The sequence below is a fragment of the Paraburkholderia sp. CI2 genome (assembly GCF_014201055.1).
GTDB classification, from domain to species: domain Bacteria; phylum Pseudomonadota; class Gammaproteobacteria; order Burkholderiales; family Burkholderiaceae; genus Paraburkholderia; species Paraburkholderia tuberum.
Genome location: NZ_JACHDL010000023.1, coordinates 1 through 54366, shown reverse-complemented (window position 1 = coordinate 54366; position 54366 = coordinate 1). Strand labels below are relative to the sequence as shown.

Annotated in this window: 60 protein-coding genes and 1 pseudogene (1 of these 61 only partly in view); 25 read left to right on the top strand and 36 right to left on the bottom strand. The window is 64.5% G+C overall.

Going from position 1 to position 54366, the window contains the following annotated elements; translation table 11 throughout:
* The 19 genes from HDG32_RS26790 to HDG32_RS26700 form a co-directional block, all read right to left on the bottom strand.
* Positions 1–1006: the 5' portion of a hypothetical protein gene (locus HDG32_RS26790; protein WP_184072084.1), read on the bottom strand. It extends 188 nt beyond the left edge of the window; the window shows 1006 of its 1194 coding nt (coding positions 1–1006); its start codon is at positions 1004–1006; its stop codon lies beyond the left edge, outside the window.
* Complete coding sequence (locus HDG32_RS26785; RefSeq protein ID WP_184072083.1) at positions 1003–1365, bottom strand: DUF3168 domain-containing protein; 363 nt, start codon at positions 1363–1365, stop codon at positions 1003–1005. The genes HDG32_RS26790 and HDG32_RS26785 overlap by 4 nt, the downstream gene beginning before the upstream one ends.
* Positions 1362–1865, bottom strand: coding sequence for an HK97-gp10 family putative phage morphogenesis protein (locus HDG32_RS26780; RefSeq protein ID WP_184072082.1), 504 nt, complete (start codon positions 1863–1865; stop codon positions 1362–1364). Before HDG32_RS26780 ends, HDG32_RS26785 begins: the two co-directional genes overlap by 4 nt.
* Positions 1862–2206, bottom strand: coding sequence for a phage head closure protein (locus tag HDG32_RS26775; RefSeq protein WP_184072081.1), 345 nt, complete (start codon positions 2204–2206; stop codon positions 1862–1864). The genes HDG32_RS26780 and HDG32_RS26775 overlap by 4 nt, the downstream gene beginning before the upstream one ends.
* Before the next feature lie 11 nt (positions 2207–2217).
* Positions 2218–2772, bottom strand: coding sequence for a head-tail connector protein (locus tag HDG32_RS26770; protein ID WP_184072080.1), 555 nt, complete (start codon positions 2770–2772; stop codon positions 2218–2220).
* Between the two features lie 13 nt (positions 2773–2785).
* Entirely contained in the window at positions 2786–3982 is a 1197-nt protein-coding gene (locus HDG32_RS26765) for a phage major capsid protein (protein ID WP_184072078.1), read from the bottom strand.
* 11 nt (positions 3983–3993) lie between these two features.
* Positions 3994–4701 (bottom strand): HK97 family phage prohead protease, encoded by a 708-nt coding sequence (locus HDG32_RS26760; protein ID WP_184072077.1) that lies wholly within the window; start codon positions 4699–4701, stop codon positions 3994–3996.
* Positions 4702–4705: 4 nt separating this feature from the next.
* Positions 4706–6040: a phage portal protein gene (locus HDG32_RS26755; protein ID WP_184072075.1), complete on the bottom strand. Its 1335-nt coding sequence runs from the start codon at positions 6038–6040 to the stop codon at positions 4706–4708.
* Positions 6041–6048: 8 nt separating this feature from the next.
* Positions 6049–7803 carry a terminase large subunit gene (locus HDG32_RS26750; protein WP_184072073.1) on the bottom strand — a complete coding sequence of 585 codons (1755 nt, stop codon included), beginning with the start codon at positions 7801–7803 and terminating at the stop codon, positions 6049–6051.
* The gene (locus tag HDG32_RS26745; RefSeq protein ID WP_184072071.1) at positions 7763–8239 is read right to left on the bottom strand and encodes a phage terminase small subunit P27 family; all 477 of its coding nucleotides are present in this window, start codon (positions 8237–8239) and stop codon (positions 7763–7765) included. The genes HDG32_RS26750 and HDG32_RS26745 overlap by 41 nt, the downstream gene beginning before the upstream one ends.
* Positions 8223–9296 carry a DNA cytosine methyltransferase gene (locus tag HDG32_RS26740; RefSeq protein ID WP_184072069.1) on the bottom strand — a complete coding sequence of 358 codons (1074 nt, stop codon included), beginning with the start codon at positions 9294–9296 and terminating at the stop codon, positions 8223–8225. Before HDG32_RS26740 ends, HDG32_RS26745 begins: the two co-directional genes overlap by 17 nt.
* Positions 9297–9300: 4 nt before the next feature.
* Positions 9301–9885, bottom strand: coding sequence for a ParB/Srx family N-terminal domain-containing protein (locus HDG32_RS26735; RefSeq protein ID WP_311540386.1), 585 nt, complete (start codon positions 9883–9885; stop codon positions 9301–9303).
* Positions 9886–10007: 122 nt separating this feature from the next.
* On the bottom strand, positions 10008–10334 hold the full coding sequence (locus HDG32_RS26730; RefSeq protein WP_184072067.1) for an HNH endonuclease signature motif containing protein: 327 nt from the start codon (positions 10332–10334) through the stop codon (positions 10008–10010).
* Between the two features lie 312 nt (positions 10335–10646).
* Positions 10647–10871 carry a hypothetical protein gene (locus HDG32_RS26725; RefSeq protein ID WP_184072065.1) on the bottom strand — a complete coding sequence of 75 codons (225 nt, stop codon included), beginning with the start codon at positions 10869–10871 and terminating at the stop codon, positions 10647–10649.
* On the bottom strand, positions 10868–11362 hold the full coding sequence (locus HDG32_RS26720; protein ID WP_184072063.1) for a hypothetical protein: 495 nt from the start codon (positions 11360–11362) through the stop codon (positions 10868–10870). The genes HDG32_RS26725 and HDG32_RS26720 overlap by 4 nt, the downstream gene beginning before the upstream one ends.
* Positions 11363–11364: 2 nt before the next feature.
* Positions 11365–11796, bottom strand: a complete 432-nt coding sequence (locus HDG32_RS26715) for a DnaB-like helicase N-terminal domain-containing protein (protein WP_184072061.1) — start codon at positions 11794–11796, stop codon at positions 11365–11367.
* 5 nt (positions 11797–11801) lie between these two features.
* The gene (locus tag HDG32_RS26710; protein WP_184072059.1) at positions 11802–12374 is read right to left on the bottom strand and encodes a hypothetical protein; all 573 of its coding nucleotides are present in this window, start codon (positions 12372–12374) and stop codon (positions 11802–11804) included.
* A complete protein-coding gene (locus HDG32_RS26705; protein ID WP_184072057.1) occupies positions 12355–13203 on the bottom strand; it encodes a hypothetical protein in 849 nt (282 codons plus the stop codon). Before HDG32_RS26705 ends, HDG32_RS26710 begins: the two co-directional genes overlap by 20 nt.
* A 152-nt stretch (positions 13204–13355) precedes the next feature.
* A complete protein-coding gene (locus HDG32_RS26700) occupies positions 13356–13661 on the bottom strand; it encodes an AlpA family transcriptional regulator (protein WP_221307876.1) in 306 nt (101 codons plus the stop codon).
* 1053 nt (positions 13662–14714) lie between these two features.
* Between HDG32_RS26700 and HDG32_RS26695 the strand changes: the two genes are divergently transcribed.
* Genes HDG32_RS26695 through HDG32_RS26660 form a run of 8 tightly spaced genes read left to right on the top strand, consistent with a single transcriptional unit; the run spans position 14715 to position 18542 of the window.
* Entirely contained in the window at positions 14715–15620 is a 906-nt protein-coding gene (locus HDG32_RS26695) for a YqaJ viral recombinase family protein (protein ID WP_184072055.1), read from the top strand.
* A complete protein-coding gene (locus HDG32_RS26690; RefSeq protein WP_184072053.1) occupies positions 15617–16681 on the top strand; it encodes a hypothetical protein in 1065 nt (354 codons plus the stop codon). Before HDG32_RS26695 ends, HDG32_RS26690 begins: the two co-directional genes overlap by 4 nt.
* Positions 16678–17145, top strand: coding sequence for a hypothetical protein (locus HDG32_RS26685; RefSeq protein ID WP_184072051.1), 468 nt, complete (start codon positions 16678–16680; stop codon positions 17143–17145). Before HDG32_RS26690 ends, HDG32_RS26685 begins: the two co-directional genes overlap by 4 nt.
* Positions 17142–17390 carry a hypothetical protein gene (locus tag HDG32_RS26680; RefSeq protein WP_184072049.1) on the top strand — a complete coding sequence of 83 codons (249 nt, stop codon included), beginning with the start codon at positions 17142–17144 and terminating at the stop codon, positions 17388–17390. The genes HDG32_RS26685 and HDG32_RS26680 overlap by 4 nt, the downstream gene beginning before the upstream one ends.
* Positions 17387–17611, top strand: coding sequence for a hypothetical protein (locus HDG32_RS26675; protein WP_184072047.1), 225 nt, complete (start codon positions 17387–17389; stop codon positions 17609–17611). Before HDG32_RS26680 ends, HDG32_RS26675 begins: the two co-directional genes overlap by 4 nt.
* Positions 17612–17615: 4 nt before the next feature.
* Positions 17616–18140, top strand: a complete 525-nt coding sequence (locus HDG32_RS26670; RefSeq protein WP_184072045.1) for a hypothetical protein — start codon at positions 17616–17618, stop codon at positions 18138–18140.
* Positions 18133–18300: a hypothetical protein gene (locus tag HDG32_RS26665; protein WP_184072043.1), complete on the top strand. Its 168-nt coding sequence runs from the start codon at positions 18133–18135 to the stop codon at positions 18298–18300. Before HDG32_RS26670 ends, HDG32_RS26665 begins: the two co-directional genes overlap by 8 nt.
* Before the next feature lie 14 nt (positions 18301–18314).
* Positions 18315–18542 (top strand): hypothetical protein, encoded by a 228-nt coding sequence (locus HDG32_RS26660; RefSeq protein WP_184072041.1) that lies wholly within the window; start codon positions 18315–18317, stop codon positions 18540–18542.
* Positions 18543–19073: 531 nt separating this feature from the next.
* On the opposite strand, the gene HDG32_RS26655 is transcribed toward HDG32_RS26660, so the two are convergent.
* A complete protein-coding gene (locus tag HDG32_RS26655; RefSeq protein WP_184072039.1) occupies positions 19074–20384 on the bottom strand; it encodes a site-specific integrase in 1311 nt (436 codons plus the stop codon).
* Positions 20385–20748: 364 nt separating this feature from the next.
* Here HDG32_RS26655 and HDG32_RS26650 point away from each other — a divergent pair, with 364 nt between their 5' ends.
* The 7 genes from HDG32_RS26650 (at position 20749) to HDG32_RS26620 (ending at position 28216) form a co-directional block, all read left to right on the top strand.
* Entirely contained in the window at positions 20749–21690 is a 942-nt protein-coding gene (locus tag HDG32_RS26650; RefSeq protein ID WP_184072037.1) for a UDP-2,3-diacylglucosamine diphosphatase, read from the top strand.
* 48 nt (positions 21691–21738) lie between these two features.
* On the top strand, positions 21739–22770 hold the full coding sequence (locus HDG32_RS26645) for a glycosyltransferase family 1 protein (RefSeq protein WP_184072139.1): 1032 nt from the start codon (positions 21739–21741) through the stop codon (positions 22768–22770).
* A gap of 20 nt (positions 22771–22790) precedes the next feature.
* Positions 22791–23474, top strand: coding sequence for a diacylglycerol kinase (locus HDG32_RS26640; protein WP_184072035.1), 684 nt, complete (start codon positions 22791–22793; stop codon positions 23472–23474).
* Between the two features lie 280 nt (positions 23475–23754).
* Complete coding sequence (locus tag HDG32_RS26635; protein ID WP_018419991.1) at positions 23755–24480, top strand: TetR/AcrR family transcriptional regulator; 726 nt, start codon at positions 23755–23757, stop codon at positions 24478–24480.
* 2 nt (positions 24481–24482) lie between these two features.
* Positions 24483–25070 carry a TIGR00730 family Rossman fold protein gene (locus tag HDG32_RS26630; protein ID WP_184072033.1) on the top strand — a complete coding sequence of 196 codons (588 nt, stop codon included), beginning with the start codon at positions 24483–24485 and terminating at the stop codon, positions 25068–25070.
* A 65-nt stretch (positions 25071–25135) separates the two neighbouring features.
* On the top strand, positions 25136–25882 hold the full coding sequence (locus tag HDG32_RS26625) for an SDR family oxidoreductase (protein WP_184021746.1): 747 nt from the start codon (positions 25136–25138) through the stop codon (positions 25880–25882).
* Positions 25883–26164: 282 nt separating this feature from the next.
* Positions 26165–28216, top strand: coding sequence for a glycosyltransferase family 39 protein (locus tag HDG32_RS26620; RefSeq protein ID WP_184072031.1), 2052 nt, complete (start codon positions 26165–26167; stop codon positions 28214–28216).
* A gap of 54 nt (positions 28217–28270) precedes the next feature.
* Here the strand turns inward: HDG32_RS26620 and HDG32_RS26615 are convergent, their stop codons facing one another.
* From HDG32_RS26615 to HDG32_RS26545, 15 genes are all read right to left on the bottom strand, one after another.
* The gene (locus HDG32_RS26615) at positions 28271–28915 is read right to left on the bottom strand and encodes a DUF924 family protein (protein ID WP_184072029.1); all 645 of its coding nucleotides are present in this window, start codon (positions 28913–28915) and stop codon (positions 28271–28273) included.
* The gene (locus HDG32_RS26610; RefSeq protein ID WP_090803736.1) at positions 28908–29321 is read right to left on the bottom strand and encodes a group II truncated hemoglobin; all 414 of its coding nucleotides are present in this window, start codon (positions 29319–29321) and stop codon (positions 28908–28910) included. Before HDG32_RS26610 ends, HDG32_RS26615 begins: the two co-directional genes overlap by 8 nt.
* A 37-nt stretch (positions 29322–29358) precedes the next feature.
* Complete coding sequence (locus HDG32_RS26605) at positions 29359–31848, bottom strand: ABC transporter permease (protein WP_260336610.1); 2490 nt, start codon at positions 31846–31848, stop codon at positions 29359–29361.
* 101 nt (positions 31849–31949) lie between these two features.
* Positions 31950–32561 carry a DUF4126 domain-containing protein gene (locus HDG32_RS26600; protein ID WP_090805650.1) on the bottom strand — a complete coding sequence of 204 codons (612 nt, stop codon included), beginning with the start codon at positions 32559–32561 and terminating at the stop codon, positions 31950–31952.
* A gap of 232 nt (positions 32562–32793) precedes the next feature.
* Positions 32794–33114: a quaternary ammonium compound efflux SMR transporter SugE gene (gene sugE, locus HDG32_RS26595; protein ID WP_184072024.1), complete on the bottom strand. Its 321-nt coding sequence runs from the start codon at positions 33112–33114 to the stop codon at positions 32794–32796.
* A gap of 102 nt (positions 33115–33216) precedes the next feature.
* Positions 33217–33915: a two-component system response regulator KdpE gene (kdpE, locus tag HDG32_RS26590; RefSeq protein WP_176109149.1), complete on the bottom strand. Its 699-nt coding sequence runs from the start codon at positions 33913–33915 to the stop codon at positions 33217–33219.
* Positions 33908–36802, bottom strand: coding sequence for a DUF4118 domain-containing protein (locus HDG32_RS26585; protein WP_184072022.1), 2895 nt, complete (start codon positions 36800–36802; stop codon positions 33908–33910). The genes kdpE and HDG32_RS26585 overlap by 8 nt, the downstream gene beginning before the upstream one ends.
* 152 nt (positions 36803–36954) lie before the next feature.
* Entirely contained in the window at positions 36955–37533 is a 579-nt protein-coding gene (gene kdpC / locus HDG32_RS26580; protein WP_184072020.1) for a potassium-transporting ATPase subunit KdpC, read from the bottom strand.
* A gap of 58 nt (positions 37534–37591) precedes the next feature.
* Positions 37592–39703 (bottom strand): potassium-transporting ATPase subunit KdpB, encoded by a 2112-nt coding sequence (kdpB, locus tag HDG32_RS26575; protein WP_184059370.1) that lies wholly within the window; start codon positions 39701–39703, stop codon positions 37592–37594.
* 91 nt (positions 39704–39794) lie between these two features.
* Entirely contained in the window at positions 39795–41600 is a 1806-nt protein-coding gene (kdpA, locus tag HDG32_RS26570) for a potassium-transporting ATPase subunit KdpA (RefSeq protein WP_184072018.1), read from the bottom strand.
* Positions 41597–41689, bottom strand: coding sequence for a K(+)-transporting ATPase subunit F (kdpF, locus tag HDG32_RS26565; RefSeq protein WP_013088901.1), 93 nt, complete (start codon positions 41687–41689; stop codon positions 41597–41599). Before kdpF ends, kdpA begins: the two co-directional genes overlap by 4 nt.
* Positions 41689–41799: a hypothetical protein gene (locus tag HDG32_RS26560; RefSeq protein WP_018419977.1), complete on the bottom strand. Its 111-nt coding sequence runs from the start codon at positions 41797–41799 to the stop codon at positions 41689–41691. The genes kdpF and HDG32_RS26560 overlap by 1 nt, the downstream gene beginning before the upstream one ends.
* A gap of 180 nt (positions 41800–41979) precedes the next feature.
* Entirely contained in the window at positions 41980–42954 is a 975-nt protein-coding gene (locus HDG32_RS26555) for a quinone oxidoreductase (protein WP_184072016.1), read from the bottom strand.
* 46 nt (positions 42955–43000) lie between these two features.
* Positions 43001–43390, bottom strand: coding sequence for a methylglyoxal synthase (locus HDG32_RS26550; RefSeq protein ID WP_184072014.1), 390 nt, complete (start codon positions 43388–43390; stop codon positions 43001–43003).
* 131 nt (positions 43391–43521) lie between these two features.
* Complete coding sequence (locus HDG32_RS26545) at positions 43522–44301, bottom strand: SDR family oxidoreductase (RefSeq protein WP_090803723.1); 780 nt, start codon at positions 44299–44301, stop codon at positions 43522–43524.
* A 215-nt stretch (positions 44302–44516) separates the two neighbouring features.
* Here HDG32_RS26545 and upp point away from each other — a divergent pair, with 215 nt between their 5' ends.
* The 9 genes from upp to rng all read left to right on the top strand — a co-directional run bounded on the left by upp (position 44517) and on the right by rng (position 53193).
* Positions 44517–45167 carry a uracil phosphoribosyltransferase gene (gene upp, locus HDG32_RS26540; RefSeq protein ID WP_026225693.1) on the top strand — a complete coding sequence of 217 codons (651 nt, stop codon included), beginning with the start codon at positions 44517–44519 and terminating at the stop codon, positions 45165–45167.
* Between the two features lie 600 nt (positions 45168–45767).
* A complete protein-coding gene (locus HDG32_RS26535) occupies positions 45768–46496 on the top strand; it encodes a YebC/PmpR family DNA-binding transcriptional regulator (protein ID WP_018419973.1) in 729 nt (242 codons plus the stop codon).
* 104 nt (positions 46497–46600) lie between these two features.
* On the top strand, positions 46601–47884 hold the full coding sequence (gene purD, locus HDG32_RS26530; protein ID WP_184072012.1) for a phosphoribosylamine--glycine ligase: 1284 nt from the start codon (positions 46601–46603) through the stop codon (positions 47882–47884).
* A gap of 294 nt (positions 47885–48178) precedes the next feature.
* Positions 48179–49102 carry an oxygen-dependent coproporphyrinogen oxidase gene (gene hemF, locus HDG32_RS26525; protein ID WP_184072009.1) on the top strand — a complete coding sequence of 308 codons (924 nt, stop codon included), beginning with the start codon at positions 48179–48181 and terminating at the stop codon, positions 49100–49102.
* A gap of 43 nt (positions 49103–49145) precedes the next feature.
* Positions 49146–49868 (top strand): nicotinate-nucleotide adenylyltransferase, encoded by a 723-nt coding sequence (locus HDG32_RS26520; protein WP_221307877.1) that lies wholly within the window; start codon positions 49146–49148, stop codon positions 49866–49868.
* Positions 49869–49872: 4 nt separating this feature from the next.
* The gene (rsfS, locus tag HDG32_RS26515) at positions 49873–50322 is read left to right on the top strand and encodes a ribosome silencing factor (protein WP_184072007.1); all 450 of its coding nucleotides are present in this window, start codon (positions 49873–49875) and stop codon (positions 50320–50322) included.
* 36 nt (positions 50323–50358) lie between these two features.
* A complete protein-coding gene (rlmH, locus tag HDG32_RS26510) occupies positions 50359–50829 on the top strand; it encodes a 23S rRNA (pseudouridine(1915)-N(3))-methyltransferase RlmH (protein ID WP_184072005.1) in 471 nt (156 codons plus the stop codon).
* A gap of 255 nt (positions 50830–51084) precedes the next feature.
* Entirely contained in the window at positions 51085–51714 is a 630-nt protein-coding gene (locus tag HDG32_RS26505; protein WP_184072003.1) for a nucleoside triphosphate pyrophosphatase, read from the top strand.
* A gap of 9 nt (positions 51715–51723) precedes the next feature.
* Complete coding sequence (gene rng / locus HDG32_RS26500) at positions 51724–53193, top strand: ribonuclease G (RefSeq protein WP_184072000.1); 1470 nt, start codon at positions 51724–51726, stop codon at positions 53191–53193.
* Between the two features lie 129 nt (positions 53194–53322).
* Here the strand turns inward: rng and HDG32_RS26495 are convergent, their stop codons facing one another.
* A complete protein-coding gene (locus tag HDG32_RS26495) occupies positions 53323–53739 on the bottom strand; it encodes a DUF4279 domain-containing protein (protein ID WP_184071998.1) in 417 nt (138 codons plus the stop codon).
* A 217-nt stretch (positions 53740–53956) separates the two neighbouring features.
* Here HDG32_RS26495 and HDG32_RS26490 point away from each other — a divergent pair.
* Positions 53957–54268, top strand: a pseudogene (locus tag HDG32_RS26490) (VOC family protein); the annotation flags it as partial.
* Between the last annotated feature and the right edge of the window lie 98 nt (positions 54269–54366).

Below are 54366 nucleotides of genomic sequence, written 5' to 3'. Positions count from 1 at the left end.
TGAGCACGAGCGTGACGTCGAGCGGCGCGGCACCAGAGAGCGGCGCGACGCTCGCGCCCAGCGAATACGGCGGCGCCTCGACCGTGACCGCGTTCTGTGCCTTGAAAGGCGCGGTCGCTTGTCCCGAGACCGTCGCGATTACGCTGGGCGTGTACGAGCCAGCCGTCAGGTACTGGTGCGACACAATCATGGTCGTGACCTGTTCGAGGGGCGACCCGTCTTTCCAGTTGATCGAGAAGCCCGTCGCGACGCCGCCGGCTTCGTTGAGCGTGAGCGTCACGTCGAGCGGAGCCTGTCCGGTCGTCGGCGACAGTACGGGGATCAGCACGTAATTCGCGGTCGCTTGCCCCGGCGGCATGGTCAGCACGTCCGGCCCTGTGATCTTCATCGTGCCCGCGCCCTGTACGGCCTGATCAACGCCGCCGGATTCATTGACGGACTGTACGATCACCGGCAGCGTACGCACCGCCTTGTTCTGATACACGACTTCGAACATGCGCGTTTTGCCGTCCCTCTGTGCGGCGCGCAGTTCCTGATAGTCGGGATCGGTCGGATCGATAAAGAAGTCGAACGTCAGCGTGCCCGGATCGCTGAAGCCCACGAGCGACGTTTTCGCGTCATCGCACAAGGTCGTCGTATCGATCGAGGCCGCGGCGTTCTCGTTGATCTGGTAGGACTTCGCGCAGACATCGACGTATGCGTGCAGCAGCCACGCAGCATTCGCACCGATCGGATCGGTCTCGCCCGAAGTATCGCTTTGCGCGAGCGTCGCGGTCTTGGCCGTATAGTCGATGTTCTGCACGACCCATGACTTCAGATCGAGACTCGTCCAGCCCGTGCCGATCAGAAAGATCGACGCGCCGTTACGCAACTTCGACACGTCATCCAGCTGGATCACGCAGGGCTCGGACATCGATGCGCCATTGACGAGACCCGTCCCATCGGCCGGCGCGTTGAGGTTTTCAAGATACATGCGCGTCTGAGCCGCGCTGATCGCTTTCTTCACGGTTGCACCTCGTCGGGTTCGTGATACCAGGTGGATAGAACGATACTCACGCGATGGATGCGCGTGTCCTGCTCATACATGTCCTGTCGGCCTTCGAGCAGCGGATCGCCGTCACAGGCATTGACCAGCGCGCATACACGCTTCCAGATCGCGAGCGCGTCCTGATGACTGCGCGCGTACGAGTCGATCCGGTAGTTCATGCGCGCGAGATCGACGCTGCCCGTCATGACGTTGTTCTCGGTGCCGTCGATCAGCGCATAGACGAGATAGGGCTCGGGCGTGCCTTGCGGCGCGAGCGCCTGGAATACGCGGGCGGGTAGCGCCTGATCGAGCAGCGCGAACAGTTGCTGTTCGGTCACGTTATGCTCCCCATACCCGGGCTGTACTTGACGCCGTGTTCCTTGCACCACTTCGCCATGCGCTTGTTCATCGTGTTGTTGAAGCGCTTGACCGCCTCGCTTCCCATCGAATCGGCGGCCGGTCTGAGGAACGGTTTCGCGGACATCTTCGACGTACCGAACTCGAGGAACCCGCCATAGAACGCATCGTCGCCATAGGGCTTCGTAACGCCGGACTTCACGGTCTTTCCCTTGACCTTGCCTTTTTTGATCATCACGTTCACGCGCGCGGCGAGCCCGGTTTTCTTCGAGCGTCCCCGCACCATCGCTTCTTCGAGCGTGTACGTGTAGCGCGCCGAGCGGCCGAAGTTGCGCAGCACGTTCTCGCGCGCCTGTTTCATGATCGGCATCGCGGCACCCATCAGCGCGCCGTAAAGCATCTGCCTCGATACCGCGTCAGGCAGAGTCTTCAGGAACTGTTCCATCTCGCGCAGTCCGTTGGCTTCGATGTTCACGTTCACGGCTGTCCTCCTTCGGTGATCACGCCGGCCGAACACAGGAGATGCAGTTCGCGCGTCAGCCCCTTGACCGGCATCGCGACGTCGATGCTGTAGATCGTCCCGTCGCCGGCGACAACGCGCGCCGTCGCGTCGACATCGGAACGCCAGCGGATGCGGATACGTGTCGTGATGCCCGCGCGAAACTCGCTCGACGCCATGTACTCGCGACCGCTGATCGCCTCGATCGCCGCCCATACGCGGGCGATCTCGGCCCACTGATCGACGATCACTTCGCCCGCATCGTTCTGGATGCGTAGCGGTCTCTGGATCGAGACGCGGTAGCGGAGTTTGCCGGCCTGCATCGTTTCGCTCCCTAGAGTCCGAACGTGATACGGAACGGATCGAGCAGCGCGACAGTGCGCGGATTGCGCTGCATCGCCGTGGACGACGACTGCGCCTCGCGGTTCTCGTATGCGTCGGCCGTCAGTTCCAGCATCGCGAGCACGAGATTCGCCGGGACCGTACCGCTCGCATAGCCGGCCGTATAGCTCGCATAGAACGCCTGTGCGGCCGGTAGCGGTTTGTTCGTGACGAGCATCGCGTTCATCTCGCCGTTGACGATGCGCGCGCCGTACTCATCGATATCGAGCACCGTCTCGGTGTCGTCGTCGACGACCTTCAGCGATTCGAGATCGAACGCGGGAAAGTCCGCCAGCACGAAGCCCCGACCATCCGCGAACAGGTCGCGCGTAACTGTCTCGCTACCGGGCACGGCGCGGATCGTGCGGCCGGTGTACTGCTCGGCCGTTTCGCGTCCGGCGGGGATGTAGACCTGTTCGATCAGTTCATCCTCGTCGGTCGTGTCGATCCGGCAGTGCGCCTTGGCGAGCGCGAGCGTGACGGGTTCGGGATAGTCGGGTGTGCTCATGGCTTTCGCTCCCTTACTTCTTCGGCGCGGCCGCTGCGGGCTTCGCAGCCGCTGCACCGCCGGCGGCGACGAGCGGACCGTACTGCCACGCACCGGGCGCGTACACCGAAGTCGTGAGCCGTTCCTCGACGAGGATCGTGACCATGTTGCGCCGGAAGTTGTCGGCGTCCTCGCGCGAGACTTCGACCGAGACCTGCTGACGATCCCAGATCATCGCCTGACTACCGTCGCCGCAAAGGAAGTTTCCTTCGGGGATCGAGTTCGTCTCGACAATGCCGAGGTTCCACAGACGCGGCGGTACAGGCGCGAACGGATTGCCGCCCAGATACTCGCCGGTCGTGCTCTTGAGCAGTTGCATCGCAGCCCAATCCATCGGGTGCAGCATCAGGACCGTGGTCGTGTAGTACGCGCCCTCGACCTCGGCCATCGCGAGACGAATGTTGTCCATGCCGTTCAGCGCTGGATCGGTCGGCGCGAACCTGTTGCAGATCGTCGTGATCCCTGTCAGGTGTCCAGCCGCGCCGTCGCCCTTGAGGATCTCGTTGTCCTCCTTGCGACGCAGGCCGTACGTCATGCGCATGTTCAGATACGACTGTAGCTGCGCTTCGTCGTCGAGCACCTGACGCGACGCGAGGATCCAGTGCGCGATCGTCACGACCGGCGCCTGTACCAGTTCGAACTGGAAGTCGCTCTGTCCCTTCAGCGCGCCCTCGGGCGTCTGATAGTCGGGGTTCTGCTGCGCCGAGCTTTCGCGCACGTACTCGACGAGATTCGAGGTCGTCTGGCCGACCGGGATCGAGTCACGTACCCAGACCTTGTTCATGCCGGGGGCGATGATGCCAGGCTTGCGATCGGGGGCGACCGGGACCTGATTCGCTCCGGTATCGCCGACGATCGGGCCGACCACCTTCAGTTGATCGGCTTCAAGGGTGATGCGCGCGCTGCGCGCGTTGCTGTTTCCCCTGAGTGCCTTGAACTGTTCCGACTTCACGAACACTTCGCCGATCGTTTCGGACTTCGTGTCGCGCCGTCCCTGTTCGGACAGGCCGGCCAGTTTCTGGCCGAGGTCGATCAGGTTCACGTCCTGTCCCTTGACCCGCTCGGCGAGCTTCGCCAGTTCTTCGCGGATCTCGGCGGCGGTCTTCGTCTGCGCGTCCTTGATCTCGCCGAAGGTCTCGTCGAGGGCGCGCTTGATTTCAGTCATGTCCATTTTTCAGGCTCCTATGCGGTCTTGAATGAGCGGATCATCGTTGCAATAGCAACGGCCTGTTCCTGCTCGCTCTTTGCTGCGTCGGTCGCTGTCGTCTCTTCCTGCGTCACGCAGGGATTTATCGCGCGCGCCTTTGCGATAAATGCTTTGGCTTCGACGCGGCTCATGCCTGCATCACGCAGGAATGCTTCCACGTCTGCGAGGGACTTCATTTCATCGGGATCAAAGTCCGATTTGAGCGAGCCGAGATTCGCTCGCGCGGACTTGTTCGCCGGACTGATAACCATCGAGATCTCCAGCAGATCGACGCGCGAGAGCGTGCGGATCTTGCCGTCCATGTCTGCGCCACCGGGTTGCACGCGATAGCCGATCGATACGCCGTCGAGCGCGCCGGCCTTCATGTGCTGATAGGTGTCATTGGCCATCGTCGCCCCGGGCGTGAGACGTCCGGTGAACTTGAGGCCGATGTCGTCCTCCTTGAGGTTCGACGCCTTGCCGATCAGGTTGTCCATCCAGTGGTTGAACAGCATCGGGACCTGATCGCGCTTGGCGATCGTTTCCTCGAAGGCGCCGGGCAGCATCATGTCGCCGTAGCTGTCGATGTTGCTGAACACCGATGCGTAGCCCTCGAAGCTACCTTTCGCGGTGCTATCGAACTTGAACTCGACTGTCGACAGAACGCAGCCGTGGTCGGTGTCTCCTGTGAGTTTGCGTGACATGGCGTTACTCCTTGATCGGTGCGTTCGGAACCTTGGCGGCCTGCTGGGTGCTGTTCGCGCTCGCGACTTTCGGCAGGTCCTGAAGGGGCGTGAGATTTAGCTGTACGGTCAGATCGTCGGCGCCCTCGCGCGCGTCGAGGTTTTCCTTGGCGCGTACCTCGTTGCGGGACATCAGTCCGTTCTGGACCATCGTCGAGTAATACGCGGCACGTCCCGCGCTATCTGCGCGTAGCAGGCTGTCGAGATTGAACTCGACATAGATGCGCGGCCGCTCGCTCGGCTTGACGACCCAGCGATTGAGCGACGCCTCGATCCGCTTGACGTAGGGATACAGCGTGAACGTGAGATATCCCTGGCCCATCGTTTCGATGCCGGTCCCGTAAGTCGTCTGTTTCTCGTGGGCGTTGACCATGAACGAAGGGACGCGGAACACGCGACAGATATCGTCGACGCTGAACTGCATCTGTTCCAGCATCTGCGCGTCGGCGGGCGTGATCGTCAGCTGCTGGTACTGCATACCCGCCTCGAGCACGAACAGCCGGGAGCCTGCATCGCCGCCGGCTTCAAGGTCCGCGAAGTTGTTACGCACGGCGGCGCGCTGCTCGGGCTTCAGGACGTGATCGATCATCAGCACGCCCGCGGGCTTGCCGCCCTTGATGTTGAATCGCGTGGCGTTCTCGTTGAGTGCCATCGCGTTCGCGACCGAGCGGCGCGCGTAGCCGAGCGGCGATAGTCCCTTCAGACCGTTACCCATCAATCGCGACTGGACGATCTGCTCGGGCCGGTACGGGATCTTCTCGCCGCCGTACGAGTATTCATAGCCGTACGAACCATCCTTGTTCTCGTTGATCATCATCTGCTGCGACGCCTTCGGCATGAGCGCGATACAGTCGCCCGACGCGTCGCGGATGATGCGGCTATAGCAGTTCCCGTCGATCGCGAGATTCATCGCCCACGACTCCAGCAGTTCGACGTTCGTCATGCGATCGTTCGGCGCGACGTTCAGCACGTAGTTGAGCGGATGGTCCTTTACAACGTTGCGACCGTTCGCGGTCTTTTCGTAGATGTTGACCGACAGTTCCCCGAGCGTTTCAGTGATCAGGCGTATGCAAGCCCAGACCGTCGAGACCTGCAGCGCGGCCTGATCGTTCACGGACACAAACGGCGTACCGGAAGGCGAGTTCATCTGTACGCCTGGAATGTCGGCATTGCCGCCCCAGAACCAGCCGCCGAACCATGTCAGCGCCTGATTGAATGCGCGCGCGACGCCCCACCCAGCGGGATTGGTCAGGCTCACTTCCATCTGGCGTTGCGGCGTGTTGTTGCGGATATCAGCCATAGCGGGTCCTATGCGGGCAAGACCGTGAGCGGGTTGTTCAGGAAGTCATCGAGGTCGGCGCCTGTGTCCTTGACGTGGTACGCGTAGCCGATTGCCATCACGAGCGCGACCGCGCCGTCGATCTTGCCGGTCGATTTGCGCTTGTTCAGGATGCGATTGTTTTTCCCGTCCGCTTCGACGACTGCGCTCGCCACGTTCCACCGCAGGCACGGATTGAACACGACACGCAGACGGCCATCGAGAATTAGCTGCTCGGTCAGTTCGATCGAGCGCGGCATCCACAGACCCGAGTCCATCGCCTTCGTATAGCCCTGGCCGTGCGGGATCAGCGGAATGTTCACGCCCGCTTCGTCGAGCTTGCCGATCAGATAGTCGATGCGCTTCGGGTCGAACGCGATGCCCTCGAAGTCGGCGATCGCCATCAGCGTTTCGATGTTGTCGACGATCGCGCCTTCGTCGATGGCCCGCTTGCCGATCGCGAACACGTAGCCGTTACGCGACCACTCGACGAGGTGCGTTTTCTGCAGTCGGTCGCGCTCGGTCATCGTCTCGGCCGGCGTGAAGATCTGCACGAACGCGTCGCACGTATCGTCCGCGTTGCGGCGCGCGACGGCCAGCGCGGTCAGGTCGCGCGTGCTGGACAGGTCGAGCCCGCCGTGTACCGTCGAGCCGCGGAAGTCTTCGACCGTCAGCGTCGACGACTCGCACGCGCGCCACAGATCGCCGTCGATCCACGGGTTCTCGGCGTCCACCCACTCGCAGAAGTTCAGGCGCCGCACGGTCGATTCAAGCGACGGCATCCCGCGCGCCTGCCGGACCTGTTCGTCGAGGTAGGACTTCTGGATCGTCTGGCCGAGCGACGGATTGACCTTGATCCAGCAGTCCTCGTTTTCGAACGGGTCTTCGCCTTCGTCGAGCGCGCAGACGTAGGCGAAGTACGAGTCGTCCTCAAGCTGCCGCGCGGCGATCTTGCAGCCGTACTCGTGCTTTTCATAGCAGAGCGTCGTGCGGTCGAAGCCGCTGTTGGTGATCATGAAGATCAGCGGCTGGCGACGTCCTTTCTTCCCGGCCTGCATCATGTCGATCACGGTACGGTCCTTGTGCTCGTGGACCTCGTCGATCAGCCCGCAGTGCGGGCGCGGTCCGCTCTGGCCGCTGCTGTCGCTCGCGATCGGCCGGAACCACGAACCCTTCGCGTAATAGGCCAGGTTGTTGCAGCGCTCGCCGCGCCCCGACTTGACCAGCCGCCGGTTCAGTTCGGGCGACAGGTCGACCATCGCGACAGCGTCGCGGAACAGGATCATCGCCTGATCGCGACGCGTGGCGGCTGCGTAGACTTCGGCGCGCATCTCGTCGTCGGCGACGAGCATGTACAGACCGACGCCCGCCGCGAGCGGAGACTTGCCACAACCCTTGCCGCCCTCGACATACGCTTCGCGAAAACGGCGCGTACCGTCCGCGCGCTTCCAGCCGAACAGCGATCCGACGATGAACGCTTCCCACGGCAGCAGCACGAACGGAACGCCCTCGAATTCGCCACCGTTCAGACACAGCACGTCCGCGAAGAAGTTGATCGCGCGCATCGCTGCGACGAGGTCCCACGACAGACCGCGCTCGTGACCGCGCGCGAGGTCATCGACGTGACGCCGGCAGGCGGCGCGCACGTGCGGGCCCGCGACGATCTTTCCTGAGATCACGTCGCGCGCGTACTGTGTCACCGGGTCAGAAGTAGCTTTCTTTCCGGTCGTTCGGGTTCGGGTCATCGGGCATCGCGGATAGTCGTGCGCGTGCGGCAGGACTCATGCCGAACTCGCTCGCGAAGCGGATCGCCATCAGCATCGCGCGGTTAGCCACACCGACCAGCGGGTTCTGTATCGCGTTCCCGTTGCTCGTTTTGATCATCAGCGCGCTCGTCAGCTTGTCGCGCGCTTTCATACGCTGGATCGATTCTTCGGCCTGCATCCAGCGCGAAACACACTGGCAGTACGCCGCGAGCGTGGTCCCGTCGATCGTCGTCAGCATCCCGATCGCGTCAAGCTCGGGCGTGATCCTGTCCCACTCCGCGAGCGCGTACGAGTCCAGATGCGCCGGCGGCTTGGGCACTCCGCGCCGCGGCTTGGGCTCGTTCTTCGGTATGGGCCGATGTCCGCGATTGCCCTCGATGATGCGCAGCGCGGTCGGCTTACGCGGATTCGACATGACGTTCCTCCACGGTGGCGAGCAGCTGGCGAACGTGCGCCGCGATCGCTCGCATGAACAGGGGCGGGACGCTGTTCCCGATCGCCGCCCATCGATCCTGAAAACTCCCACGCAGAACGAAGGAATCGGGAAAGGATCCCAGCCGCTTGAGTTCGGCGATCGTCGCGCGACGGTGCTCGCTCGGATGACACGCCTCGCATACGCCGCCCGCGCCACCGTTGCGCAGGATCGTCGGACTGACCTGATCGAAATCGAGCCGGTGCATGCCGTATAGCTGGCGGTTCGGGTGGTACTTGTCCGCGTACTCGCCGGGACTCATGCGATACAGGATCCGATGCACGAGTCGGCCCGTACCGAAGCGCGCCACGTTCAGTTCTTCGGGCTCGTTGATCACGCCGTGCCACGCCTCGCGCACCGTGACGCCACGCGCGAACAGAGGCTGCGGATGCGAGGGCACGACACCGAGCGCGGCGAGGTCGTTCCTGATCCCGACGAAGATCATTCGCGGCCGTGCCTGCGGGACGCCGTAGTGCGACGCGATCAGAACGCGCGCGCTGACCTGATAGCCCGTCGCCTTCAGTTCACGCAGGATGTCCGCGAAGATCAGCCGCATTTTCCCGATGACCATCCCGCGTACGTTCTCCATGACGAACGCCTTCGGCGCGAACGCTTTCAGCAGCCGTACATATTCGAGGAATAGCTGGTTGCGCTTGTCCTCGAATACGCGCCCGCCCGCGAGCGAGAAGCCCTGACACGGCGGCGACCCGTCGAATACGTCAAGCTCGCCCGGCGCCAGACGCGACAGACGCAGCGCGTCCGCGTCGCTCAGATCCGCGATGTCGCCGAGATGAAGCGGGACGTCTGGAAAGTTCGCCACGAATGACGCTGCCTGTTTCTCGTTCCACTCGACCACGAGCCTTTCCTCGAAGCCCGCCATCGAATAGCCGAGACTCGATCCGCCGCAGCCAGCGAACGTCGATACAACCGTCGGCGCGTCAATGCTTCGAGGCACGAGGTGATCGAGCCACGCTGATTCGAGTCGTTCCGCGTAGGCCATCGCATCACCTCGGGAACTTGTGGCCGCACTGCGGGCACTCGATCATCTTCACGGCGCCCGCCGCGCTCTCGTCGTACTCGACGCCTAGCTCGGGCAGTTCCGCGACGCATAGCGCGTCGATCTCGCCCACCGTGAAGCCCGTCAGCGACAGATCGAACGAGTCGCGCAGATCGGCCAGTTCAGCGCCTAGCATCTCGCGGTCCCACGCCGCGTTCTCTGCGAGCTTGTTGTCGGCGATGACGAACGCGCGGATCTTCCCGTCGCTCCAGCCGCGCGCGACCGTCACAGGCGCTTCGACGAGTCCGAGCTTCAGACCCGCGAGCACGCGGCCGTGTCCGGCGATGATCGTGTCGTCCTCGCTCACGAGGATCGGATGGACCCATCCCCACTCGCGCATCGATGCGGCGATCTGCGCGACCTGCGCGTCGCTATGCAATCGCGCGTTACGCGCGTACGGGACGAGCGACGCCAGCGCTCGACGTTCGACATTCCACGCGGGCCACGGAACGCCTGTGGGCGATTCTGGCTCGCCCGGGACCTGTTCCGGCTCGGCTACGCTCGCGCGCTTCGCGTTGCTGCTACGTGCCACGGTTCGACCCCCAAAGTTACAAATGCGTTTTTGAAAATAAAACAGGACGGGGGGTGCGGGGTGGGACCGGGTCAGAGTTTCGATCCGCCCCTGCCGCCGCGGCTGCGCCCGCGTCGCGCGGATCATCGTCGTCGCGGTGCCTCGATCGCGTTCCACGGATGACGCGAGTCAAGCGGATTGCCGTCCGCGTCGCAGCCAGCGGAGACGCCGCGCTTCTCTTCCCATTGCTTGGTCGAGTCGTGATGCGGCTTGCACAGCGACTGCAGATTCGACGGATCGAGGAACAGACGCAGACTGCCGCGGTGCGGTCGCTTGTGGTCGACGACCGTCGCGTCGGTGAACAGACCCTGTTCGAGGCACGTCACGCAGTGCGGATACTCGCGCAGATGTTCGCGCCGTAGCTTTCGCCATTGCGGCATTGCGTACAGCGCTGACCATTTGCCGGACATTGTTCTGCTCGCTCGATATCTACCCACCACATAGGACGAAGCCCGCAACCGGATCAACCGGCGCGGGCCTCGGTACTACCACTTGGCGCTTCTACGGAGTGACGCGAGCTGGTTGCACGCGCACGGATCTTGTCTGCGGTTATAGATCGGCTGATCGCTTATTGCAAGGGTTACAAGTGGAACGCAATCGTTAGCATTGCCACATATATTGTCCTCTAGTGTCCACGTATATCCGTGCGTATCTTTAGGCATCCTGCTATGTCAGTGACGATAGTCGACAGTCGGCGCGTACTCCTGCTGACGAATGCGTCCTTATCCTTTTTTAGCGAGGCTCAGTTCCGGATCCGGCTGGACGTAAGCCGTCGCGAGCGCGATGCGCGCGTTGCGTGCGATGTCGATCAGCGTGAGCGCGCTCGTACTCGTTTCGCCCATCTCGCCGATCAGACGCAACGCTTCGCGCAGTCGCTCGTTCTCGTATTGCAACGCCTTCAAGTGGGCGTGGTCGTATAGCTGCTGGGTACGTACTCGGGTATTCATGCAAATTCCGTGAGTGGGTCATAGGCTGGATCGAGCGCGAGCGCGAGTTGCTGCGCCTGCAACGACTCGACGACAATCTCGGCGCGCGGATTGATCGCGTCGATACCGTGAAAAACAAACTTCTGGCGAACCTGCCGATCGTTGCGATACACGCCGTGATAGACCAGTTCGCGGCACTCGACGCCCTTGCGGTTGATCGTGCGATAACGATCCTGCATCACGTCGAGGATCACGCTCTCGTCGAGATCCGGCCGTTCTGTCGCGTACCAGATCCGCAGCGTGACGCGCACAGTTCCTTCCATGCGAACGCGCGCCGCGGGCGGGATCTGCTTCAGGGCGTCGCGTTCGTAGTCGCGCGCCTTGTCGCTCTTGATCGACATCGGCCGGGTCTTGAGCGTGCCGTCGACCTTGCTGCGGATCTTGCGCGTAACGATCTCGCGGCTGTTCGCCTTCGATGCAGGTTCGCCCAGGAGCGTGAACGCGACGCGCATGATCAGCCCCACAGCGCCGGGTCGCTGGCGTTGAAACGCAGACGGCACTTCGACAGGCCGCGCTCGGCTTCGACGCGCACCGGGATCAGCCTGATCGCGGTACGCACGAGTCCATCGTCGACGAGCGCGATTGCGTAGTAGCCGATGTTCGCGGGTCTCGCGGGCAGTCGGCATAGTTCGCCCAGGTACGCCAGCAGATCGACATGACGCAGACGTTGCCGGCTACGCCCCATCGATTCGTACACGGTCACGAGATCGGCCGGTACACGCGCCTCGATCAACGTCACGATGTGGCGAAAGATCTGGCCGTGCGTGTCGTGCGAGAAGTGCAGCGGCGTGAGCGACGCGATGTGCCGGATCGAGCCGTTGTCCTGCAAAAGTGCGGACAGGACCAGCATCTCGGCGCGCGTTCTCAGATCGTTCTCGAATTTCATGGCGGTCACTCCTGTTCTTCGGTTGAACACGTTGCAGGTGCAACGCAGTCTTCGTCATCACTTCCCGGTTCGCGCGAGCGCTCGATGCGGCCGTGCGTGAGGTTGTAGTTCTCGATCGCTTCCTTCGCGAACGCGATCTGGTGCGCCGTGATGTGCTCGCCATCGCTCGCGCGCTGCAGTAGCCGATACGCCCAGCGGATACCGCCGCCGGCCGGTGCGCCGTGCTGGCGTAGCAGGCCGTTCGCCGTCTCGCGGATCTTCGCCAGCTGCTCGCGCGCGACTTCCGGCGACGAGCGTCGATCGTCGGTCAGCGCTGCGACGTTCGGCGTGTACATCGCTGGCTGCGGCCGGCAAAGATCGATGAAGCGCGGGAGCGTCGGCGGATGCTGCTCGTGGAACAGAGCAGCTACGCCACGCTTCAGGCCTTCGTCGGTAACGTTCGCGAGACCTTCGCGCCACGTCGCCTTGATCTCGACGATCTCGCCACCGCGCCACATGTCGTGAAAGCGCGAGCCGTAGATCGACTCCATGCGCGCGAACAGGCGCTCGATCCAAGGCTCAGGAATGGCGCGGATCATGGCCGATCTCCTGCATCGCAACGTCGATCACATCGCCACCAGCAGCTTCGCGCGCTCGACGCGCACGACCCGTTAGCTCGTCGCCCGCTCGCTTGCGATCCTTCGCACGTTCATCGAATACGGGCGCATGTCCGTTCACGCGTTGCCCGGTTCCGCGATGTCCTTCGCGTTGCCAGCGTTCGAGGATCGAGCACACGTAGGCCGCAGCGATCGCTTCGTCGGGATGCGCAGCATGCGCTTCCTCGCACGCGTCGGTGACGATCTCGGGCGTTACGCCTGCATCGGCCAGGGCGATGATCCGCGGATTCGATGGCGTCGCGCCGCGGACTTTCGCCTTGCGCATCGCCAGCGTGATCGACGCGGGGCCGGTTGGCGTGTGTGTGTCGGGCGCTTGTTCGTGCGCTCGCGCGGGTTTACCACTACCCACACTAGAACCCTTGGTTTTTAAAGAAGGCATAGAAGGCATAGAAGACAAAGAAGACAAAGAAGACAAAGAAGACAAAGAAGACATAGACGGGCTGAGCATGTCCTCGGCGTTGTCTCGACCATGTCCGTTCATTGCCTCGACATCGCCTTGACCGTGTCTAGGCTTTGCGTGGGTATGGCCGTGACCGTGCCTAGATTTTTCCTTCGTCGGTTCGGGAATCTTGCTCGCGACTTCGCGCGGATGCGGATGCTGGTGCGTTGTCCACTTCACGATCGAGATATACCGGCCGTCCTCGACGTGATAGCGGCGGATCAGACCGGCATCGTCGAGCAGCGTCAGCAGATCGTCGACGACCTCGGGCGTCACGTCGTTTTCGAAGCCGAACAGATAGCCCTTGATCATGCCTGGACGATCTTCGAGCCGGCCCGCTTTGTCGGCGAGACACCACAGGCCGGCGAACAGCAGGCGCGCATGCGGGAGCATGTAGCCGAGCGATTCGTTCCGGAAAAATTCGTACTTCAAGGTCCGTGCGCGTGGCATGTCGGTTCTCCCGATCACGCTGCGCATTCTGTTTCGCCCTGGCGCGCGCGTTCGCGTTCACGCTGGCGCTCGATCTTGCGTTCCTGCTTCCGATTCTGTTCGCGCCTGCGCTCGCTCTCGGCGATCGTATCGATGATCCATGCATCGATCTCTGACTCGCGCCACGCGACGGTGGTCTTGCCGATCTTGATCGACTGCGGGAACGTCGCTTCGGCCATCCGCATGTAGATCGTTTGTTTGATCAGACCGGTCCGCGCCATGACTTCGGGCAAACGCATGAAGCGTTCTTTCGCCGGTATATCGATTTGACGCAGTCCCATTTTTTTTACCTCGCTCAACCAGAATTAACGGGCAATCGAGAACGAACGGTAGGCGCTAAAAATCGGAATCGCAATGGGCCGGAATTGGTGCGAATCGGATTAACTGCCTTAGTTTCAAGCAGTGCAATTGAGAAAGCATCGCGTTTAATGTCCGTGTATGTCTTCGGATGTCCTCGCGTATCCACGCTCGTTTTTCCAGGATTTTTTGTGCGCTGCGCAACGACCAGGGAAAGTCCCTATGAATTTTTCTGGTCGGTAACTTTGGTGCGTCGCAAAAATATCATCAGGGGAAATCCCTGATCAGTGTCCACGCTTGTCCTGTAATGCGGGCCGGTACACCAAAGCGTTTGCGGCAAATTGTCAAATCCCCTGCCGATTTGACAGGCTTCCGACAGAAGAGGCGGCAATTCGTGTCCGAACATTCGTAGTAACCCGCTTGTCGGATCTTCCCGGTTTGTGCGTTGCATCGTTGATTGCGTCGTCCCCTGTCCCCAAAAAAATCGTGATTGAAATCCGCTAAAAGGCAATCTAGGATCAATCTTCATCCGGTATCCATGTCCTTTATTGCTCATTGACGTCTGTTTAAGTCTTCGGACGTAAAGACTTATGTATCGCCGGATATAACGACCAATATGTGAGACAGAAAGGGCTGCGCGAATAACCGAGGATCGTCACCGGGACCCGTATCAATCACGGTCCCGCGTCCGTCATTTCCCGAGCCGGCATTCGTCGACGACGACTAGATCGCGCTCGTCCCGTAGTACCTCACAACCTGATCGATCCGATCGCGAACGCGCGAGGTCCGACTATGGCTATTCGATTCGAAAAACGTTGCTCTGCGATGTCATGGCGTCACGTACTGCGTGACATCCCGCGTCCGCTTCGTCGACGCTGGCTCGCGATGCGTCTGCAGTTCGACACGCCGCGCGTTGATATCTCGTCGGCGTGGCTGCCGAAGCAGGTACAGCGGAACGTGCGGTACTAACAGCAGGAGCGACGGCACAGGCACATCGCCGTTTGCGCCTCGTTATGGATTCTGTAGCGGAGGTAGAAATGGGTTCACGCGATGAATGGCTGGCAGAACGAAGGAAAGGCGTCGGCGGCTCGGACGCCGCGGCGGCGCTCGGGCAGTCGCGACACAAAACGATGTTTGCGCTGTATCAGGAGAAAACAGACGACACGTTCGACGCGCTCGTGCTGCCTGATCAGGCGGAACGTATGCGCTTCGGCCAGCGTATGGAACAGGTCATCGCCGACGAGTACGCGCAACGCTACGGCGTGAAGCTGCGCCGGCACAACCGGCTCGCGTATCACCCGAAGTACGGGCACATGCTGGCGAACTACGACCGCACGATCGACGGCAGGCGCGAAGGACTCGAAGCGAAGAACGTCGATGCGCTGTCGTATCGCTTCGGCGAATGGGGCGAGCCGGGTTCCGACGAGATCCCGCCGGAATACATGCTCCAGTGCGCGCACTATCTGGCCGTCTCGGGCTATGACGTGTGGCATCTCGCGGCCTGTATCGGTGGTAACCGCCTCGAGGTTTATCACGTCGAGCGCGACGCCGAGATGATCGACCTGATCGAACAGGGTGAAGCGGACTTCTGGGCCTACGTCGAGCGTCGCGAAGCGCCGACGCTCGACTATCGCCATCCGAGCGCGATCCCGCTGCTACGGCGGATGTATCCGAGCACGAACGGCGAAACGGTCACGCTGCCGGCCGAAGCCGAAGCGCTGCACTACGCGCGCCTCGACTTTGCCGAACAGAGCCAGCTATTCGAGAACGGCGCGGACGCAGCGAAGGCCAGAATCCTGCACCTGATGGGCGAAGCGTCGGTCGGTCTGCTGCCGAACGGCGGCGGCTACACGCGCAGGATCATCGAGCGCAAGGCGTACGAAGTGGGAGCGATGAAGTATGTCGACTTCCGGTTTTCAGCGAAGAAAGGAGCCACGCAATGAGTGACGTTATCGCAGCGAATCCGTTCGATAGCCAGCCATCGCAACCGGCGGCCGCCGGCGCGTTGATCGCGATCGAGCAGTCGAAGGCCATCGCCGAGGTCCAGGCGGCGCTGATGTACGCGCGGGCGCAGCCGCGGGACCCGCGTCGCGCGATGGACAAGATCCTTCAGGACTGTATGCGCCCGGGACTGGCCGAGGAAGCGACGTACCAGTACTCGCGCGGCGGGAACGATATCAGCGGGCCGTCGATCCGGCTGGCGGAGACGCTCGCGAAGCGCTGGGGAAATATGGAAGCGGGCGTCAAGGAGCTCTCACGGCGCGATGGCGTGTCGGAGTGTCTGGCGTATGCCTGGGACTACGAGACGAACTATCGCGACGTGCGCACGTTCACGGTGCGCCACTGGCGCGACACGAAACAGGGCGGCTATGCGTTGCGCGACGAGCGCGACATCTACGAATTGATCGCGAACTACGGCGCGCGCCGCAAGCGCGCCTGCATCCTCGCGCTGATCGATGGCGATGTCGTCGAGACGGCCGTGCGCCAGTGCGAGGCAACGCTCGCGACAAAGGTCGAGGTGAACGACGAACTGATCGCGCAGATGATCGAGCGCTTCGCAACGTTCGGCGTGACGAAAGAGATGATCGAGAAGCGTATCCAGCGTCATATGTCGGCGCTCACGCCCGCGCTCGCGGTCTCGCTCAAGCGAATTTACAACTCGCTGCGCGATGGCATGTCGACGCCGGCCGAGTGGTTCGAAGTCGGCGACGATCCCGCGGCGAACGTCGCGCAGCCGGCCGGCGGCGGCTCGCGCGCCGAGACGGTCAAGTCCCGCATGAAAGCGAAGAAGGGAGCGAAAGCCGCCGCCGCGAGCGAGGGATCAGTCGCGCCGCAGTACACGTACGCGGACGTCGCCGACCGGCTGAAGACCGCGAAAACGAAGGACGAGCTCGACGCCGCGGCGGATCTGGTCAAGTCCGTGATCGGCGACGAAGCGCTGCGTACTGAACTGGGCGAGTTGTACTCGACGCTCGCGGCCGACTTCGAGAAGGGAGACGCATGATGACGCTATACGCTACGCGCGCCGAGATCGAAGAAGCGTTCGGATCCGCGATCGATGACGAGTCGAGCGAGATGATCGACGATCTCATGTACCAGCTTTTCTCGAAGGTCGTCTGCGCGTCCTTCGATAGCCCGCGCGCCGATCAGTGCATCGATTCGTTCGCGCTGCGAGACATCGTGCTGCGCATGGTCGCGCCTACGGATCTGTTCGCCCGCGCGAGCGTGACGATCGATCCAGACTCCGCGCTCGGTGAGTTCGTGCATGGCCTGATCGGTCTTGGCGAGTGCATCGTCGAGGCGCGCATCGCGCATATGTTCGGCGTGTCGCGCGCGGTGGCGAGTAGCACGCTGCTCGACCATCTCCAGCGGCTGGCACCGGCCGGCACGATCGAGGAACGTACGCAGCGCTTCGCGTGTCTGCTCGCGTACGAAGCCCGCGAGCCCATCGCAGGAGTCCAGCCGTGAACAGAATCCACTGCCGGGTATGCGACAAGCCGATCGACGATCAGACGGCGATCGCCTCGGTCCCGCACGTTCCGCACGATGGCGATGTCGGGATCTGTCTGTACTGCCGCACGTGGTCGGTCTACGAAGGCGGCGAACTGCGCGAACCGACGCCCGACGAACAGGACTGGATCGACACCAATCCGGACTGCGCGGATGCGGCTCGCGTCGCGATCATGTTCAACCTCTTGAGGGCGCTGCAATGAAAACGATGGAAGACCGCTGGACCGAATTCGCCGTGCAATGCATCTCGCCGAACGCGCCGGCCATCCAGTTTCAGGTGATGCGCATCGCGTTCTATGCCGGATTCAAGGCGATGCTCGACGTCGACGAAGAACTCACGCGCCTGACAGACGAAGCCGCGATCCTCACGCTTGAGCGCTTCTATCGCGAATCACGCAACTTTATCGCCTCGATCAAGGAGTAGGACCATGCTGGAATTTAGCAAAGTGCCGGTGAAGATCCTGCATCTGAACATCAGGACGGAACTGCATGGCGACGAGGAAAAAACGGCCGTCGACATCAAGCTCGGCTTTGACCTGCCGAACCACGCGCTCGACCAGTTGAGTCCGACGCTTCGACCGTCGCTGTACACGGCATCGGACGATCCTGATCTGCTCGGGCCGGACGCCGAGCACATGACTCACGTGAAGAACCCGCAGCTGGGCACGCTGCATTGGGCGGGCGAATTCGCGCCGGTTGGCCTGCATCTGCACACGGGCAACGGTCGCGGCACGAAGGGCGATCTGCTGTTCACTGACGCGACCTTCGGCAAACTCGCGATACTCGTCAAGGAGGGCGGGACGTGCTCGTGCATGGCGCGCGCGCAAGTCCTGCCGAACCCCGACGAGACGGCGAAGCTCGTCGGCCTGCTCAAGCACGAGATCCCGGCGTCGCTGAACTCGAGCGACGCGGTCGACGTCAAGGCCGAGAAGCCGGACGACGACGATGAATGAGCCGCCGCGTATCCCGCGACCGCTTGCGCCGGGAGGGCTGATCGTCGTCACCATGATCGTGCTGATGGCGATCGCCCTGTTCGCGCTGGTGATGGCGGGCGCGAGCGCGGGCGTTATCTGGCTCGTTCGCTGGATCGCGGCGGCGGGAAGCTGTCTTTAAGGGAGGGACGTCCAATGTCATCTCGGAACGCCAAGCGGCGCGCGAAGTTCAGGGCGCCGGACGTCGTACCCGAAGCTGTCGTTGTCGACGAGTGGGTGCCGGACTACGGTCGCGAGTGCGAAAACTGCGGACAGACGCCGTGTGTAACGGGCGTACTCGACGGAAAGGTCGTGTACGCGGGCTCGATGTGTGGCGTCTGCACATGGGGTGAGGCCGCATGCATCGATCCGGCGAACTGGTAGCGCCAGAGCAGCGCGCGCAGCGAACGCGCTGTCGCTGCTGCGGCCAGGTATTCAGCGACGCGAACGTATTCAGCGATGCGGGCTGGATCGAGACGCGCATCAGCGGTCTGTGCGAGGTCTGTTTCGATACGATCGCGGATCTTATCGAGATTGAAAATCTGAGAGGGGGTCACGATGGTGGATAGCCCGGCAATAAGTGAACCTATCGCGTCGCTGTCGATTAACGAGTTCTGTGAGCGATACGGGTTTGCGCGGTCGCATTACTACGTCCTGCGAGCCAGAGGCGAGGGGCCGGCGGAAGTTGTCGTCGGTACGCGCAAGGTCCGCATCACACTCGTCGCCGTCGACGAGTGGGAGAAGTCGCACACGCGTGCGCGTACGAGTACGAGCGCGCCGCCAGTAGCAGAACAGCCGGTCGCGCAGCAGCGGTCCGAGCCCGTCAAGGCCGCCGCGGCAAGGACGAAAAAAAAGCCCGTCAAATGACGGGCGTCCGATCCGGCAACAAGGCCCTCAACGCGCGGGCCTTTTCGTTTATGCGGCCTGTACGCTGTCGTCGTCGGTCTCTGTACGCGGACGATCGAGCAGCGCGATCGCTTCCGCGAGTTTCGACTCGCGCGCCTTCATGTATCGCTGCGTCATGCGGCTGTCTTTGTGACCGAGCAACTTCTGGACGTGATACTGCGCCGCGCCTTCGTTGATCAGACGCGTGGCCGTGTGATGCCGTGTATCCATGAACCGGAAGTCTTTGATCTGCGCTTCGGTCAAGATCTTCGTCCAGTCGCGTACGGCGCGCACAGGCTCGCCCAGTTCGTTCGTGAAGATGAATTCGAACCGTTTGAACGTCTGATCGCGCCACGCCTTCAGGATCGCGAACGCTTCGGCGTTCAGCGGTATCACGCGCGAGCGCTTGACCTTGGTCGTCCACGGCTCGACGGTGAACGTTTTCGCTTTCCAGTCGATCGCGGTCCAGCGCGCGCGCATCAGTTCAGAACGACGAAGGCCGGTATTGAGCGCGAACAGAACCGCCGGCTTGACGTAGTCGGCGAACGTCCGATGCCTGCTCGACAGATCCGCCAGCCGGCGGCCGTCTGTGCCTGTTTCGCGGATACGCGCATCGCGCGCGTCGAGCACGGCGCGCAGTCGCTGTTCTTCGTCGGCGGTCAGTTCGCGGCCGTGCTCGTCATCTTCTGCGTCGACCTTGGAACGCAGACGCGCGCACGGATTCGCGGTCACGATCTCGTGCTCAACGGCGTGCGTGAACAGGCCGCCGATCGATCCGAGCACGCGGTTGATACCTGTCGGCTTGCAGCCGTCCGCGAGACGTTTCTCGATCCATTTTTTCATCATCGGACGCGAGACTTCGTCGAGCCGCCTGTTCATCAGATCGGCGAAGTCTCGGCGGATATGTTTCAGATTCGCCTCGGGCGTCTCGCTTTTGGTCGTACCGAGCCAGAACGTCCGATAGTCGCCATCGAGATAGTCGCCGACGGTCGGCATCCCGACGTTCTTGGCGTCTGCTACGCGTCGCTCGTGCTTTGCGACGCGCGCCGGCGTTGTGTCGGCCTTGTGATCGGTGCGCGAGATAAAGGCGCGGATCGCGTCGCGCGCTTCGTCGACGGTCATCGGCGGTCGGCCGATCGTGATTTTCTGCTGGCCGTCCGGCGCGGTCCAGCGATACAGAAACGACAGCGTTCCGTTTGCGCGGATGCGTACGCCGAAGCCGGTCAGCTGGTCGTCGTATACTTCGCGCAGCGCCGGCGGCTGGCCGCCGGCTTTGATCGTCGCTTCGCGCTCGCGTTCGAGCCGTCTGAGCAGTTCTCTGTTGATTCGTTCTTTTGCCATTTTGTCAAGTCCGTCCGATTGTCAGATCGCGGAGACTTCGCAGTCTCCAGTTTTCTTCAGCCGAGACTAATTCGAGACTAGTTCAGCCGAAGACATAGCGAGATACGACAGGACATGCTGAGACATAAGACTTTGATTTCATTAGCAAAAGAATACACCAGACAACATCAAAGGATGGTCTGGCAGCCCCGCACAGGGGCAACGCTAATAGACCGATAAGACAACAAGGAGAGGCCAACCAAGCCAGAACAACGAAAAAACAGGCCCCGCCAAGGCCCCTCCGTAATAAGAACTTCTCATGACTGTCACGCCGAAGTCACGCGCACCCGGCCCAATACGGGCACCGCCACTCGACGCGTGAGCCATGGACCCCAATACGTCCGCGACTTCCCTGTTTCGTCAAACCGGACCGAGCGTCGACCCCGTCGCGTTCCGGCCCGCTCCGGGTTCTACTCAACACGGCCTGCCGCTGCCCGCGACGCCATCACTCGATGCCCATGCCGATCATCCCGATGACGGCCACGACGATCCGCATCGCTATCGCACGATCTGGCTCTCGGATATCCATCTCGGCTCGAGCGGCTGCCAGGCGGGATATCTGCTCGACTTCCTGCGCCACAACGAATCGGAGTACCTGTACCTCGTCGGCGACATCATCGACGGCTGGCAGTTGAAGAAAGGCTGGTACTGGCCGCAGGCGCACAACGACGTCGTGCAGAAAGTGCTGCGCAAAGCGCGCAAAGGCACTCAGGTCATCTACGTGCCCGGCAATCACGACGAAGCCGCGCGCCAGTTCTGCGACCTCGCGTTCGGCGACATCCACGTACGCGGCGAAGCGTTCCACACGACGCTCGCCGGCAAGCGGCTGTGGATCGTGCACGGCGATCTGTTCGACGGCGTGATCCAGCACGCGAAATGGCTCGCCTATCTCGGCGACACGCTGTACACGATGATCCTCGTGCTGAACCGCTGGTTCAACCGCATTCGCAGCAAGCTCGGATTTCCGTACTGGTCGCTGTCGCAATACCTGAAGCATCAGGTCAAGAACGCGGTCAACTTCATCTCGTCGTTCGAACGCGTAATGACCGACGAAGCGCGTCGCCGCGGCTGCGACGGCGTCGTCTGCGGCCACATCCACAAGGCCGAGATGCGCGAGATCGATGGCGTGCTCTATTGCAACGATGGCGATTGGGTCGAGAGTCTGTCGGCGCTCGTCGAGACTTATGAAGGCGAGCTCAAGGTGATCTTCTGGACTGCGCTGCGCGCGCCCCAGGCGGGCACGCAAAAAGCCCGCGCCACTGCCTGAGCACTTCCACTCTCCACTTCCACAGGGCCCGCAGCGATGAACAACGCGATGAAGATCATGATCGTCACCGACGCATGGGAGCCGCAGGTCAACGGTGTCGTACGCACGCTGAAGAACACCCGGCGCGAACTCACCGCGCTCGGCCATCAGGTCGATCTGCTGACGCCGCTCGAATTCCGCACCATCCCGTGCCCGACTTACCCGGAGATACGCCTGTCGTTGCTGCCGCGCCGCCGGCTGCGCGAGCGCATCGACCGTTTCGCGCCCGACGCGTTGCACATCGCGACCGAAGGTCCGCTGGGCATGGCCGCGCGCGCGTATGCGCTCGAACACAAGCTGCCGTTCACGACCGCGTATCACACGCGCTTTCCCGAGTACGTGCAGGCGCGCTTTCGCATTCCGCTCGCGGCGACCTACAGGTTTCTGCACTGGTTCCACAAGCCGTCGCTCGCGGTAATGGCGCCGACCCCCGTCGTCAAGCAGGACCTCGAGAAGTTCGGCTTCACGAACGTCGTGCTGTGGACGCGCGGCGTCGATCTCGAAATCTTCCGTCCGATGGACTCGAAGGTGCTCAACACCGCGCGGCCGATCTTCCTGTACGTGGGACGCGTGGCGGTCGAGAAGAACGTCGAGGCATTCTTGCAGCTCGACCTGCCCGGCTCGAAGTGGGTCGCGGGCGAAGGTCCGGCGCTCGCCGAACTGAAGTCGCGCTATCCGCAGGTCAACTATCTGGGCGTGCTGTCGCAGGCCGAACTCGCGAAGGTCTACGCGGCCGCCGACGTCTTCGTGTTTCCGAGCCGCACCGACACGTTCGGACTCGTGCTGCTCGAAGCGCTCGCATGCGGCACGCCGGTGGCCGCATATCCGGTCACCGGCCCGATCGACGTGCTCGGCGACGGCGGCGCCGGTGCAATGCACGAGGATCTGCGCGAAGCGTGTCTGGAGGCACTGAAGATCGATCGGTTGCATGCGCGCGCATGGGCCGAGCGCTTCTCGTGGGCAGCGGCGTCCGCACAATTCGCCGCGCATCTGAAGCCGCTGCGCGAGACGGCGTATCGTGAGGAAAGCGCCGCTGCGTGATGCGGCGCGCGGAGCCATCCATGCGAAGCAGTCGATCCAGCGCCGAAGGCGCGTCGAACGGCGCACTGCGCGCCGTCGAGTCCACCCGCGACACCACCAGCATCGAACCGTTCGACGACGTACGCGAGCCGGTTATGACCGGGCATGCGGATACCGTGCATCGGGTGAACGGCGCGAGGACCATGACCGGCGGCGCCAGCGTCGCGGGTGGCGTGCAACCTGACGCCACCCACGACACGACTCGCGACTCGAGCCACGACGCCCCCAACGAACCGCTCAGCCCCGACGACCCGCTCGCCCCGCTGCCCTTCAACCCCTACAAAGGCAACCGCGGCCTCACGCGCGCATGGCACGCGATGAAAAACTCGCTGGCCGGTTTTCGCGTTGCGATTCGCGAGGAAAGCGCGTTTCGTCAGGAACTCACGTTGGCCGCGATCCTGATTCCGTGCGGCCTCGTGGTGCCGGTCGATCCCGTGTCGCGCGTGTTGCTGCTCGGCTCGGTGCTGCTCGTGCTGATCGTCGAGCTGCTCAACTCGAGCGTCGAAGCGGCAATCGACCGGATCTCGCTCGAACGTCACGAGTTGTCGCGTCGCGCGAAGGATCTCGGCAGTGCGGCCGTGATGGTCGCGCTCGGCATGTGTGTGATGACGTGGGGAGTCATCGTCGGGCCGCTGGTCGTCGGCTGGGTTCGCGCGTGGCTTTGAGGTTCGATGCGGGTTGAAGCGCACGCTTCGCCACGCCCCCCAGGATGAAAATCCGCGCAGGCGGTTGGGTATTAGAACGCTCGGTTTATAATCGTTTAACAGTCTCACAGGAAAGCGCTCGCGCAAACGGATCCGCGCCTCGCCTCATCCTGCCCTTTCGGGGGGCCCGCCGCGTGTCGGCGGGTTCGGGAGAGCTCAATATACCAACCGCATCCGGGTGGAACACGCAGCAGCGGCACGCCGCCACGCGCCCAGCCCGGCATAACCAGGGCCGGACGACATGGAAGCCAAACCTCCCCGCCGCACGCGCGAACGGATTCTCGAACTGTCGTTGAAGCTGTTCAACGAAATCGGCGAGCCGAACGTCACGACGACGACGATCGCCGAGGAAATGGAAATCAGCCCAGGCAACCTGTACTACCACTTCCGCAACAAAGACGACATCATCAACAGCATCTTCAGCCAGTTCGAGCAGGAGATCGAGAAGCGTCTGCGTTTCCCCGACGACCATCGCGCGACCATCGACGAGATGTGGTCGTATCTGCAGTACATGGTCGATTTCACGTGGCGCTACCGCTTCCTGTACCGCGACCTGAACGACCTGCTCGCGCGCAACCGCACGCTCGAGACGCACTTCAAGCAGATCATCAGCCATAAGGTGCGCTTCGCGAGCCAGTTCTGCGAACAGCTCGTCGCCGACGGCGAAATGGTCGCGACGCCGCAGGAAATGCAGGTGATCGCGACCAACGTCGGCGTGATCGGCACGTACTGGCTGTCATATCAGTTCGTGATGAATCCGCGCAAATACAACGAGCAGGAAGCGATCCGCGAAGAGCTGCATCAGGTCAGCGTGCAGATCGTCTCGCTGATGGCGCCCTACCTGCGCGGCCGCTCGCGTCAGCTGTTCGACGACCTCGTATCGGGCACGCTGCCCAAGCGCGAGTTCTACGACTACCTGCCGCCGCGTGAAGGCGCCGCGCCTCGCAACGAATCGAAGGACAGTTGAGCATGAAGTCGATGTGTGTCTATTGCGGCTCCTCGATGGGAGCCAAACCGTTGTATGCGCAGGCGGCGCGCGCGTTCGGCCGTGCGCTGGTCGAGGCCGATCTCGCGCTCGTCTATGGCGGCGGCAAGGTGGGGCTGATGGGCGTGATCGCCGATACCGTGATGGCCGAAGGCGGCCGCGCTATCGGCGTGATTCCCGAGCTGCTCGTCAGCAAGGAAGTGGGGCATAACGGCCTGACCGAACTGCACGTGGTGCCGGACATGCATCATCGCAAGAAGATGATGGCCGAGCTGTCCGATGCGTTCGTCGCGATGCCCGGCGGCGCGGGCACGCTCGAGGAGCTGTTCGAGGTCTTCACGTGGGCGCAGCTCGGCTACCACGGCAAACCGGTTGCACTCCTGAACACCGACGGCTTCTACGCGCCGCTGATCGACCTGCTTCAGCACACCGTCGACGAAGGCTTCATGCGCAAGACCTATCTCGACATGCTGCAGATCGACGCCGATCCGCTCGCGTTGATCGGCAAGCTGCAACGCTACGCGCCGCCCGCGCGCGACAAATGGGCGGCGGTCCAAAGCGACGCGATCTGAATCCCGGGTCCGCCGAACCCGAGCGAAGCGCGCCGCGCACGCACCACCCCAACGACGAGATTGCGATGACGAAAGCTGTTCTGATCACCGGCGGCAGCCGCGGCATTGGCCGTGCCACCGCGCGTCTGCTTGGCGCGCGCGGCTGGTGCGTCGGCGTGAACTACGTGCGTGACCTCGCCGCCGCGCAGCAGACGGTCGCAGAGGTCGAACACGCGGGCGGCCGCGCGGTGCCGATCGCCGGCGATGTCGCGAACGAAGCCGACGTGACCGGTATGTTCGATACGCTGCAGCAATCCTTCGGCCGCATCGATGCGCTCGTCAACAACGCGGGCATCGTCGCGCCGTCGAGCCAGCTCGCCGATATGGACTTCGCGCGTCTGAAACGCGTGTTCGACGTCAACGTGCTCGGCGCCTATCTGTGCGCACGGGAAGCGGCACGGCGCATGTCGACCCAGCGCGGCGGCGCGGGCGGCGCGATCGTCAATGTTTCGTCGGCGGCGGCGCGGCTCGGTTCGCCGAACGAATACGTCGACTATGCGGGGTCGAAAGGCGCAATCGACACGATGACGCTCGGCCTCGCGAAAGAGCTCGGCCCGCAGGGCGTGCGCGTGAACGCGGTGCGTCCGGGCCTGATCGACACCGAGATCCATGCGAGCGGCGGCAAGCCCGAGCGCGCCGCGCAACTGGGCGCGACCACGCCGCTCGGCCGCCCCGGCCGCGCCGACGAAGTCGCCGAGGCCATCGTGTGGCTGCTCAGCGACGCGTCGTCGTACGTGACGGGCGCGCTGTTCGACGTCGCCGGCGGCCGCTGAGCGAACGCCGCACGCAACGCGGCGCAAGCCTTAAACACTTGGCGCGGTCCACTACGGCCGCGCCTTTCCAGCCCGCTCCCCCTCTCCTCTTTCCCCATGAACCCTGGTCGATTTCTCATGAAACCGGCACAGTCGCGCATCGAATGCGCGCGCGTTCGTTCGTGTGTAATCTTCAGTAATAATGCGGCGCTACAATTGACCAGATCGTATGCATCTGCAGGCGACGTAAGCAAAGCATAAGTACGAGGCCAACGCCGCCGCGTACGCTGACCAGAGACTTCCATGCAACACAAGCAGTCCACGCGCTGGCGCGCGCACAGTGCCAACGCGACGGCCCCGACCTCGGCCGCTCCAGCAGGTGACGCGCACGAGGCTTCGCTTTCCGCCGGCACCGCGCACCCGTTTGCCGGCGCGCAGAGCCAGCCGGCGGCCGGGGACCCCGCGGCTTCGGCCGCAGCGGTATACAGCGCCGACACCGCCCATCCATCGGGCTCCGCCGTTTCTGCCGACCGCGCAACGCGCGGCCTGCAGCGTTGGCGCGCGCTCGCGGCGATCCGCCCGCTGCTGTGGCTGGTCGCGCTGGCGATCCTGTGCGCGTGGCTCGCCCCCGGCATTCTCGGCCACGAACCGTGGAAGCAGGACGAAACCTACACATTCGGCATCGTCCAGCACATGCTCGATACCGGCGACCTCGTCGTGCCGACCAATGCCGGCCAGCCCTTCGTCGAAAAGCCGCCGATCTACGATTGGGTCGCCACGGGCCTCGCGTGGATGTTCGGCCGCTATCTGCCGCTGCACGATGCGGCACGGCTCGCGAGTGCGCTGTTCGCGGGCCTGACGGTGTATTACACCGCGCGGGTCGCGCGTCGCGCGGTCGCTGCGTCGAGCTGGTTCGACCTGCGCGTGATCGGCACGCTCGCGCTGTTCGGCGGCACGCTCGTCGTCGTCAAGCACGTGCACGACATGATGACCGACGTCGCGCTGATGGCCGGCGCCGCGCTCGGCTTTTGCGGACTGTTCGAACTCGTACTCGTGCATCTGCGTGACGACCCGCGCGCCGCGTCGTATTTACCGATGCACTCGCAAGCCGCCCGGCAGACCGAACCGCTCGATGCCCGCGGGCGGCGTCACGCGATCATCAGCGGCGCGGCGATGTTCGGCGCGGGCGTCGGCGTGTCGCTGCTCGCCAAGGGGCTGTTCGTACCGCTCGTGTTCGGCGCCACCACCTGCGCGGCGCTGCTGCTCTATCCCGCATGCCGCAGCCGCGGCTTCGCCGGCGCGCTCGGCCTCGCCGCGCTCGTCTCCGCGCCGTTCGCGCTGATCTGGCCGATCTGCTTCTACCTGCGCTCAGAGGCTCTCTTCAAGGTGTGGCTGTGGGATAACAACGTCGGGCGTTTCTTCGGTTTTTCGGTCGCCGAGCTCGGCTCCGAAAACGAGAGCCACCTGTTCGTACTGCGCACCGTGGTGAGCGTCGGCTTTCCGGTCGTACCGCTCGCGCTGGCCGCGCTCGCCGGTGGCGCATGGCGGCGCTGGCGCGATCCGCGCGTCGCGTTGCCGGTGCTGTTCGCGGGTATCGGTTTCGCGGTGCTGCAAAGCTCGGCGACGGTTCGCGAGCTATACATCCTGCCGTTCATCGCGCCGCTCGCGCTGGTCGCGATGCAGGGCGTCGAACGTTTGCCGGCGCGCCTGCATACCGGCTGGGATATGACTAGCCGAGTGCTGTTCGGCAGCGCGGCCGCGCTCGTGTGGCTCGTCTGGTCGATCATGACGACCCCCGCGAGCACGCATGCGTCGCTGCATCTGCTCGGCCGCTGGCTGCCGCTCGACTGGGTGCTGCCGATTTCGCCCGCGCTGATCGTCGGCGCGCTGCTGCTGACGATCGGCTGGCTGTGGCTGCTGCCGTCGTTCAAGTACGCGGGCAAATGGCGCGGCGCGCTCAGCTGGTGCGCGGGCGCGATGCTCGTCTGGGGGCTCGTCAGCACGCTGTTGTTGCCGTGGCTCGACTACGCGAAAAGCTACCGCTCGGTGTTCCGGGACCTCGGCGCGAAGATGGATATCGAATGGAACGACGGCGACTGCATGGCAAGCGCCGGACTCGGCGAATCCGAAGCGCCGATGCTCTTCTACTACACGGGCATCGTGCATCAGCCGAGCGAAGATCCGCGCACGACCGCCTGCACCTGGCTGATCGAGGAAAGCCGCCGCGACAACGCGCGGCCGCCGGCCGGCGAATGGCGGCTGTTCTGGTCCGGTGCGCGACCGGGCGATTCGGATGAGCTGTTGCGCGTCTTCGTGCGCACGCCGATGGCGGGCAAGCTGCACGGCGACGAATAGAGCCGCGCAACGCGTCGCGCCGGCCGAGTGTCTCGCGCGCGCGTCCGCGTCGAGTCAGAACGACGAACCGGGCTCGCGCAGGAACGCGATCTCCTCGTCGCTCGATTCACGTCCGAGCAACCCGTTGCGATGTGGAAAGCGGCCAAATCGTTCAATCGCTTTCGCGTGGCGCAGCGCGTACTGATAGTAGCCGTCACCGCCCGGCTCCGCCGCAAGCTGTTTGAACAGACGCAGCGACTCCTGCTGGCTCGCGAGCGTTTCATCGTGCTCGAACGGCAGATACGCGAACGCGCGATGCTGCACGTCCGGCAACAGCCGATCGGCGCCGCTCGCGATGATCCGTTGCGCGGTTTGCAGCGCCTTGCCGTCGGTCGCGAAGGCGCGCGGCGTATTGCGATGGCAGTTGCGGGAAAACTGGTCCAGCACGATGACGAGCGCCAACGCACCCAACGGCGTGCTCTTCCATGCGTCGAGCTCACCCGCGTTCGCCGCATCGATCAGGTTACCGAAACGTTCGCGCAGCATCGTATCGACGGCGTCATCGCGCTTGAACCAGAACTTGCGCTCCGTGCCGCGCTGCGGCGTGCCCGGCGCACCGAACCAGCAGTCGAGAACCTCGCGCGCCCGCGGCGCGAGCGCCGCATAGTCGGCTTCGACCGAGTACGGTGCCGAGGCGGCGTGGTGCGGCGTGTCAGCCATTGCGGTTGCGCATCCAGTCGGCGGTTTCGAAGAACGAGCCGAGCAGGCGCTCGCGCAGCGGTTCCGGCAAGCCGACATCCTCCATCGCCCATGCCATGCACCTCAACCACTGGTCACGCTCGCTCGATGCGATCGCGAACGGCAGATGCCGCGCGCGCAGACGGGGATGGCCAAAGCGGCCGATGTAATGATCGGGACCGCCGAGCCAGCCGCACAAAAACCAGAATAGCTTGTCGCGCGACCCCTCGAGCGACGCCGGATGCAGCGCGCGAATCCCGGCGAAATCCGCCTCGAGATCCATCAGGTCGTAAAACCGGTCGACCAGGTCGCGCACCCGCGACTCGCCGCCCACCAGTTCGAAGGCCGTCGGCTTGTCCGAGGACACTTCGTCGTTCAAATCGCTCATACCCTGCTCAACAGCAAAAAGACATCACCAGGAAAACTCACGCGTCGCGCAGCGACTGCAGCGCCGGCCGCGCCAACACATGCCGTAAACCCAGCCACCCGCCGACACCGGCACACGCGATGCCGGCCGCAATGCCCACCGGCAGCAGCCACGGATCGAAGTCCAGATAAAACTCGAACACGTGCGTGGCCAGCATCGAGCCGACGATCTGCGCGCCGAGCGCCGCCATCAGGCCGGCAAGCGCGCCGACCGCAACGAATTCGGCCACCTGCACCGCCCGCACCTGACGATGCGATGCGCCCAGCGCACGCAGCAGCGCGGATTCTCGCATACGCTCGTCGCGCGTGCCGGCGAGCGCCGCGTATAGCACCAGCACGCCGGCCGCGAGCGTGAAGGCGAACAGGAATTGCACCGCGCCGATCACCTGCTGCAACACGCGCTGCACCTGCGCGAGGATCGGGCCGGTATCGATCGCGGTCAGATTGGGATACGCGGCGATCAGGCCATCGATCGTCGACTGTTTGTCCGCCGGCAGATGGAAGCTCGTGATGAACGTCGCCGGAAAATCCTGCAACGAAACCGGCGGCATCAGCACGAAGAAGTTGACCTTGAAAGAACCCCAGTCGAGCTTGCGCACGCTCGTCACCGGCGCCTCGACAGTCAGCCCCGTCACGTCGAAGCGCAGCACGTCGCCGGGCTTCACGTTGATCAGCTTCGCGAGACCCTGCTCGATCGAGATCTGCGGCTTCGTCGTCTCGCCGAACCAGGTTCCCGCGGCGATCCGGTTGTCGTCGGGCAGTTGCGTCGTGTAGGACAGGTTGAACTCGCGGTCGACCAGTCGCCGCGCATCCTCGCCCTTGAACGAATCCGGATCGACCGCCTTACCGTTGATCGCGACGAGCCGCCCGCGCACCATTGGCGACAGCGCCGCGCCGGCGATGCCGTGCGCGTCCAGATACTGCGTGACCGCGTCGCGCTGATCGGGCTGGATGTCGATGACGAACTCGTTGGGCGCATCGGGCGGGGTCGATTTGCGCCAGCCCTGCACGAGGTCGTTGCGCGTCATCGCGATCAGCAGCAGGCACATCAGGCCGATGCCGAGCGCGGTGATCTGCAGCGCGCTGGTACTGCTGCGCCGCTCGAGCGACGCCAGCGCATAGCGCCAGCCGATGCCCGCATTGACGCGCTCGCTGCGCACCACGCGCGCCGCGCCCCACAACGCGAGCCGCGCGATGCCGGCGAACACCAGCAGCCCGCCCGCGAATCCACCCGCAACGATGCCCCCGAGCTTCAATTCCCCCGCGGCGAGTATCAGCAGCCCCGCGAACAGCACGATGCCGAACGCATAGGCGGCCCACGCCGTGCGTCCCTCCTCGCCCCATTCACGCCGCAGCACGCGCACCGGCGGCACGCGCGTGAGCGGCAACAGCGGCGGCAGCGCGAAGCCGAGCAGCAGCACGAGGCCGGCCGCGATGCCTTCGAGCGCGGGCCACAGCGTCGGCTGCGGCAGCACCACGTCGATCAGGCCGCCGAGCCACATCAGCAGCGCGAGATGCCCGAGATAACCGAGCGCCACGCCGAGCACGCCGCCGAGTACGCCCAGCCCGACGAATTCGAGCGTGAACAGCGCGCGCAGCGCGGCCTGGCTCACGCCGAGACAGCGCATCGCCGCGCAGCCGTCGAGATGCCGGCGCATATAGCGGTGCGCGGCCATCGCGATCGCGACGGCCGCGAGCAGCGCGGTCAACAGCGACACGAGCGTCAGAAAATGGCCCGCGCGATCGAGCGTCTGACGCACCTGCGGCTGGCCGTCCTGCAGCGACTCGAGCGCGACGCCGCGCAGCTTGCCGCCGTCGACGTGCTCATGCGCAAACTGCGCGAAGCGCGCGACCGCGTCGTCTGAACCGGCGACCAGCAGCCGGTACGTGACGCGGCTGCCATAGGTGATCAGGCCCGTCGACGGTACGTCAGCGGCATTCAGCATCAGGCGCGGCGAAAAGTTGACGAACGAAAAGCCGCGATCGAGCTCGCGCGTGATCAGCGCGCCGACCGTGAAGTTGCGATTGCCGAGCTTCACCGCATCGCCGATCTTCAGCTTCAGCGCGTCGAGCAGCTGCTGGTCGACCCACACGGTGCCCGGTGCCGGAATCGACGTCGCCGGATGATCGGCCGCACCCGGCGCCGCCGCGATGCGCAGCGCGCCGCGCAACGGATAGCCGGGCGACACCGCCTTGACGGCGGCCAGCCGCGACGCCGGCTGCGCGCCGGTCGAATTGATCATGCTGGGAAAGATCGCCGTGGTGGCGGTGCGCAGGCCCAGGGCGTGCGCCTCGGCGGCGAATTGCGGATCGACCGGATGATCGGCGCGCACGATGAAGTCGGCGGCGATCATGCGCCGCGCATCGCGCTCGAGCCCCTGATGCAGCCGATCGCCCAGAAACCCGACGCTCGACAACGCCGCGACCGCCAGCACGAGCGCGAGCAGCAACATCGTCAGTTCGCCCGCGCGCCAGTCGCGCGCCGTCATCCGCATGGCCTGGCGCAACAGATCGATGCCGCCAAGCCGCCGCGCCGGTCTCGTGTCGGCGCGCGTTCTTGAACCCGCCTTGGATCCTGGTAGTGCTTCGCTCAATCGTGCCTGCTCCTCGCAAATCGCGACACCATGTGCGTGGCCATGCCGCGAAAACCGCCCTGCACGCCACGCCACAATCGCGGCAATGCCCACGCCGCGAGCAGCAGGAAGCCTACCATCAAGACCAGAAACACGAGCGGCACGAACAGCGCAAGCAGTACGCCGCCGACCACGAGGCCGTCTTCGGCGGTCGACGTGACGACGTTCGACACCGGCTCCGGCGACAGGTTGATCAGCGCGCGCGTGCCCGCCTTCGCGAGATGCGCGGTGCCGGCGAGCGTGCCGCCCGCGAGCGCGGCAACGCTCAGCAGCGTCGGATCGGCGTGGCCGAGCGCGCCGGCGGCCAGCACGGCGCCGGCCGGAATGCGGATGAAGGTGTGGATCGCATCCCACAGCGAATCGAACGCGGGGATCTTGTCGGCGAGGAATTCGGCCAGCGTCAGCACGGCCGCCGCACCGATCACCCATGGCGATGACAGCGCGGACAATGTGTTCGGCAAGTGAATCAGGCCAAGACGTTCGAACACGCCGGCCAGGAGGACCGTCAGATAGAGGCGCAGACCGCTGCCCCATGAAAGGCCCGCTGCAAGTGAAAGTGATTCAAGCATGGCCGCCTCCACGCGTTCAGTGCGTGCCAGGCGCCGCGGCGGGAACGAGCGGGCGTTCCGCGCCGAAGCCATCAGGCTCGCCAAGCTGGCCGCGCCAGCCAGGCCGCGGGCAATCTCAAGGTCGTTTCTGTCTCATTATAGCTACGATAATTCGCAGAACGTAGAGCGGCGAAGCCTTCGCTGTGGCTTGCAGGCAATGGCGGCCGCGCCCCGAGCAGAGGTGGCCGCCCGGTCAGTGCCCCGACGACAGCTTCAGGCCGACGAGGCCGATCACGATCAGCGACGCACTGGCGACGCGCGCGACCGTCAACGCCTCGCCCATCATCACGACGCCGAAGATGAACGCCCCGACCGCGCCGATCCCTGTCCAAACAGCATAGGCTGTGCCGAGCGGCAACTGGCGCATCGCGAGCGCGAGCAGCACGAAGCTGCCGAGCGCGGTCACGACCGTGAAGATGGACGGCCACAAGCGGGTGAAACCTTCGGAAGTTTTGAGACCGGCCGCCCACGCGACTTCGAGCAGACCGGCAATCAGGAGAAGAAACCAGGACATCGACACAGCTCCATGAAAAATGGGGCCGTCCCCGATGATTGATGCAGGCGCAAGGTCGTCCTTACGTCGGGAGATTATAACGAAGCGGCATCGCGGACGAATTCACACCGCGCCCACCAGCCGGTACCCGACGCCCGTCTCCGTGACGATATGCTCCGGCTGCGCCGGATCGCGCTCCAGCTTGCCGCGCAGATGCGCCATGTAGATGCGTAGATAGTGGTGACTCTCGACGTGCGACGGCCCCCACACGTCGCGCAGCAACTGCCGGTGCGTGAGCACGCGGCCCGCATGGCGCACGAGCGTCGCGAGCAGCCGGTATTCGATCGGCGTCAGATGGACCGCGGCGCCGTCGCGCGTAACCTGGCGCAGCGCGAGGTCGACGGTGACCGCACCGAAGCGCACCTGCGGCGATTCGTTCGCGCCGCCGTGATTGCGCCGCCGCAGATGCGCGCGGATCCGCGCAAGCAACTCGGACACGCCGAACGGCTTGGTCAGGTAATCGTCGGCGCCGGCGTCGAGCGCGGCGACCTTTTCGCTTTCCTGGGTACGCGCCGACAGCACGATCACCGGTAGCTCGCTCCAGCCGCGCAGCTCGCGGATCACGTCGAGGCCGTCGGTGTCGGGCAGGCCCAGATCGACGATCACGAGATCGGGCTTGCGCGTCGCCGCTTCGACGAGCCCCTGCTTGCCGGTCTCGGCGTCGTACACGGCGATGCCCTCGCCTTCGAGCGCCGTGCGCACGAAGCGGCGAATCTGCTTCTCGTCTTCGATCAGAACGACGGTGATGCTCAGGTCACTCATGGGCGGGGCGGGTGAGCGGGTTGAGGTCGGCGGCGGTGTCGGTGTCGGTGGCTGCGCCTTCGTCTTCGAGCGTATCAAACGTCTCGGGGGCGTCGGGCGGCGTCTTGACCGGCAGCGTGAACCAGAAGCGCGCGCCCTCGACGTGGCCATCCGCGGCCAGCCGGTTGAGCGCGCCGATTGTACCGCCGTGCGCCTCGACGATCGCGCGGCAGATCGCGAGCCCAAGGCCGATGCCTGGTTTCGCCGACTCCTTCTCGCCGCGCGTGAACTTCTCGAACACGCGCGCTTCCATGCCGGCGGGCAGGCCGGGGCCGTTGTCGTCGATCGTGATGCGCACGAACGGCGTGCCGTCCGCGTCGATCTGCTGCGCGCCGATCGCGAGCGGCGTGCCGGACGCCGTGTATTTGGCCGCGTTCTCGAACAGGTTCGAGAACAAGCGCTCCATCAACACCGCGTCGAGATGCAGCAGCGGCAGATCGGCAGGCAGCGTAACCCGCACCGGATGATCCGCGAGCACACGCTTGCACGCGCGCAGCGCGGCGCCGACGGTCTCCTCGAGCAGCGTCCATTGCTGGTTCAGTTGCAGGCTGCCGGCCTGCAAGCGCGCCATGTCGAGCAGATTCGTGACGATGCCGGTCATGCGCAGCGCTTCTTCGTGGATCGCGTCGACGAGTTCGTCGTCACGCCGCGCGGCGGATTGCGCGTCGGTCCGCAAAGAAGCATTCACCTCGCCTTCTGTCCGCCCCTGTCCCGCCTGCCGCCCCTGCGCGAGCATCGACGAAAACCCGACGATCGTCGTCAGCGGCGTGCGCAGATCGTGCGAAATCGCCGACAGCAACGAATTGCGCAGCCGCTCCGACTCCATGTTGACGAGCGCATCGCGCGCGATATCGACGTAGTGCACCCGTTCGAGCGCGAGCGCGATCTGCGCGGCGAACGCATCGAGCATGCGGCGCTGTTCGGGCACGGTCAGCTCGCGCTCGTCACGCACGACCACCGCGAGCACGCCGCGCGTGCGCATCGGCGCCTTCAGCGGCAGATACAGCGCCGCGGCGGCCGGCAGCGTATCGGTGCCGTGGCCGGCCGGCTTCTGCTGATCGTAGACCCACTGGCCGACGTCGAGATCGAGCGCGTCGCCTTCGAGCGTGATCGCCGCGTCGGGGTCCTCGATCTTCTGTTTGATCTGGTCGGCGCTGTCGGGCAGCAGGATCGCCACACGCGCGCCGAACACCTCGCTCACGTGCCGGGTGCCGATGCCGACGATCTGCTCGGTCGCGAGCGCCGCGGCGAGCTCGCGCGCCATCTCGTACATCGCGCCGGTGCGCTGCTCGCGGCGTCGCGCGACGCTCGCCTCGTGGCGCAGGCTCGAAGTCAGATGGCTGATCACGAGCGAGGTCAGCAGCATGCCGAAGAACGTCAGCAGGTATTGCGTGTCGGAGACCGACAGCGACATGCGCGGCGGTACGAAGAAGAAATCGAACGCGGCGACGCTCGCGAACGACAGCACGACACCGGGCCCGCGCCCGAGCTTCACCGCGGTGAAGATCACACCGAGCAGATACAACATCACGAGGTTGGTCAGATCGATGCGGTCGATCAACTGGCTCGACAGCAACGTGATCGCCGCGCCGATCGCGAGCGCGAACGCGTACGCGCGCGGCGGCGAGCGACGCTCGCGGGCCGCGCTCAACGCCTCGCGCCACGCGTTCGCGGTCGTGTTCAACAGCCGCCGTTGCTCGCCGCCGTCGCGCTCCGACGACAGGCGAATCAGCGTGAGATCGAGATCGCCGCTCTTCTCGGCGATGCGCTCGCCCAGCGGCCGGCGCAGCCAGCGGCTCGCGCCCGTGCGCGACGATGCGCCCGCCACCAGCTTCGATACGTTGCGCGCCTGCGCGTAACCGATCAACGCGTCGAGCGCATCGGTGGCGGCGAGCGTCGCGGTTTCGGCGCCGAGTTCGGCGGCGAGCTTCAGCGCGTTCAACGTGCGTTCGCGGCGCGCGTCGGGCAGGCGCTGCAACGCGGGCGTTTCGACATAGACCGCGAGCCAGTCGGCCTTCAGGCTCGCGGCGAGGCGCGCCGCCGAGCGCACCAGCGCCGGCGCTTCCGGACCGGGACCGACACACACCAGCAGCCGCTCGCGCGCCTGCCAGATACGCTGGATCGACCGATCGGCGCGGTACTCGCGCATCTGCGCGTCGACCCGATCGGCGGTGCGGCGCAGCGCGAGTTCGCGCAGCGCGATCAGGTTGCCCTTGCGAAAGAAGTTGCGCACCGCGCGCTCGGCCTGCTGCGCCATGTAGACCTTGCCGTCGCGCATGCGGTCGAGCAGTTCCTCGGCCGGCAGATCGACGAGCGTGACTTCGTCGGCATGATCGAACACGCGATCGGGCACGGTCTCCCACACCCGGATGCCGGTGATCTGGCCGACCACGTCGTTCAGGCTCTCCAGGTGCTGCACGTTGACGGTCGTATAAACGTCGATGCCCGCGTCGAGCAGTTCGTAGACGTCCTGCCAGCGCTTCAGATGACGCGCGCCCTGCACGTTCGAATGCGCGAGTTCGTCGACGAGGATCAGTTGCGGCTTGCGCGCGAGCGCGGCGTCGAGATCGAACTCGCCGAGCTTGCGGCCGCGATACTCGATCTGCGCGAGCGGCAGCACGTCGAGCCCCGCGAGCAACGCGGCGGTTTCGCTGCGTCCATGCGTTTCGGCGATGCCGACCAGCACGTCGACCCCTTCTTGCTGGCGGCGGCTCGCGGCCTGCAGCATCGCATAGGTCTTGCCGACGCCGGCCGACGCGCCGAAGAAAACCTTCAGCCGGCCGCGCTGGCGTTTTTCTTCGTCGCGCTGCAGCTTGTCGAGCAGTTGGTCAGGATCGGGGCGGTTCATGCTCAGTGGTTTTGATAGTCGTGCGAGCGGCGGTGTCTGCATGGTGGCACGGCCCGCGCCGGCCCGCAAATGGCGGCGCGGCGCCACGCGAAACGCCGCTGTTTCAGCGATGAACCGCAATTGCGGCTGGTGCGTCGTCGCTGCGTTCAGTGTCAGCCGCGCTTCATTTCATCGAGCGCGAGATTGAGCTTCAGCACATTCACGCGCGGCTCGCCGAGCACGCCGAACTGGCGCCCCGTCGTGTAGCGCTCGACGAGCGCCTGCACGTCGTTCGGCGCGAGATGACGGGCCTGCGCGACCCGCTCGAGCTGATACGCGGCCGCGGCCGGACTGATCTCCGGATCGAGCCCGCTGCCCGACGACGTGACCAGATCGACCGGCACCGGCTTCGACATGTCGGTGCCCGCCGCCTTCAGCGCGGCGAGACGGCCCTTGATCTCGTCGAGCAGCGCGGGGTTGGTCGGCCCGAGGTTCGAGCCCCCCGAGTTCTGCGGGTTGTACGGCATCGGGCTCGTTGCCGACAGCCGGCCCCAGAAGTACTGGGGCGCGTCGAACTGCTGGCCGATCAGCTGTGAGCCGACCACCTTGCCGTTCTGCTCGATGAGGCTGCCGTTGGCCTGTTCGTGGAACGCCGCCTGGCCGAACGCGGTCATCACGGCGGGATAGGCGAGTCCTGTGATCGCGGTCAGCACCGCGAAGATCACGATCAGCGGACGGAACAGATTCTTCATGATGGGTCTCTTTCCCTTTTCATCACTTCTGGTTGTGGCGTAATGACGCGCTGCGCGCTCAAACCCAGCCGAACGCGGCGAGCACCATATCGATCAGCTTGATGCCGATGAACGGCACGATGATCCCGCCAAGGCCATAGATCAGCAGATTGCGGCGCAGCAGGATCGCGGCGCCTAGCGCGCGATAGCGCACGCCCTTCAGCGCCAGCGGAATCAGCAGCACGATGATCAGCGCGTTGAAGATCACCGCCGACATGATTGCCGAGGTCGGCGTCGCGAGATGCATCACGTTCAGCGCGTTCAACGCCGGATACGTCGACGCGAACGCGGCCGGGATGATCGCGAAGTACTTGGCGACGTCGTTGGCGATCGAGAACGTGGTCAACGACCCGCGCGTCATCAACATCTGCTTGCCGATTTCGACGATCTCGATCAGCTTGGTCGGATTCGAATCGAGGTCGACCATATTGCCGGCCTCTTTTGCCGCCTGCGTGCCGGTGTTCATCGCGACCGCGACGTCGGCCTGCGCGAGCGCGGGCGCGTCGTTGGTGCCGTCGCCGGTCATCGCGACCAGACGCCCTTCGGCCTGATGCGCGCGAATCGTCGCGAGCTTCGTTTCGGGTGTCGCCTCGGCAAGGAAGTCGTCGACGCCCGCTTCGGCCGCGATCGCGGCGGCGGTCAGGCGGTTGTCGCCCGTCACCATCACGGTCTTGATGCCCATCTTGCGCAGCTCGGCGAAGCGCTCCTTGATGCCGCCCTTCACGACGTCCTTCAACTCGATCACGCCGAGCACGCGCGCGCCCTGCTCGCCTTTCTCGGCGACCACCAGCGGTGTGCTGCCGCGTCGCGCGACATCGGCGACCGCGTTGCTGACTTCATTCGGGAAACGGCCGCCGTTCGCTTCGACGTAGTGCTTGACCGCATCGGCCGCGCCCTTGCGGATTTCACGGCCATGAGTCCCGTAGGGAGTCCCTTGCGGAGACAGATCGACGCCGCTCATGCGGGTCTGCGCCGTGAACGCGAGAAACACCGCATGCAGCGAGGCCATATCGCGCTGACGGATATTGAAGCGCTGCTTCGCGAGCACGACGATGCTGCGGCCTTCCGGCGTTTCGTCGGCGAGCGACGACAGCTGCGCGGCATCGGCAAGCGCCTCTTCGGTCAGACCTGGCGCCGGCAGAAACTGCGACGCCTGGCGGTTGCCGAGCGTGATCGTGCCGGTCTTGTCGAGCAGCAGCACGTCGACGTCGCCGGCCGCTTCGACGGCACGGCCCGAGGTCGCGATCACGTTCGCCTGCATCATGCGGCTCATCCCGGCCACGCCGATCGCCGACAACAGGCCGCCGATCGTCGTCGGGATCAGACACACGAGCAGCGCGGCGAGCGCGGTGATCGTCACCACGTGGCCCGCTTTCGCGGCTTCGACGGAGAACATCGAGAACGGCAGCAGCGTCGCGGTGGCGAGCAGCATCACGATGGTCAGCGCGACGAGCAGGATGGTGAGCGCGATTTCGTTCGGCGTCTTCTGACGCTTCGCGCCTTCGACCATCGCGATCATGCGGTCGAGGAACGCCTCGCCCGGATTCGCTGTGACGCGCACGACGATCCAGTCCGACAGCACCCGCGTGCCGCCCGTCACCGACGAAAAGTCGCCGCCCGACTCGCGGATCACCGGCGCCGATTCACCGGTGATCGCCGATTCGTCGACCGAAGCGACGCCCTCGATCACTTCGCCGTCGGCCGGGATCACGTCGCCGGTCTCGACCAGCACGACGTCGCCACGGCGCAGATCGGTCGCGGTCGTGATGCGGATCGGCGACTTCGGATGCGGCTCGTTGAGCTTCTTCGCCATCACGTCTCTCTTCGCGCTGCGCAGCGACGCGGCCTGCGCTTTCGAGCGGCCTTCGGCGAGCGCCTCCGCGAAGTTCGCGAACAGCACCGTGAACCACAGCCACAGCGTGACCGCGAGGATGAAGCCCGCGGGCGCCTCGGCCTGACCGCCGAGCGCGGCGATCCACAGAATGGTCGTCAGGATGCTGCCGACGTACACGCAGAACATCACCGGGTTGCGAAACTGCGTGCGCGGCGTGAGCTTTTTAAAGGAGTCCACGATCGCCGGGCGCAGCAGCGCAGGGTCGAACATGGACCGGGTAGCGTTATGTTCAGTCATTGAATCCTCGAATGTCCGTGGGCGCTTGCAGGCTTGCGGCGTGCAGGCGCCTGTTCGGTCGTTGGCTCGCGGCCTGGGTCACTGCCGTGGGTCACTGCACGCCGATCATCATCAGATGCTCCACGCCGGGACCGAGCGCGAGCGCCGGGACGTAGGTCAGCGCGCCGACCAGCAGCACCGTGCCGAGCAGCAGCACGACGAACAGCGGTCCGTGCGTCGGCAGCGTGCCGCCGGTGACGGCGATGCGCTTCTTCGCGGCGAGCGACCCGGCGATCGCGAGCACCGGCACGATCGTGCCGAAGCGGCCGAACCACATCGCGATCGCGGTGAGCCAGTTGTAGAACGGCGTATTCACCGTGAGACCCGCGAACGCGCTACCGTTGTTGTTCGCCGCCGAGCTGAACGCATAGAGGATCTCGGAGAAGCCGTGTGCACCGGGGTTTGCGATGCCGGCCTTGCCCGCCGCGCTGAGCACCGCGATCGAGGTGCCCACCAGCACGAGCAGCGGCGTGAGCAGCACGACGATCGACACCATCTTCATCTCGTAGGCCTCGATCTTCTTGCCGACATATTCAGGAGTACGCCCGATCATCAGTCCCGCGACGAACACCGCGAGCAGCGCGAACACGAGCATCCCGTACATGCCGGAACCGACACCGCCGAAGATCACTTCGCCGAGCTGGATCAGCAGCATCGGATACAGGCCGCCGAGCGGCGTCAACGAATCGTGCATGTTGTCGACCGCGCCGCACGAAGCCGCCGTCGTCGCGACCGTGAAGATGCCCGACTGCGCGATGCCGAAGCGCGTTTCCTTGCCCTCCGCATTGCCGCCCGCCTGCAGCGCGTTCGCCGACTGATCGACGTTGAGCGCCGTGAACGCGGGATTGCCGCTCTGCTCGGCGCTGATCTCGCCGAACACGCAAACGCCGAACGCGATCGTCATCGCCGCGAGCACCGCGACGCCCTGCCGGCGATCGCCGATCACGCGGCCGAACACGAGCGCGAGCGCCGCCGGGATGATCAGGATCGAGATGATCTGCACGAAGTTCGAGAACGGCGTCGGGTTTTCGTACGGATGCGCGGAGTTGCCGTTGAAGAAGCCGCCGCCGTTGGTGCCGAGCATCTTGATCGCTTCCTGCGACGCGACCGGGCCCATCGCGATGGTCTGTGTCTTCACGGGCGTGTCGAGCATCACCGGATCGCCCTTCGCGTCCTTCACCGGATTGCCTTGCGCGTCGAGCTTCGGCGCGGCGTAGGTGGTGGTCTGCAGCGTCGGCACCTCCTGATATGCCTTGAAGTTCTGGATCACGCCCTGACTCATCAGCAGTGCGGCGATGATCGCCGCCATCGGCAGCAGGACGTACATCGTCACGCGCGTGATGTCGACCCAGAAGTTGCCGATCGTCTGCGCGGTATGACGCGCGAAGCCGCGCATCAACGCGAACACGACGACGATGCCGGTCGCCGCCGACAGGAAGTTCTGCACGGTCAGGCCGAGCATCTGCGTCAGATAGCCGACGGTCTGCTCGGGCGTGTAGTCCTGCCAGTTGGTGTTGGTCACGAAGCTGACCGCGGTGTTGAAGGCGCTGTCGACCGACATCGCGCCGAACTGCTGCGGATTGCCTGGCAGCCACCCTTGCACGCGCAGCAGCACGTACAGGAACGCCGCGCCGAGCACGTTGAACGCTAGCGTGGCGACCGCGTAGTGCCTCCAGCCCATTTCCGCCGCTGGATCGACGCCCGCGATGCGGTAAAGCAGCCGTTCGAGCGGCGCGCCGAAGCGCACCACGCGCGAACTGCCGTCCATCACGGCGCCGAGATAGCTCGCCATCGGCACCGCCGCGGCCAGTAGCACGACGATAAAAAGACTCGCCTGCAGGACATCGTTCGTGTTCATTCAATGTCCTCCGCGCGCAGCAGCGCATACACGAGATATACGAACAGCAGCGCGGTCGACGCGCCGGCCAGCCACAGCATCCAGGTCATCAGCGCGCTCCTTGTCCGCGGCGCAACTGCATCAGCTTCTCGCAGCCGCCAATCAGCCCAAAGGTCAGCAAGGCAAACAGCGCCAGGCCCCCGACATACAGCACATCCATTCTCGTTCTCCATTCACGGACTTTGGATGGATAGAACGGTATGCCGATCGGCCTAAAGAGCTGGTCAAAGATCGCGGGGTGCGCGTAAAAATCGCGTAAACGGACAAGGCCGTTTCATCTCGCGATGAAACGGCCCTGATGGATGACGTGCAGCGCAATCCGAGGCCGCGCTGACACTTTTTATGGCAGCAGGATCGTCGACCCCGTCGTGCGGCGCCCTTCGAGGTCCGCATGTGCCTGCCCGACGTCCGGCAGCGCATAGCGCTGATTGATGCTCGTCTTGACCTTGCCCGAGCTCAGCACGTCGAACAGCTCGGCCGACATCGCCTCGTAGTCGCTGCGTTTCGCCATATAGGTGAAGAGCGTCGGTCGTGTAAAGAACAGCGAGCCGCGTCCCGCGAATTCCGACGAATCGATCGGCGGCAGCGGACCCGACGCGTTGCCGAAGCTCACGAACAGGCCGAGCGGCGCGAGACAGTCGAGCGATTTTTCGAAGGTGTCCTTGCCGATCGAATCGTAGACGACCGGCACGCCCGCGCCGTTGGTGATCTCGCGTACGCGCTTCGTGAAGTTCTCGCGCGTATAGACGATCGCGTGATCGCAGCCGTGCGCTTTCGCGATCTCGGCTTTCTCGTCGGAACCGACCGTGCCGATTACCGTCGCGCCGAGCGCCTTCGCCCACTGGCACACGAGCAGGCCGACGCCGCCCGCTGCGGCCTGAATGAGGATCGTGTCACCGGCCTTCACGCGATACGTGCGGCGCAGCAGATATTGCGCAGTCAAGCCTTGCAGCATCGCCGACGCGGCCTGCTCGTCGCTGATCGCATCGGGCAGCTTGACGACCAGCGCGGCCTGCAGCACGCGCTCCTGCGCATACGCGCCGGGCGGCCGCGCGACATACCCGACGCGATCGCCGACCTTCAGACCGGTCACGCCCGAGCCCACCGCGCTGACCTCGCCGGCCGCTTCCACGCCGAGCCCGCCCGGCAGCGGCAGCGGATACAGACCGGTGCGGAAATACACGTCGATGTAATTGAGGCCGACCGCCGTCTGGCGAATGCGGATCTCGCGCGCGCCGGGCTCGCCCACCTCGACGTCAACCCATTTCATGACTTCGGGTCCGCCGGTTTTGTCGAAACGGATTGCCTTGACCATCACGTCTCCTTCATCTGTATGGATGTGGGTGCGGCGACGCGCGCGCTCACGCCTCGCCGGACAGGCGCAGCGTCAGCACGTCGAGCACCATGCGGGCGGTCGAAATGTTCGTCGCGCACGGAATGTTGTGCACGTCGCACGCGCGCACTAGCGCGTTGATGTCCGGCTCGTGCGGCTGCGGCGTCATCGGGTCGCGCAGGAAAATCACCACGTCGACGCGCCCTTCGGCGAGCTGCGCGCCGATCTGCAGGTCGCCGCCGTGCGGGCCCGACAGCATGCGCTCGACCGTCAGGCCGTGCGCGTCGCTGATGCGTCCGCCGGTCGTGCCGGTTGCGACGATCTCGCAGCGCGCGAGCGTGTCGACGTATTCGCCGGCCAGTTTGACGATGTCGTCCTTCTTGTGATCGTGCGCGATCAGCGCAATGCGGGTGCTCATGACGTAAGACTCCTCAAACCCTTGTGACTATCGTTGTTGTGATGTGACCGGTGTCGTTCGCGCGCGGCGGCTCGGTACGTGCCTGCTCAGTACGTACCAGCTCAGTACGTACCAGCTCAGTACGTACCAGCTCAGTACGTACCAGGATAGGCGCCGCCGTCGATCAACCAGTTCTGCCCGGTGATGTAACCCGCGTGCGTGCTGCACAGGAACGCGCAGGCGCGGCCGAATTCTTCGCGATTACCGAAGCGGCCGGCGGGGATCGTCTTCATGCGCTGCTTGCGCGCTTCGTCGATCGAAATGTTGTGCGTCTTCGCCTGCGCCTCGAACGTGACCGCGATACGGTCGGTGTCGAACAGGCCCGGCAGCAGGTTGTTGATCGTCACGCCGGTCGGCGCGACCTTGCGCGCGAGCCCCGCGACGAAACCGGTCAGGCCGGAGCGCGCGCCGTTCGACAGACCGAGCACGTCGATCGGCGCCTTCACCGCCGAGCTCGTGATGTTGACGATGCGCCCGAAGCCGCGCGCGCTCATCGTGTCGATGGTCTGACGGATCAGCTCGATCGGCGTCAGCATGTTGGCTTCGAGCGCGCGGATCCAGTCCTCGTGCGTGAAGTTGCGGAAATCGCCCGGCGGCGGACCGCCCGCGTTGTTGACGAGAATGTCCGGCTGCGGGCAGGCCGCGAGCGCGGCCGCGCGCCCTTCAGGCGTGGTGATGTCGCATGCGACGGTCTTCACCTCGACGCCGCTCTGCTTGCGGATCGCCTCGGCGGTCGCTTCGAGCGTTTCGGCGGTGCGCGCGACGATCGTCAGGTCGACGCCCTCGGCGGCGAGCGCTTCCGCGCAGCCGCGTCCCAGACCTTTGCTCGCCGCGCAAACCAGCGCGCGGCGTCCTGCGATTCCCATGTCCATGTGTATGCCCTCCTGGCGAAGTTTCCCCAGATTCTAGAAGAATCGGTGCAGGACTGTGCCGCGTCGCTGCAAACTCAGGTATCGCCGGGCGGTACTCTTTCGGTAAACTGCGCGGTGGCGCACTTTTCCACCGTTCGTCCGACCTTCGAGCGCGGACTGAGCCAACGGATGAGCGCGCCGAACCGATCCACCTTGCCGCCGCGCGCGAGCCCGCCATGACCCAGGACAGCCGTTTCCCCAATCTCTTCATCCTCGATCACCCGCTGATCCAGCACAAGCTGTCGCACATGCGCGACCGGGACACGTCGACGCGCACGTTCCGCGAACTGCTGCGCGAAATCACGCTGCTGATGGGCTACGAAATCACCCGCAACCTGCCAATGACCACGCGCCGCATCACCACGCCGCTCGTCGAGATCGACGCGCCGGTGATCGCCGGCAAGAAGCTCGCGATCGTGCCGGTGCTGCGCGCGGGCGTCGGCATGTCGGACGGCCTGCTCGAGCTGGTGCCGTCGGCGCGCGTCGGCCATATCGGCGTGTATCGCGCGGAGGATCATCGGCCGGTCGAATACCTGGTGCGGCTGCCGGACCTCGAAGACCGCGTGTTCATCCTCTGCGATCCGATGGTCGCGACCGGCTACTCGGCCGTGCACGCGGTCGATGTGCTCAAGCGCCGCAACGTGGCCGCCGAGAACATCATGTTCCTCGCGCTCGTCGCCGCGCCCGAGGGCGTGCAGGTGTTCCAGGACGCGCACCCGGACGTCAAGCTGTTCATCGCGTCGCTCGATTCGCATCTGAACGAGCATGCGTACATCGTGCCGGGCCTGGGCGACGCGGGCGACCGGTTGTTCGGTACGAAGAACTGACGCGCCGAGGGCCAGCGGGGGTGGCCTGGCGATGCCGCCGCCCCGGAACCGGCCCCGCTTTCGCCCGCATCCGGCCCTCCCGGCGACACATCCGCACCGCCTCCATTCATTTTCGCGTCGATTTCATTGCATTTGCGGCCGGTTTCGCGGCGCGGCCCCCTCTGCCGCACCCTCGTGGCATGATAAAATTCGAATCCGCTCGACGGAGCGGCTCGACCCGCACGATCACTCGCACCACCGCCTGCAATTTCGACTGGCGCCCCGCGCTTTCGCATCAGGTCATGCGGCGTCTGGCCGCGCAAGCTGCCCCGCTCCACCGCGCTGCCGCCCTGCGGCTGCGCCTGGCTGGCCGGCCGATCATGCACGAACCGGCACGAACGCCCACCGGCGGGCAAGCGCGGAACGACGCGCGGGAACGGCCAGGCTGAGATCGGCGGCACAGATGGCCGCCTCGACGGGCCAACACGAGCGACAAGCACGAACGGCCGGCAGCCTTTCACCTGACGGATTGACATCGAGGCGCAACACGCGAGGCGCCCGACATCGCAACGACAATTGCACTATGCGTGCGCCCCGCTGGCGCGCGCGACGGAGAAAAGTATGGCGGGTCATTCGAAATGGGCCAACATCAAGCATAAGAAAGCAGCGGCCGATGCCAAGCGCGGCAAGGTCTGGACGCGGCTCATCAAGGAAATCCAGGTTGCGGCCCGTCTGGGCGGCGGCGAAATCGACTCGAACCCGCGTCTGCGGCTCGCGGTCGACAAGGCGTACGACGCCAACATGCCGAAAGACAACATCAACCGCGCGATCCAGCGCGGTGTCGGCGGCGCGGACGGCGCGAACTACGAGGAAATCCGCTACGAAGGCTATGGCATCGGCGGCGCGGCGGTGATCGTCGACACGATGACCGACAACCGCACCCGCACGGTCGCGGAAGTGCGTCACGCGTTCTCGAAGAACGGCGGCAACATGGGCACCGACGGCTCGGTGTCGTTCATGTTCGATCACGTCGGCCAGTTCCTGTTCGCTCCCGGCACCGCCGAAGACGCGCTGATGGAAGCCGCGCTCGAAGCGGGCGCCGACGACGTCGTGACGAACGAGGACGGCAGTATCGAGGTGCTGTGCCCGCCGAACGATTTTTCGAAAGTGAAGGCTGCACTCGAAACGGCGGGCTTCAAGGCCGAACTGGCCGAAGTCACGATGAAGCCGCAGACCGAAGTCGAATTCACCGGCGACGATGCCGTGAAAATGCAGAAGCTGCTCGACGCGCTGGAAAATCTGGACGACGTGCAGGAAGTCTATACAAACGCGTCGATCGCCGGCGAGTGATGGCGCGCCGGGCTCTGGCATCGTTTGCCCTTGCTGTTGATGGTTTATTGCACGGCTGAGCACACCGCTCGGCCGTTTATGGTTTTCAAGTCTCGGGGATTCACATGAAGTTACTCGTCGTCGGTTCCGGCGGTCGCGAACATGCGCTGGCATGGAAGCTCGCGCAATCGCCGCGGGTCCAGCTCGTCTACGTCGCGCCGGGCAACGGCGGCACCGCTCAGGATGAGCGTCTGCTCAACATCGACATCACCGAGCCGGCCGCGCTCGCTGATTTCGTCGAAACAGAACAGATCGCGTTCACGCTGGTCGGGCCGGAAGCGCCGCTCGCGGCAGGCATCGTCAACCTGTTCCGCTCGCGCGGTCTGAAGATCTTCGGGCCGACCAAAGAGGCCGCCCAGCTCGAAAGCTCGAAAGATTTCGCCAAAGCGTTCATGAAGCGCCACGGCATCCCGACGGCCGAGTACGAAACCTTCGCCGACGTCGCCGCCGCGCACGCGTATCTGGACGCCAAGGGCGCGCCGATCGTGATCAAGGCCGACGGCCTCGCCGCCGGCAAGGGCGTGGTGGTCGCGCAAACGCTGGAAGAAGCGCACGCCGCGGTCGACATGATGCTGTCGGACAACAAGCTCGGCGACGCCGGCGCGCGCGTCGTGATCGAGGAGTTCCTCGCAGGCGAGGAAGCGAGCTTCATCGTGATGGTGGACGGCAAGCACGTGCTCGCGCTCGCGTCGAGCCAGGATCACAAGCGTCTGCTCGACGGCGACCAGGGCCCGAATACGGGCGGCATGGGCGCCTACTCGCCCGCGCCGATCGTCACGCCGCAGCTGCATGCGCGCGTGATGCGCGAAATCATCCTGCCGACCGTGCGCGGCATGGAGAAGGAAGGTATCCGCTACACCGGCTTCCTGTACGCGGGCCTGATGATCGACGCGCAAGGCAACCCGAAGACGCTCGAATTCAACTGCCGGATGGGCGACCCCGAAACGCAGCCGATCATGGCGCGTCTGAAAGGCGACTATTCGAAGGTGGTGGAACACGCGATCGCCGGCACGCTCGACACCGTCGAGCTCGAATGGGACCGCCGCACCGCGCTCGGTGTCGTCCTCGCCGCGCACAACTACCCGGACACGCCGAGGAAGGGCGACCGCATCAACGGCATTCCCGCCGAAACCGCGGATTCAGTCACGTTCCACGCCGGCACCACGCTGACGGACGGCAAGCTGACCACCTCGGGCGGGCGCGTGCTGTGCGTCGTCGGTCTCGCGGATTCGGTGCGCACCGCGCAGGCGGCCGCGTACCACACGATCAATCAGATCGCGTTCGACGGCATGCAATACCGCCGAGACATCGGCTATCGCGCGCTCAACCGCAAGCACGACGGCAAGTAAGCTGCGCTAGCGCTGGACGCCGTGCGGGCGGCGCACTGCCGGTGCCACAGGCGCCGCAGTGCGGGCACGTTACACGACGCGCGCTACACTGAATCTTTCCCGCTCGTCGCGGCAGACGGGCCCGGAGCCCGCGAATCGACTGAAGCGGCAAGCCGCCTCTGATGTTCGCCTCCGGCAACCAGGCACAATCCGAACCAGCGGTCCGAGTTCGCAGACACCCGGCGCCAACGCGGCCATCGTTTTCTTTCGAAGAACCCGCGGCACGACGAGCGTGCCGCCCCAGCACCTGCATTCATGAGCAATTCGAGCTACGACGCACAAGCCGTGCGCAGCTGGCTGCAAGGCCTGCAATCGCATATCGCGGACACGCTCGGCGCCTTCGACGGCACCGCGTTCGCTACCGACGCGTGGCAGCGCGCGCCCGGCGAGAAGCTGCGCGGCGGCGGCGTCACGCGGATTCTCGAAGGCGGCCAGTTCTTCGAGCGCGCCGGCATCGGCTTCTCGGACGTCGCGGGCGACGCGCTGCCGGGCTCGGCAAGCGCCGCGCGGCCGCAACTGGCCGGGCGCGGCTTCGAGGCGATGGGCGTGTCGCTCGTGCTGCATCCGCACAATCCGCACTGCCCGACCGTGCACATGAACGTGCGCCTGCTCATCGCGACGAGGGAAGGCGAAGAACCGGTGTTCTGGTTCGGCGGCGGCATGGACCTGACGCCCTACTACGGCTACGAAGAGGACGCCGGGCAGTTCCATCAGGTGTGTCGCGACGCGCTCGCGCCGTACGGCGCGGACCTGTACCCGCGCTTCAAGCGCTGGTGCGACGAGTACTTCTTCCTGAAGCACCGCAACGAGCCGCGCGGCATTGGCGGGATTTTCTTCGACGATTTCTCGGCGCCGGGCTTCGAGCAATCGTTCGCGATGCTCAAAAGCGTCGGCGAAGGCTTTCTCAAGGCGTACCTGCCGATCATCGAGCGGCGCCGCGACACGCCGTACGGCGAAGCCGAGCGCGCGTTCCAGGCCTACCGGCGCGGCCGCTACGTCGAGTTCAATCTGGTCTTCGACCGTGGCACACTGTTTGGGCTGCAGAGCGGCGGACGCACCGAATCGATCCTGATGTCGATGCCGCCCGTGGCGAACTGGCGCTACGACTGGCACCCCGAGCCGGGCACGCCGGAAGCGCGTTTGTACAGCGATTTCCTCGTGCCGCGCGAGTGGGTATGACGCGCCACCTGTCTCGCTTACGGTCACGACAAAGGACCCTCACCTGAAGCCGAACGCTCACCCTGTCGCCCTGCCTCGCCGGATCGGTCTGCTGGGCGGCACATTCGATCCGATCCACGACGGCCACCTCGCGCTTGCGCGGCGGTTCGCCGACGTGCTGCGGCTGACCGAACTGGTGCTGCTGCCGGCCGGCCAGCCGTGGCAGAAAGCCGACGTGTCGCCCGCCGAGCATCGGCTCGCGATGACGCGCGCGGCGGCCGCGTCGCTCGCGATCCCCGGCGTGACGGTACGCGTCGCGACCGACGAAATCGAGCACGATGGCGCGACCTACACGGTCGAGACGCTGCAATGCTGGCGCGAGCGCGAAGGCGACGACGCATCGATCACGCTGCTGATCGGCGCGGATCAACTGGTGCATCTCGACACATGGCGCGACTGGCGGCGCCTGTTCGAGCTCGCGCATATCGGCGCGGCCACGCGGCCCGGCTTCGACCTCGCGTCGGTCGCCCCCGCGGTCGCCAAGGAAATCGCCGCGCGCCGTGCGCGCGCCGACGTGCTGCAGGCCACACCCTGCGGCCATCTGCTGATCGACACGACGCTCGCGTTCAACGTATCGGCCACCGACATTCGCGCGCATCTGCGCGAGCAGGTCAACCAGCGGCTCGCCCACGCGGGTGCGGGCGGCACAAGCCAGGATCGGGCCGCGAGTCACGTCCCCGCCGCGGTGTGGGACTATATTCTTCAACATCATCTGTACCACCGGTAACTCCATGGATATTCGCAAACTGCAACGCGTAATCGTCGACGCTCTCGAAGACGTCAAGGCGCAAGACATCAAAGTGTTCAACACCAGCCACCTGACCTCGCTGTTCGATCGCGTGATCGTCGCGAGCGGCACGTCGAACCGGCAAACCAAGGCGCTCGCGTCGAGCGTGCGTGAAGGCGTGAAGGAAGCCGGCGGCGAGATCATCAGCACCGAGGGCGAGGATATCGGCGAATGGGTGCTGGTCGATTGCGGCGACGCGATCGTGCACATCCTGCAGCCGGCGCTGCGCCAGTACTACAACCTCGAGGAAATCTGGGGCGACAAGCCGGTGCGCATCAAGCTGTCGACGCCGAATCCGTTCGGCGGCGCGCGCGCAAGCGAGCCCGACGACGAGGAAGACGAGGAAGCGCCGGCCGCGAAGCCCCCGCGCAAGACCACGGCGCGCCGCAAGTAAGCTGGCCGTGTCGGCCACACCGCTACTGTCCTCGCGATGAAACTGCACATCCTCGCCGTCGGCCACAAGATGCCGGACTGGATCGCGACCGGCTTCGACGAATACACGAAACGCATGCCGCCCGAGTTGCGCATCGAACTGCGCGAGATCAAACCGGAGCAGCGCTCGTCGGGTCGTTCGGCCGAAAGCGTGATGGCCGCCGAACGGCAGAAGCTCGAAGCCGCGTTGCCGAAGAACGCACGCATCGTCGCGCTCGACGAACGCGGCAAGGACTGGACCACGATGCAGCTCGCGGGCGCGTTGCCGGGCTGGCAGCAAGACGGCCGCGACGTGGCCTTTCTGATCGGCGGCGCGGACGGGCTCGATCCCGAGCTGAAGGCACACGCCGATATGATGCTGCGCGTGTCGAGCCTCACGCTGCCGCACGCGATGGTGCGCGTGCTGCTGGCCGAACAGCTTTATCGCGCGTGGACCATCACGCAAAATCATCCGTATCATCGCGCGTAGGTGCTGGAGCCTCGCGCGGCGACGCCTGGCAACGATTCGTTGCTGCTGACGCGTCGCGGGCGCTCTGCTCCATACGCTTGAGCGCATTGTCGCCGCTTCATGCGATGATGCGCCCGACGCGCTGTGCATCGATGCCGCTAGCGGATGCAGCGCATCGATCGGATCACCGGGTCAACCTCGCCCCGTTCACTCTTCCACGCCCACCCGCGTTCACCACCCCGCGCCATCCGTTTCCCGCTCCATCGAGACCCGTTCATGCCCACGCCCTCCGCTTCGCTGCATCCGTTCGTCTACCTCGCCTCGCAAAGTCCGCGCCGCCAGGAGCTGCTGCAACAGCTCGGCGTGCGTTTCGAATTGCTGCTGCCGCGCCCCGATGAAGACGCCGAAGTGCTCGAAGCCGAACGGCCCGGCGAACACGCGCGCGACTACGTGCAGCGCGTGTGCATCGCGAAGGCGCAGGCGGCCCGCGCGCGGCTCCTCGACGGCGGTCACGAGGTGCGGCCGATACTCGTCGCCGACACCACCGTCACGATCGACGACGCGATTCTCGGCAAGCCCATCGATGCCGACGATGCGGTCGCCATGCTCACACGTCTCGCGGGCCGCACGCACGAAGTGCTGACCGCGCTCGCCGTGATCGATGCCAACGGCGCGCTGCTGCGCGCGGCGTTGTCGGTCTCGAAGGTGCGTTTTGCTGCAGTGCACGCAGACGCGTTGCGTCGCTACGCGGCGAGCGGTGAGCCGCTCGGCAAGGCGGGGGCGTATGGCGTGCAGGGACGCGCGGCGGAGTTTATCGAGCATATAGACGGGTCCTATTCGGGTATTATGGGTTTGCCGCTTTTTGAAACCGCTGCCCTCCTGCGTGCAGCGCGCATCGACTTCTAGAACAACACCATGAATGAAGAAATCCTGATCAATGTCACGCCGCAGGAAACGCGCGTCGCGCTCGTTCAACAGGGCGCCGTCCAGGAACTTCATGTCGAACGAACGCTGTCGCGCGGCCGCGTCGGCAATGTCTATCTCGGCAAGGTCGTGCGCGTGCTGCCCGGCATGCAATCGGCGTTCATCGACATCGGCCTCGAACGCGCCGCGTTTCTTCATGTCGCCGACATCTGGCATCCGCGCATCGCCGGCGAAGCGCAACATCAAACACCGCATCAGCCGATCGAAAAGATCGTCTTCGAAGGTCAGACGCTGATGGTGCAGGTCGTCAAGGACCCGATCGGCACCAAGGGCGCGCGGCTGTCCACGCAAGTGAGCATCGCCGGGCGCACGCTCGTGTATCTGCCGCAGGAGCCGCACATCGGCATCTCGCAGAAAATCGAAAGCGAAGCCGAGCGCGAGGCCGTGCGTGCGCGTCTGACCGCCGTGCTGCCCGCCGACGAGAAAGGCGGCTACATCGTGCGCACGATCGCCGAGGATGCGACGAGCGAAGAGCTCGCGGCCGACGTCGCGTATCTGCGCAAGACGTGGGCGACGATTCTGTCGCAGGCCCAGCGCATGCCGCCCACCAGCCTGCTCTACCAGGATCTGAATCTCGCGCAGCGCGTGCTGCGCGATTTCGTCAACGATGACACATCGCGCATCCAGGTCGATTCGCGCGAGACGCATCAGATGCTCGCCGATTTCGCGACCGAGTTCACACCGGCGGTATCGTCGAAGCTGCACCACTACACCGGCGAGCGGCCGCTGTTCGATCTGTACAACATCGAGGCCGAGATTCAGCGCGCGCTATCGCGTCGCGTGGATCTGAAGTCGGGCGGCTACCTCGTGATCGACCAGACCGAGGCGATGACGACGATCGATGTGAACACCGGCGGCTACGTCGGCGCGCGCAACTTCGACGACACGATCTTCAAGACCAACCTCGAAGCCGCGCATACCATCGCGCGGCAACTGCGGCTAAGGAATCTTGGCGGCGTGATCATCATCGATTTCATCGATATGGAAAACGTCGAGCATCGCGACCAGGTGCTAGGCGAATTGAAGAAGGCGTTGTCGCGCGATCGCACGCGGGTGACCGTCAATGGTTTCTCGCAACTCGGGCTCGTCGAGATGACGCGCAAGCGTACGCGTGAGTCGCTCGCGCATGTGCTGTGCGAGCCTTGCCCGATTTGCCAGGGCAAAGGGCAAGTGAAGACTGCGCGCACGGTGTGCTATGACGTGTTGCGGGAGATTTTGCGCGAGTCGCGGCAGTTCAATCCGCGCGAGTTTCGCGTGGTCGCTTCGCAGCAGGTGATCGATCTGTTTCTCGAGGAAGAGTCGCAGCATCTGGCAATGCTGATCGATTTCATCGGCAAGCCGGTGTCGTTGCAGGTGGAGTCGAATTTGAGTCAGGAGCAGTACGATATTGTTTTAATGTGAGGTGATTGACGTTTATTCACGTTCATCGAAAGCCGCTCAAACCCTTTACTGGCGAGTCGCCGCGAGCGTGGAACGGTGCGGATGGCGCTTAGAGTTCGATTGCCACTAGCCCCTCCATTCGTGCCTGCTCTAGCGGTACTCGTCAATCTCTACCGTGCCGCCCATTGCTTCCATCATGATGCGAATGTCTGTTGGCACGTCGGACACCCGGTCCCCGCTCGCGTTGTACCAGTAGCAGAAGAAGCGCACTTTCGCGTTCTTGTCTGCCAGCAATCGCTGGAAATCGTCCCTTGAAAGATTCAAGTGGCTAACGAGATAACGAAGATGCGGCTCCAGCAAATCGCTACGGACAACCTCTTTACTTCGCACACTCCACACTCCGGTGCGCCGCGTTACGACTCGCCCCTGCCTCGTTGGATCGACTACCGGATCACCCTTCGCAATCGCCACGTCGGGCACAACGGCAAAATATTTTCTCCAAAACCCAGGCACCACATATTCGCCCGAGATTGAAAAAGTCGCGTGTGCAAGTTGATGAACACTCATGTCGATTCTGCGCTCAATCGTTATGTATGTTATCGATGATCTGCTGACATTCGACGGTTCGTTCACGAAAACCGACCGGAGGACGAACGCTATCTGATGACCCTTGAACTGAGCGGCCCGCCGCTTATGGAAGAAGACCTTGGCGATTGAGTCGGAAATGCCTGTTGGAGCGAGTTGCGCGTATAAACTCAGTGCAGCTTCAATAGGGAGACATCTAATGCAGCTTCTTGATCACGTGTCGATCGGCGTTCCCGACATCGAGGCAGGACGACGTTTCTACGACGCCACCATGACGGCTCTCGGCGCGAGCAAAGTCTTCGACCGTCCCACCGCGTTAGGCTACGGCGAGCGTTGCACGACCGACGACATCTCATCGACCTATCTGGCCGTGTATCTCGATCCAAATGAAATAGGAGAAAACAAACGTCACTGGTGCTTCAAAGCGCCGTCCCGTGAGCATGTCGATGCATTCTTCAAAGCGGGACTCTCGACTGGTGGCAAATCCGACGGCCAGCCCGGCTTGCGGCCTTACTAAGTGTTCCTGGTAAAACGGTTTGACTTTGGCTAACCTGGCGTCTTGGTCGGTGCCGGGGTCGTGGATGAAGTGTGTCGTAGTGTTGAAGGCAG

What these genes read in the sequence shown, in the direction of transcription:
- HDG32_RS26775 (WP_184072081.1), bottom strand. Translation starts at nt 2,206, where the DNA reads ATGCAGGCCGGCAAACTCCGCTACCGCGTCTCGATCCAGAGACCGCTA.
- HDG32_RS26770 (WP_184072080.1), bottom strand. Translation starts at nt 2,772, where the DNA reads ATGAGCACACCCGACTATCCCGAACCCGTCACGCTCGCGCTCGCCAAG.
- HDG32_RS26765 (WP_184072078.1), bottom strand. Translation starts at nt 3,982, where the DNA reads ATGGACATGACTGAAATCAAGCGCGCCCTCGACGAGACCTTCGGCGAG.
- HDG32_RS26760 (WP_184072077.1), bottom strand. Translation starts at nt 4,701, where the DNA reads ATGTCACGCAAACTCACAGGAGACACCGACCACGGCTGCGTTCTGTCG.
- HDG32_RS26755 (WP_184072075.1), bottom strand. Translation starts at nt 6,040, where the DNA reads ATGGCTGATATCCGCAACAACACGCCGCAACGCCAGATGGAAGTGAGC.
- HDG32_RS26750 (WP_184072073.1), bottom strand. Translation starts at nt 7,803, where the DNA reads ATGACCCGAACCCGAACGACCGGAAAGAAAGCTACTTCTGACCCGGTG.
- HDG32_RS26745 (WP_184072071.1), bottom strand. Translation starts at nt 8,239, where the DNA reads ATGTCGAATCCGCGTAAGCCGACCGCGCTGCGCATCATCGAGGGCAAT.
- HDG32_RS26740 (WP_184072069.1), bottom strand. Translation starts at nt 9,296, where the DNA reads ATGGCCTACGCGGAACGACTCGAATCAGCGTGGCTCGATCACCTCGTG.
- HDG32_RS26730 (WP_184072067.1), bottom strand. Translation starts at nt 10,334, where the DNA reads ATGTCCGGCAAATGGTCAGCGCTGTACGCAATGCCGCAATGGCGAAAG.
- HDG32_RS26725 (WP_184072065.1), bottom strand. Translation starts at nt 10,871, where the DNA reads ATGAATACCCGAGTACGTACCCAGCAGCTATACGACCACGCCCACTTG.
- HDG32_RS26720 (WP_184072063.1), bottom strand. Translation starts at nt 11,362, where the DNA reads ATGCGCGTCGCGTTCACGCTCCTGGGCGAACCTGCATCGAAGGCGAAC.
- HDG32_RS26715 (WP_184072061.1), bottom strand. Translation starts at nt 11,796, where the DNA reads ATGAAATTCGAGAACGATCTGAGAACGCGCGCCGAGATGCTGGTCCTG.
- HDG32_RS26710 (WP_184072059.1), bottom strand. Translation starts at nt 12,374, where the DNA reads ATGATCCGCGCCATTCCTGAGCCTTGGATCGAGCGCCTGTTCGCGCGC.
- HDG32_RS26705 (WP_184072057.1), bottom strand. Translation starts at nt 13,203, where the DNA reads ATGATCAAGGGCTATCTGTTCGGCTTCGAAAACGACGTGACGCCCGAG.
- HDG32_RS26700 (WP_221307876.1), bottom strand. Translation starts at nt 13,661, where the DNA reads ATGGGACTGCGTCAAATCGATATACCGGCGAAAGAACGCTTCATGCGT.
- HDG32_RS26695 (WP_184072055.1), top strand. Translation starts at nt 14,715, where the DNA reads ATGGGTTCACGCGATGAATGGCTGGCAGAACGAAGGAAAGGCGTCGGC.
- HDG32_RS26690 (WP_184072053.1), top strand. Translation starts at nt 15,617, where the DNA reads ATGAGTGACGTTATCGCAGCGAATCCGTTCGATAGCCAGCCATCGCAA.
- HDG32_RS26685 (WP_184072051.1), top strand. Translation starts at nt 16,678, where the DNA reads ATGATGACGCTATACGCTACGCGCGCCGAGATCGAAGAAGCGTTCGGA.
- HDG32_RS26675 (WP_184072047.1), top strand. Translation starts at nt 17,387, where the DNA reads ATGAAAACGATGGAAGACCGCTGGACCGAATTCGCCGTGCAATGCATC.
- HDG32_RS26670 (WP_184072045.1), top strand. Translation starts at nt 17,616, where the DNA reads ATGCTGGAATTTAGCAAAGTGCCGGTGAAGATCCTGCATCTGAACATC.
- HDG32_RS26665 (WP_184072043.1), top strand. Translation starts at nt 18,133, where the DNA reads ATGAATGAGCCGCCGCGTATCCCGCGACCGCTTGCGCCGGGAGGGCTG.
- HDG32_RS26660 (WP_184072041.1), top strand. Translation starts at nt 18,315, where the DNA reads ATGTCATCTCGGAACGCCAAGCGGCGCGCGAAGTTCAGGGCGCCGGAC.
- HDG32_RS26655 (WP_184072039.1), bottom strand. Translation starts at nt 20,384, where the DNA reads ATGGCAAAAGAACGAATCAACAGAGAACTGCTCAGACGGCTCGAACGC.
- HDG32_RS26650 (WP_184072037.1), top strand. Translation starts at nt 20,749, where the DNA reads ATGGACCCCAATACGTCCGCGACTTCCCTGTTTCGTCAAACCGGACCG.
- HDG32_RS26645 (WP_184072139.1), top strand. Translation starts at nt 21,739, where the DNA reads ATGAAGATCATGATCGTCACCGACGCATGGGAGCCGCAGGTCAACGGT.
- HDG32_RS26640 (WP_184072035.1), top strand. Translation starts at nt 22,791, where the DNA reads ATGCGAAGCAGTCGATCCAGCGCCGAAGGCGCGTCGAACGGCGCACTG.
- HDG32_RS26635 (WP_018419991.1), top strand. Translation starts at nt 23,755, where the DNA reads ATGGAAGCCAAACCTCCCCGCCGCACGCGCGAACGGATTCTCGAACTG.
- HDG32_RS26630 (WP_184072033.1), top strand. Translation starts at nt 24,483, where the DNA reads ATGAAGTCGATGTGTGTCTATTGCGGCTCCTCGATGGGAGCCAAACCG.
- HDG32_RS26625 (WP_184021746.1), top strand. Translation starts at nt 25,136, where the DNA reads ATGACGAAAGCTGTTCTGATCACCGGCGGCAGCCGCGGCATTGGCCGT.
- HDG32_RS26620 (WP_184072031.1), top strand. Translation starts at nt 26,165, where the DNA reads ATGCAACACAAGCAGTCCACGCGCTGGCGCGCGCACAGTGCCAACGCG.
- HDG32_RS26615 (WP_184072029.1), bottom strand. Translation starts at nt 28,915, where the DNA reads ATGGCTGACACGCCGCACCACGCCGCCTCGGCACCGTACTCGGTCGAA.
- HDG32_RS26610 (WP_090803736.1), bottom strand. Translation starts at nt 29,321, where the DNA reads ATGAGCGATTTGAACGACGAAGTGTCCTCGGACAAGCCGACGGCCTTC.
- HDG32_RS26605 (WP_260336610.1), bottom strand. Translation starts at nt 31,848, where the DNA reads ATGACGGCGCGCGACTGGCGCGCGGGCGAACTGACGATGTTGCTGCTC.
- HDG32_RS26600 (WP_090805650.1), bottom strand. Translation starts at nt 32,561, where the DNA reads ATGCTTGAATCACTTTCACTTGCAGCGGGCCTTTCATGGGGCAGCGGT.
- sugE (WP_184072024.1), bottom strand. Translation starts at nt 33,114, where the DNA reads ATGTCCTGGTTTCTTCTCCTGATTGCCGGTCTGCTCGAAGTCGCGTGG.
- kdpE (WP_176109149.1), bottom strand. Translation starts at nt 33,915, where the DNA reads ATGAGTGACCTGAGCATCACCGTCGTTCTGATCGAAGACGAGAAGCAG.
- HDG32_RS26585 (WP_184072022.1), bottom strand. Translation starts at nt 36,802, where the DNA reads ATGAACCGCCCCGATCCTGACCAACTGCTCGACAAGCTGCAGCGCGAC.
- kdpC (WP_184072020.1), bottom strand. Translation starts at nt 37,533, where the DNA reads ATGAAGAATCTGTTCCGTCCGCTGATCGTGATCTTCGCGGTGCTGACC.
- kdpB (WP_184059370.1), bottom strand. Translation starts at nt 39,703, where the DNA reads ATGACTGAACATAACGCTACCCGGTCCATGTTCGACCCTGCGCTGCTG.
- kdpA (WP_184072018.1), bottom strand. Translation starts at nt 41,600, where the DNA reads ATGAACACGAACGATGTCCTGCAGGCGAGTCTTTTTATCGTCGTGCTA.
- kdpF (WP_013088901.1), bottom strand. Translation starts at nt 41,689, where the DNA reads ATGACCTGGATGCTGTGGCTGGCCGGCGCGTCGACCGCGCTGCTGTTC.
- HDG32_RS26560 (WP_018419977.1), bottom strand. Translation starts at nt 41,799, where the DNA reads ATGGATGTGCTGTATGTCGGGGGCCTGGCGCTGTTTGCCTTGCTGACC.
- HDG32_RS26555 (WP_184072016.1), bottom strand. Translation starts at nt 42,954, where the DNA reads ATGGTCAAGGCAATCCGTTTCGACAAAACCGGCGGACCCGAAGTCATG.
- HDG32_RS26550 (WP_184072014.1), bottom strand. Translation starts at nt 43,390, where the DNA reads ATGAGCACCCGCATTGCGCTGATCGCGCACGATCACAAGAAGGACGAC.
- HDG32_RS26545 (WP_090803723.1), bottom strand. Translation starts at nt 44,301, where the DNA reads ATGGACATGGGAATCGCAGGACGCCGCGCGCTGGTTTGCGCGGCGAGC.
- upp (WP_026225693.1), top strand. Translation starts at nt 44,517, where the DNA reads ATGACCCAGGACAGCCGTTTCCCCAATCTCTTCATCCTCGATCACCCG.
- HDG32_RS26535 (WP_018419973.1), top strand. Translation starts at nt 45,768, where the DNA reads ATGGCGGGTCATTCGAAATGGGCCAACATCAAGCATAAGAAAGCAGCG.
- purD (WP_184072012.1), top strand. Translation starts at nt 46,601, where the DNA reads ATGAAGTTACTCGTCGTCGGTTCCGGCGGTCGCGAACATGCGCTGGCA.
- hemF (WP_184072009.1), top strand. Translation starts at nt 48,179, where the DNA reads ATGAGCAATTCGAGCTACGACGCACAAGCCGTGCGCAGCTGGCTGCAA.
- rsfS (WP_184072007.1), top strand. Translation starts at nt 49,873, where the DNA reads ATGGATATTCGCAAACTGCAACGCGTAATCGTCGACGCTCTCGAAGAC.
- rlmH (WP_184072005.1), top strand. Translation starts at nt 50,359, where the DNA reads ATGAAACTGCACATCCTCGCCGTCGGCCACAAGATGCCGGACTGGATC.
- HDG32_RS26505 (WP_184072003.1), top strand. Translation starts at nt 51,085, where the DNA reads ATGCCCACGCCCTCCGCTTCGCTGCATCCGTTCGTCTACCTCGCCTCG.
- rng (WP_184072000.1), top strand. Translation starts at nt 51,724, where the DNA reads ATGAATGAAGAAATCCTGATCAATGTCACGCCGCAGGAAACGCGCGTC.
- HDG32_RS26495 (WP_184071998.1), bottom strand. Translation starts at nt 53,739, where the DNA reads ATGAGTGTTCATCAACTTGCACACGCGACTTTTTCAATCTCGGGCGAA.